Source organism: Ancylobacter sp. VNQ12, from assembly GCF_049445835.1.
In the GTDB taxonomy this organism is placed as follows: domain Bacteria; phylum Pseudomonadota; class Alphaproteobacteria; order Rhizobiales; family Xanthobacteraceae; genus Ancylobacter.
Genome location: NZ_JBMSDU010000006.1, coordinates 169821 through 223373, shown reverse-complemented (window position 1 = coordinate 223373; position 53553 = coordinate 169821). Strand labels below are relative to the sequence as shown.

Below are 53553 nucleotides of genomic sequence, written 5' to 3'. Positions count from 1 at the left end.
CCGCGGCGCGTCGGATCGATGACGTCGAGGGTCCGCGCGCCGTCGACGAAGCGGCCGTCGATGAGAAGACGATGGGTCATGGATGGCCTCGGGAGATAAACGTCTTCCACATCAAGGGAAGAATGTTGGCTCGCGGAAACGCTGATGATCTCAACTGCGCCGCGCGCGCGGAGGCGGTTCGAGGAAGCAGTCCCCTCTTGCGAGCTTGCGGGCTTCAAGCTCGACCTCAACGAGAAGGTCGCGCGCGGTGGCGACGAGGACAAGCTAGGCCCCGGCGAGCAGCGCGACATCCTTCAGCACAAGCCGTCCCGCACCCGAGAGATAGGGAAAGCCGTGCTCCGCATCACCGAGTGCGGGCACCCAGGCTTCGGGCGTTGTGACAAGGAAGGAGAGCGTGACGAACGGCGTCGCAAAGGCAAGAGCCGCGCCGACGAGGCCCAGCTTGCGGCTCCAGAGACCGGCGAGGGTCAGGCCTCCGATGATAAGCTCCACCGTGCCAAGCCCGCGCGAGAACCCATAAGTATTGTTGGCGGTTTCCCAGGCACGCTTGGCGGGGTCGAGTTCGCCCTCATGGGTGAGATGAGCCTTGTAGCCCGCCGGCTCGTTATAGAAGAACGACATGAAGGGGCTGTTCGCCACGAAGGGTGTGATGCTGTCGGCCTCGTAGGGCACGAATTTCAGCGCGCCGATCCAGAGGAAGATGATGGCGATGGCTACCTTCATGGCGGCGATGCCGAGCCGGAAGGACAGCGGCGATGCCACGAGTGTCAGGGCCTGCCGATAGAGTGCGTACATGGCGACGCCTCAGATTTCGCCGGCCGCGGCGACCGCGTCCAGGGTGCGGGTGGAATAGACCAGGGCGGCGCCGGCATTGAGCGCGACGGCAACGCCGAGCGCCTCAGCGATCTCTTCGCGCGTGGCGCCCAGCTTCAGGGCCTGCTCGCCGTGAACGGTGATGCAGCCGTCACAGCGCAGCGTGACCGCGCAGGCGAGCGCAATCAGCTCGCGCGTTTTGGCATCGAGATGGTTGGTCTTCCCGCCCGCTGCACCTAGCTGCACATAGCCGCGCACCGTATCCGGGCTGAGCTTGCCCACCTCGCCGACCCCGACGAGAACCTGGTCGCGATACGTATTCCAGTCCATCATGCGCATATCATCAAGCCTCCGCTGTATGTGGGGAGACTTAATGACCGAGGCGAAATGTTCGTAAGGACATAGAAGACGGCTTTTCAGCCATGCCGTGCACTATGAATACTTATGCAGCAGCGAGGGTTTGGCAGCGCGCTGTTTCTGCTGAGATTTTTACGGACGATCCCCAGATCAGCACACGATTGCGGATTGGCACGAAGTCGTTGCGCGCCGAGAATTAAAGCAAAGGGCGCGTCCGGTTGGTGCGGACCCGCCCTTTTTGTAAGCTGGTGCTGAGTATCGAGATTATACCCTGCCGGTGAGGCGATGGACCGTCTCGTCTGTGGTCCACACGGCATTGGCCATGAAGCGGAAATTGATGAGGGCGGCGAGGTAGCCATCGCCGTCCGGCAGCTTGGGTGCGGCCACCGCGTCACGCACCACGGCCACCTCAAAGCCGGCTTCGAGAAGATCGCGCATATGCGATTCCACGCACATATTGGCCAGCATGCCGGCGAGGATCACCTGGTTGATGCCCTGCTTGCCGAGTTGGAGCTTTAAGTCATTGGCTTGAGGACCGTAGAGCTTGTGCGGTGAGCAGATGATGGTTTTGCCGTCCTCGATAAATGGCTTGAACTCTTCCATGAAGTCCGCCCCCGAGGCGCGGAAGCCCTCCACCGTGTAGGGGCCCTTGCGATCGAAGGCGCCCACATCGTGCTGGAATTTCTCCAATGGTGCTTGCCAGCGCCAATGGTGGTCCCAGCAATAATAATAGTGCGGCGAGACCGCGACGGTGATGCCCGCCTGCTTAGCGGCGGTGAACAGCTCCACGAGATTGGGAACCAGATTGTTCTCGGTCACGCTTTCGCCCACGGCTGGCCAGGCGAGTCCCTTCGGGCTCATCACATCGACCTGCGGATCGATGACCACCAGCGCCGTGCGGGCGAAATCCAGCGCCATCGCCGTCTTAGGCAGCACGGGGGTCTCGGTGTCGGCATAGAGCGCTGCCGAGCTTGGGGAATAGTTGGGCTTCATTGCAGAACTCCGATGGCGGATGGGAGGGTCAGGGCGCGGAGGCGGGGTCGTCGATTGTCACCATGCCTCGCCCTTCGGCGACCAGCGCGGCTCCCACGGACGGCCGTTCACTCGCTCGCCGTAGGAGGGCGACAAGGCGCGGGAAGTCCGTGATGTCGACGCCGTAGAAGCGCGTCCAGCTGGCGATGACGAAGAGATAGGCATCCGCCGCGGTGAAGGTCGCGCCGGTGAGAAACGGCCCCGCGAGACCCTGCTCCACGAAGGAAAGGCGGCCCCGGATCCGGGCGAGCACCAGTTCGCGCATCGGCGCGTCGATTTGCCAGTTGAGAGGGATGAAGCTCTTATGCAGCTCCGCCGCGACAAAGCTTTGCCATTCCATCACCCGGTAGCGCGCCAGCGTGCCCGCCGCGGGCATGAGATCCTCGCGACCTGCGGCATCACAAACATACTGCGCGATGACGAGATTTTCCGTGAGCCGCTCTCCGGACGGTAGCTCCAGCAGAGGAACCATGCCGCGCGGGGCAATCTCCCGATAATCGGTACCATCCGCCCGCTGCTTCGCCGTGACGTTGATAACCTCAAGGTCGAACGGCGCACCGATCTCCCGCAGCAGGATGTGAACGGAGAGCGAGCTCGCGCCGGGGTGGACATAGAGTTTCACAGCGATCGTTCCTGGGTGGCGCTGTCGCCCATTCCCTTCCAAGGGTCGGGATGGGTCGCGCCGGTCATCACTCCATGGCGCGCAGCTTCGCCACGTCGTCCGGGGAGAGAGTCGACGGCACCGCGCCGAAGCGGGCGGTGACGTAGTTGGCGACCGCGGCAACCTCCGCGTTTGAATAGGCCTTGCCGAAGGCGGGCATCATCGGGTGGCCCGGCCACACGCCGCCTGAGCCGTGCAGCACCATGAGCGCCACATTGGCCCCGCTCGGATCGTTGACTGCGCGCACGCCGGTAAGCCCGGCCTCATCGCGGACGGCGCCCGCACCGGTCCACGCGTGGCAGCTCGCGCAATTGCCCTGGAAAACCCGCTGGCCGATCGGGTTGTCGAGATCGGCAAGGCGCGGGGTGGCGGGCGCGGGGCCGGCGAGGCGGGGCAGGTTCCCGGCAACCGGCGGCACGGTGCGGACATAGGTGACGATGGCGTCGATATCCGAAGCCGTGAGGTGGGAAAGGCTAAGATCGACCGCCTCGCCCATGGGGCCGGAAGCGGAGCCGCGGCCCTTGGCATGACCCACCGAGAGATAGGCCGCCAGTTCATCGGCCGACCAGTCGCCGATGCCGCTCACCGTGTCGGCGGAGATGTTGTAGGCGTTCCATCCTTCGGCGACGCCGCCGCCGAATTTGCGTCGCTGGTCTAGCGCCTGCATGAGATTGCGCGGCGTGTGGCATTCGCCGCAATGGCCAGCGGCTTCGACGAGATACGCGCCTCGGTTCCATTCCGGGCTCTGGCCGTCGACAGGCTGGAAGCGTGTGTCGGGGTTGAACAGCGTGGCCCAGATCGCCATCAGCCAGCGCTGATTATAGGGAAAGCCGAAGGTGTTGGGCTTGTTCGCCTGCTTAACCGGCGCGAGCGAGAACAGGTAGGATTTGATCGCCAGCGTGTCCTCATCCGTCAGCAGCGTGTAGGACGGGTAGGGAAAGGCCGGGTAGTAGCGCGAGCCATCCGGTGCGATGCCGCGATGGACGGCGTTTAGAAACTGCGCGTCGGTCCACTTCCCGATCCCCGTTTCCGGGTCAGGCGTGATGTTGGGCGTGTAGATCGTGCCGAAGGGCAGCACGAAGGCGCGCCCGCCCGCGAAGGGGGGGCCACCCTTCGCGGTGTGGCACGCTTCGCAATCGGCCATCCGGGCGATGTATTCGCCGCGCGTTGCTGCATCCGCCTTTGCAAGCTCCGCGGGAAGGCCCGTCGGGGAGGGCCCCTTATAGTCGGCCAGGGCGACCTTCGTGCCCTCGGCGAAGCCATAGGGGCCGGGCTGGAAGACCATCCAGCCGACGACACCCAGTCCGACGATGCCACCGATGAGGACGAGACCGGCGAAGGAGAGGAGAAGTGTGTTCCGGCGCATCGTCACACCGCCTTGGCTATGAGGGTGCGGTCGACCGGCATGCGGGTAAGCTGCACCCCGGTGGCGGCGAAGATGGCGTTGGCGACGGCCGGCTGGACGATCACCGTGCCCGGTTCCCCAATGCCGCCGGTCAATCTCGAGCTGCTCGGGCCTCAACTGCCCGTGGCCGGGAAAGGCATGCTGAGGATCCGCCTTCGCCTCGCGAATCCATTTACGCAGCACGTTCTCGTGGACATCCAGGTCGCGGGAAGCCTGCGCAATGGCAACGCCCCGATCCTTCACCAATCTCACAGCCTCAAGCTTGAACTCGCGGCTGAACCTCCGTCGTTGCATTCCAGCTCTCCAGTCCCGTTGAACACCTTATCTCGGTGTCCACGAAACCGGCAGCAGGCCAGATTGCCGTGCCGGCCATCCTTGAGCGTAGTACTTTTGACAAGGTTCAGAAGACGCTCCGGGCGAAAAACCCCCGCCATAGCCCGCCTCGGGCAATTACAGGTCCGATCCTTCTCACCGGTCTCGCCTACTGTGCCTGTTGCGGTAGCGCCATGACGTTGCGCACCGGAACATCTAAGAGCGGCAGGGTCTATCGCTACTACAGCTGCTCCACCTCTGGCCGTGTCGGTAAATCCGCGTGCAAAGGACGAACGGTGCCGATGGAAAAGCTCGACCATTTGATCACGCGCCATGTCGCCGAACACATCCTGATGCCCGAGCGGCTGGAAGCACTTTTTCAGTCCGTCGTCGAGCGGCGAACGAAAGCCGACGCCGAGGTTCAGGTGCGTATCGATGAACTCTCGCGCGAAAGGACGACAGCGGAGGACAAGCTCCGGCGGCTCTACCAGCTTGTCGCCGACGGCATCGCCGAACCGGACGACATGCTCAAGGAGCAGATTGCCAAACTCAAGGCAGACCGGGAGCGGGCGCATTCAGCCTTGGTGCGGATCGAGAATCAGGGTGCAGCCGCAGGTCAGCTTGATCCGGTCAAGCTAACCCATTTCGGGCAGCTCATGCGTTCGAATATCACCGATGGCCAGGTACCGTTCCGCAAAGCCTATCTGCGCTCTCTGATAGACGCGATCGAAGTCAGTGCTGGAAAAGGCCGTACTCGCCGACCAAGCCACCCAGCCGGGTGTTCGCGGTTTTGTACGGAAGTGGCGCGCCCTAGGGGAGTCGAACCCCTCTCTCCACCGTGAAAGGGTGGCGTCCTAACCGATAGACGAAGGGCGCGCAGGCGGGGTCCTTATAGGAGCGAGTTCGCGGATAGACAAGCCGTCGTGAGCCCCTTCGTCCACAGGTTGGAAAGAGTCCCCGTAGACAACGGCTTCGCCCGGCGGGCCGGCGCCGCGGGCGGCGATCACCGCGCCTCGCTTACCCCACCGGCCTCACCACTTGCCGGTGTTCGGCATCGAGGCCCAGGGCTCCTGCGGCGGCCGGGCACCGCCCTTCTGCAGCAGCTCGATCGAGATGTTGTCGGGCGAGCGGATGAAGGCCATGTAGCCGTCGCGCGGCGGGCGGTTGATGGTAACGCCGGCCTGCTGCAGCTTGTGACAGGTGGCGTAGATGTCGTCGACCTCATAGGCGAGATGCCCGAAATTGCGCCCTTCGCCATAGGGCTCGGGGTCCCAGTTATAGGTCAGTTCGACCTCGGCGATGCCCGCCTGTCCCGGCGCGGCGAGGAAGACCAGCGTGTAGCGCCCCTGCGGCACCTCCTTGCGCCTCACTTCCTCCAGCCCCAGCTTGTTGACGTAGAAGTCGAGCGAGGCATCGATGTCGGTGACGCGCACCATCGTGTGAAGATACTTCATGGGGTCCTCTGGAGCGATGCGGCCCGGCCGCGACGGGCGGCAGGGCGCGTGGCAGGACAGTGAGCGCAACATATGACGACGGGTGACGACATCAAGGCGGCAGGCGATGAACTGACGGCGATCCTCGTCCGCATGCGCCGAGGCGTCGCCTTCACCGGGGCCGGCATTTCCACCGAATCCGGCATTCCCGATTTCCGCTCGCCGGGCGGCCTGTGGACACGCAACAGGCCGATCGATTTCGCCACCTTCCTGTCGGATCGTGCCATGCGCGATGAAGCCTGGCGCCGGCGATTTGCCATGGAGGACGCCTTCGCAGGGGCAAGGCCGGGGCGCGGGCACCGGGCGCTGGCCCATCTGCTGGGGGAGGGGCGACTTGCCGGTATCGTCACACAGAACATCGACGGTCTGCACCAGGCGTCGGGTGTGCGCGACGACCGGCTCGTCGAACTGCACGGCAACACGACCTATGCCGCCTGCCTGGAGTGCGGCGAACGCTATGAACTGGCCTGGGTGCGCCAGCGCTTCGAGACGCATGGGGGCAGGGCGCCCGATTGCCTCGATTGCGGCGGTCCGATCAAGACGGCGACCATCTCCTTCGGCCAGCCCATGCCTGCCGAGGCCATGGCGCGCGCCCGCGCGCTCACCCAGGCCTGCGACGTGTTTCTCGCCTTGGGCTCATCGCTCGTGGTCTGGCCGGCGGCGGGATTTCCAGTCGAGGCCAAGCGGCGCGGCGCCACGTTGGTGATCGTCAACCGGGAGCCGACGGAGATCGACGACATCGCCGATCTCGTCATCCACGCCGACATCGGCGATGTGCTGGGGCGGGCGGCCGCATCGGCCGGAACGATGTGAGCGAGTTGGGGCATTAACCCGATTGCAACGTTTCCAAAGCGGGGCGCGAATCAATTTGGGTGTTTTCGTGGCGGCATCGGGTGCTATGCTTTGACGACATAGAATCATGAAACGCTGGCTGGCAGGGGTGGCGCGGCGTTCGCGGAGGTGGGTAGCCGATGGTGTCCGACGGTACTCTGCCACGATACGGCTTGCTTGAATCGGGTTCCCTTGGTGACGACGCCGAGGAGGCAGTCGGCAAGGCGGAATCCGGCGTCGTCCAGATCGCCGGTACCATCAAATGGTTCGACGTCTCCAAGGGCTACGGCTTCGTCATCCCGGATGAAGGCGGCGGCGACGTGTTGCTGCATGTCACCTGCTTGCGCCGCGGCGGCTTCACCACCGCCCAGGAGGGCGCACGCGTGGTGTGCGAGGTCGTTGCACGCGAGCGCGGCTATCAGGCCCTGCGGGTCATCAGCATGGATGAGTCGACGGCGCTGCATCATTCGCAGCTGCCGCAGGCGCGCACCCACGTCTCGGTGCAGCCCGTCGGCGGGTTCGAGCGCGCCTGGGTGAAGTGGTTCAACCGGCTGCGCGGCTTCGGCTTCCTGTCGCGCGGCGAGGGAACCGAGGACATTTTCGTCCATATGGAGACACTGCGCCGGCACGGCTTGACCGAGCTGCGGCCGGGACAGATGGTAATGGTCCGCTTCGGGCCCGGCCCCAAAGGGCTGATGGCCGCCGAAGTCCGGCCGGATGGGGCGTCGACGCCGTCGTCGCATTAGCTTCGCTCCATCCTATCGAGGGAAGGCGCCGCGCGCCGTGTTTTGTATGAGTTTCGCACGTTCGCCGGCCCGCATGCGCCCCGGGTTTCCCGCCTATCTTCGCGCCCTCGGCGCGGCCCTTCTTCTGCTCGCCGGCCTCGCCACGGCCCAGCAGGCCGGGGCCGCCAGCTTTGAGAAGCTGACCATCGAGACACGCGGCGGCCCGATCACCTTCGACATCGAGCTGGCGCTGACGCCGGCGGAACGCGCCAAGGGTCTGATGTACCGAACCGAGCTGGCGCCGACAGGCGGCATGCTGTTCGATTTCGGTGTCGACCAGCCGGTCTATATGTGGATGAAGAACACCTATATTCCGCTGGACATGGTGTTCATCCGCGCCGACGGGCGCATCGCCCGCATTGCCGAGAACACGACGCCGCTCTCGACCGCGACCATCGAGTCGGGCGGGCCGGTGCGGGCCGTGCTTGAGCTGGCCGGAGGGACTGCCCGTGCACGTGGCATCGTCGCGGGCGACAAGGTCAGTCACCGTCTATTCGTGGCGAGATAGCCCGCATGCTGGCCGACCGCTTGACGTGGGAAGCCCCGGATGCGATGCCCCTGCGAAGGTGCGCATTGGCGCGCCGCCGAGTGACGGGGCATAGCGCAGTCCGGTAGCGCGGGAGTTTTGGGAACTTCAGGTCGCAGGTTCGAATCCTGCTGCCCCGACCAATCGGATATGCAAAGCTCGACCATAGGGGCGAGGGAGCGAATTGAATGGTTGCGCGGATCTACAAGCCGACCCGTAACGCCATGCAGTCGGGCACGGCGAAGACCAAACTCTGGGTTCTGGACTATGAGCCGGAGCAGCCGCGTCTGGTGGAGCCGCTCATGGGCTATACCAGCTCGGCCGACATGAAGAGTCAGCTGCGCCTGCGCTTCGAATCGAAGGAAGAGGCGATCGCCTATGCCGAGCGGCACGGCATTGCCTATCAGGTGCAGGAGCCGAAGGAGCCGGTGCGTCGCCGCATCGCCTATTCCGACAATTTCAGCTTCCGCCGCGTGGGGCAGTGGACGCACTGATCCCTTGATCCGGCGCCGGACGAAAAAAGGCCGCGTAGCTCAGCTGGATAGAGCAGCCGCCTTCTAAGCGGCAGGTCGCTGGTTCGAGCCCAGCCGCGGTCGCCAGATCGCCTCCGCCGGTTCAAGCGGCCAGTCGGGCCGGAGCCGGCATGTGCAATCTCTACAGTCACAACAGCAATGTGCGAGCCATCGCAGACCTCGTTGGCGCGCTGGATAATTACGCTGTCAACCTGCCTCCCCAACCCGGTATCTTCCCGGATTATCCGGCGCCGATCGTCCGCACGGGGGCGGATGGCGGCCGCGTGCTCGGCATCGCCCGCTGGGGCATGCCTTCGCCCGTCTTTGTGCTGAAGGGCAAGAACCGCGATCCGGGCGTTACCAACATCCGCAATCTCGATTCGGCGCATTGGCGCCGCTGGCTAGGGCCGGCGCATCGCTGCCTCGTGCCGTTCACCAGCTTTTCCGAGAATGCCCCCGTCACGCACGAAGTGACATGGTTCGCGCTGGATGAGAGCCGGCCGCTTGCCTTCTTTGCGGGGCTCTGGACGAACTGGACCAGCGTGCGGAAGGTCAGGGAGGGCGAGGTTACGGCCGATCTCTTCGGCTTCCTCACCACCACGCCGAACGCCGTTGTTGCCCCGATCCATCCCAAGGCGATGCCGGTGATCCTCACTACCGCCGAGGAACGCGAGACCTGGTTGCGCGCATCGTGGGAGGAGGCGAGGGGGCTCCAGCGCCCCTTGGGCGACGACCGGCTGCTCATCGTGGCGCGCGGGGCCAGGGAAGATCCGCCGCCCGTGCCGGAAATTGATCTGTTCAGCCATGCTTTTCGTGCATAGGTGACGGCGCTCCGCACCAAAGTCGAATCCCCTCCGAGGCTGCGGAACGCTATGCGGGCCGGCAATCCCGAAGCGTAAGGTCGCATCATGTATCGCGAACGAATTCGTCACGCCGCCTTGCTCGACAAGATTGTGAGCGCCGAAGAGGCGGCCTCGCTCATTCGCGACGGCATGACGGTCGGTATGAGCGGCTTCACTCGCGCCGGCGAGGCCAAGGCCGTGCCGATGGCGCTTGCCGCACGGGCGAAGACCGAACCCTTGAAGATCACGCTGATCACCGGCGCCTCGCTGGGTAACGATCTCGACAAGCAGCTGGCCGAGGCGCATGTGCTCTCGCGCCGCATCCCGTTCCAGTCCGACCCAGCCCTGCGCAAGGCGATTAATGCGGGCGAGGTGATGTTCATCGACCAGCATCTGTCGGAAACGGTCGAGCAACTGCGCACCCGCCAGCTCGGCCCTGTCGACGTGGCGGTCATCGAGGCGGTCGCCATCACTGAGCAGGGCGGCATTATCCCCACCACCTCGGTCGGCAATTCGGCGAGCTTCGCCATATTGGCGGAGAAGGTGATCATCGAGATCAACACTTCGCAGCCGCTGCTGCTGGAGGGGCTGCACGACATCTACATCCCGACACGCCGTCCGGTGCGCCATCCGATCCCGATCGTGGCGTCGGAGAACCGGATCGGCCTGCCCTTCATCCCGATCGATCCGGAAAAGATCGCTGCCATCGTGGTGACGTCGAAGCTCGACTCGTCCTCGACCGTGCTGCCGCCAGACGAGGAGACGCGGGCTATCGCCGGTCACCTCATCGAGCTGCTGCAACATGAGGTGAGGCAGCAGCGCCTAACGACGACCTTGCAGCCGATGCAGGCCGGCATCGGCACCATCGCCAATGCGGTGATGCACGGGCTGATAGACAGCCCGTTCCACAACCTCACCATGTATTCCGAGGTGCTACAGGATAGTACCTTCGACCTGTTCGACGCCGGCAAGCTCGACTTCGCCTCGGGCTCGTCGATCACCCTGTCGCAGGCGAAGTACCAGGCCGTGCTGCCGGAGCTCGCCCGCTACAAACCCAAATTGGTGCTGCGTCCGCAGGAGATCAGCAACCACCCGGAGGTCATCCGCCGGCTCGGCGTCATCGCCGTCAACACGGCGCTGGAGCTGGACATCTACGGCAATGTGAACTCGACCCATGTCGGCGGCACGCACATGATGAACGGCATCGGCGGTTCGGGTGATTTCGCCCGCAACGCCTATCTGTCGATCTTCGTCACCAAGTCGATCGCCAAGGGCGGGGCCATCTCCAGCGTCGTGCCGATGGTCAGCCATGTCGACCACACCGAGCACGATGTCGACATCATCGTCACGGAGCGCGGACTTGCCGATCTGCGCGGGCTTGCACCGCGGGAGAGGGCGCGGGTCATCATCGCCAATTGCGCCCATCCGAGCTATCGGGACGCCCTGACCGAATATCTCGACCGGGCGCTGGCGCGTGGCGGGCATACCCCGCACATCATAGAGGATGCGCTCTCCTGGCACGCCGCCCTGCGCGAGCGCGGCACGATGCAGCCGGTCGGCGCTCCCGTTGCTCCCGCCCGGTGACGATCAGGGCTTGAGATAGGTGACCTTGGCGAGCTCCTGATAGTAGCTCGCCAGCACTTCTTCCGTCGCCCAGGACACGAGTTCCTCATTCGAGGCGAAGTGCGCGGGCCGGGAGACCAACGTCGTCTGCGCGTCCGGCCCCTCGAACCGGCAATCCAGATGCTTGTCCGGCATGACGAAGACGGCGACTTTCGAGTCGATGCTCGGATAGGGGCCTGCCGGATCGGATTCGCTGTCCCCCTCATAGGGACCCGAACACTGGAACCGGATGGCAGGTTCGACCGGAATGCGCTGGCCGGTACCGTCCCAGTTCAGGCTGATGATCGTTTTCAGCCCGGCCGCCTCGAAGCCCGCCTTCACGCGCTCCAGCGTCGGCAGGACGGCCGGCAGCAGAATCTCGATGATTGCTTCTGCCTGCCGTTCCTGATGAGAGCGCTTCGTCTGCGCCTTGGCGATGGCCGCCGCTTTGGGCTCGGCTTCGCGAAGCCGGAGCGCCTCATGTTCGTGGACCTTGTGATATTTCTTGGCGAGGGCCGTGAAATCGACGTCAGGCAGTTTCGACATGGCATCACCATCGGCGGCGGGAATGATGCTCGAATACCATGCCGGGCAAGCCTTGGTGAACGGAGAACCGCGTAGGGTAAAACCCGGCGCGGCTTATCGGATTGCCCAGCGGTGCAGCCCGAGGCTAAAGCTGCGCGCCCGCTCTTCCTTGCGGCAGCCGATTCCACGGAGAAGGCATGGCCGACCCCACGCGCCCGCGTCTCTATCTTGCCGGCCCTGAAGTGTTTAGGCCCGATGCCGTGGCGGAGGGCGAACGGCTGAAGCGGCTGTGCGAGGCTGCCGGCGCGGTGGGACTTTTTCCGCTGCAGGCCGAGGGTGCTGACATACGTCGCGGCTGCATCGCGTTGATCCACGAGGCGGATGCGGTGGTGGCGAACATCTCGCCGTTCCGCGGCGTGCACATGGATCCAGGAACGGCCTTCGAGATGGGCTATGCCGAGGCGCTCGGCAAACCTGTCTTCATCTGGTCGACCGAGGAGCGTACGCTGGCGCAGCGCATTCCGGCGGTCAGCGAGAACCGCGATGCAGACGGGCACCTGATCGAGGATTTCGGTAAGCCGGAGAACCTGATGATCGTGCCCGACGGGGCCACGGTCTGGGGCGAGCCTGCTGCGGCCATCGCGGCCGCCACCGGCGCGCTGGGCTTCATGGTGAAGAATCGCGCCCTACAGCGCCAGACCCGGCGATCGGTGATCGTCGCGGCACTGGTAAGCCTGCTGGTCGCGGTGCTTGCCGGCATGCTGGCGAACTGGCTCGTGGGATGGTGAGGGCGCCGACCGTCCGCATGACGACGTAGCGGAAAGCGTCTCGTAACCGGCAGGGCCCGGTGATAAAAAGGAACGCAGGCGGCAGGCACGCGTTGGCCCGCCGACCGGCCGTTCCCACAGAATGGCCTCCGCACGCGCACGAGGAGTACTCACCATGCGCAATCTGTTGCTGGCGTCCGCCACTTTCGGTGTCCTGGCCGGCCTTGCCGGTGGGGCGCAGGCTCTCGAAGCGAAGATTCCCGCCCCCTACAATCCCAAGATGACCTTCACTGGCCCGGTCGCGGCGAACATCCACACCCGCACGGACGTGCTGCCGCAGGGACGTCCCTGGTTTCCCTCACTGGGCCCGAATTACGGAACCTATGAGGACCCCTGGTTCCCGCCGGTGGGCACGGTGATCGTGCGCCCGATCAATGGCGTGATCAGCAAGTGATTTGAGGCGTGCGCGACGGTTTGATCGCCGCGTTTCGCGCGATGCGGGCATGGCGGGCCGACCGGCATCGCGGGGTCGTGCCTTGACGCCGATGCTCGCCCGTCTGTTCAATGGCGGGCGAAGCGGCCTGCGCCGCGAGTATTGCGCCGCGAGTTTTCGGAGACGGACATGACCAAGCACGCCGGTATACCCGAGGCCCTCTCGCACGAGGAGCGGCTGGACCGTCTCGGGCAGATCGCGGTGCGTGTCGGCCTCGGCCTGCGCCCCGGGCAGGAACTGGTGATGACCGCCTCCATCGACGCGCTGCCGCTGGTGCGCCGCATCACTGATCATGCCTACAAGGCCGGCGCCAGTCTCGTCACCACGCTGTTCGGCGACGAGGAAGCGACGCTCTCTCGCTTCCGCAATGCGCCTGACGACAGTTTCGACACCGCCAGCGGCTGGCTCTATGAGGGCATGGCGGCTGCGTTCAAGAACGGCGCGGCGCGCCTCGCGATTTCCGGCGAGAATCCGTCGCTGCTGGCGAACGAGGATCCCGAGAAGGTCTCGCGCGCCAACCGTGCACGCTCCAAGGCCTATATGCCGGCGCTGTCGCTAATCGCCGGCTTCGACATCAACTGGACCATCGTGTCCTACGCGTCGCCCGCCTGGGCGAAGGCGATGTTCCCCGACGATCCCGAGGACATCGCGGTCGCCAAGCTCTGGCACGCCATCTTCGCCGCTTCGCGGGTCGACACGCCCGATCCGATCGCCGCCTGGGATGCGCATAATTCGGAGCTTCAGGCGCGCACGACCTATCTCAATGGCAAGCGCTACGCGGCGCTGCGCTTCCGTGGGCCCGGCACCGACCTCACGGTCGGCCTGGCTGACGAGCACGAATGGGCGGGCGGTGCCTCGACGGCGAAGAACGGCATCGTCTGCAACGCCAACATTCCCACCGAGGAAGTCTTCACCACGCCGCACAAGGACCGAGTGGACGGCTACGTCGCCAGCACCAAGCCGCTGTCCTATCAGGGCACCCTGATCCAGGATATCGTGGTGCGTTTCGAGGCCGGACGCATCGTCGAGGCGAACGCACGCACCGGTGCCAATGTGCTGAACAAGGTGCTGGAGACGGACGAGGGCTCGCGCCGGCTGGGCGAGGTGGCGCTGGTACCGCATTCCTCGCCGATCTCCAGAAGCGGTCTGCTGTTCTACAACACGCTGTATGACGAGAACGCCGCGAGCCACATCGCGCTTGGCCAGTCCTACTCGAAATGCTTCGTCAACGGTTCCTCGCTCTCGCCGGCCGAGTTGGCGGCGCGCGGCGCCAATTCCAGCCTGATCCATATCGACTGGATGATCGGATCCGGAGAGGTCGATGTCGACGGGATCACTGCGACGGGCGCCGCCGAGCCGGTGATGCGAAAGGGCGAGTGGGTGTGATCAGCACTCTCGTTTCGCCGATCTGCGCTTTTCCATGCCGCTGAATCGTGATGAATTCGCCTCGCGCCGCCGTGGCCGGGGGCTCCGAGAGGAGATGGCGAGCGTTCGGGGGAAGCATTTCATGTGTCGTTGGCAGGCCTGGTGGAAAGGATTGCCGTTCCTTGCGCTGCTCGTTGTCGCGGCGGTCGTCTTTTCCCGCGAGCCGATCGAGACGACGCTGGCCGGCCGTGCTGACGCCTTGCTGATCAGCATCGGCGAATCCTGGGCCCATGCCAGCTTCGACGGGCGCGACGCGATCCTCGAAGGCGAGGCGCTTTCCGAGGAGGCCCGCGTCAAGGTTCGCGCCGAACTCGCGCAGATGTCCGGCGTTCGCCTCGTCGAGGATCGCACCACGCTGCTGCCCGAGCGCCGCCCCTTCACCTTCGCGGCGATCCGTGACGGCTCGAAGCTGCGTCTTGAAGGCTATGTGCCGTCCGCCTATGCCCGCCGCCGCATCATCGAGGCGGCCAGCCGCATGACGCCAGGCGTCGTCGTTTCCGGCGAGAAGGAGTTGGTGCGCGCGCGGGGCGTGCCGGCGGGCGATTTCATCGGTATGGTGACGTTCGGCATCAGCCAGCTCGCCCGCATGCCGGCGGGTCGCTTCACCATCTCGGACGATGCCTTTTCCCTTGAGGGGCGCGCTCCGGACTTCACTACCTATGACGAGCTCGAAGTGACGGTGCGCAGCGAACTGCCGGCCGACTTCAAGCTCGCGCGCTTCGCGGTGCTGCCGCCGACGGTCTCGCCCTTCGTCTGGTCGGCGCAGCGCGAGGCTGATGGTGATGTGGTGCTGGCGGGCTACATTCCGCTGGGCGACGCGCGCCGCGCGCTGCTCGACATCGTCCGCTCGGCCGTGCCGGGCGCGGCGATTTCCGATCAGCTGCGGCTCGCGGATGGCGCGCCGCCGACGGACGGTTGGCTCAAAGCCGTCGCCTATGCGCTCGCTCAGCTTGGCCGACTGCCCAACGGCAAGGTGTCGCTGTCGGGCACGACCATTTCAATTGAAGGAGCGGCACCCGATTTCGCCGCTTATGACGCGCTGGCGGGCGCGCGCCGTTCCGTTCCCGAAGGCTACACGCTGACGCGATTCGCCGTTGAGCCGCCGGCCGTGTCTCCCTTTGTCTGGGGCGTCCAGCGTGGCGCGGCCGGCCTGCGACTGACCGGCTACACTCCGTCGGAGGATGCCAAGCGCGCGCTGCTAGACGCTATCCGGGCTGGCTTTCCCGGCGTGCCGATCAGCGACGAGATGCGGATTGCGGCCGGCGGGCCCAGCGCCGAGGCCTGGGCCGGCGCAACCGTCTTCGGTGTGACGCAGCTTGCGAAGCTGCGGACGGGATCGGTACGCGGGCGCGGCACTAACCTTTCCGTCAGCGGCGAGGCACTGGATTCAGCGGCCTATAACACCGTGCAGACCGCGCTTGGGGCGCCGGTTCCGGGCGGCTTCACCCTCGAGCGCGATGTCCGCCCGCCGGTCGTCTCACCCTATGTGTTCAGCCTGCGCAAGGATAGCGACGGGCTGACCATTTCGGGCTTTTACCCTTCGCTCGCGGACCATGAAGCGCTAGTCGCATCGGCGAAGACGCAGTTGCTCGGCGCACCGGTGAACGACGTGTCGGCCGTGGCGCAGGGCGCGCCGACCGGCTTCGGAGCTGCCGCGAAGGTGGCCCTGGGCGAACTTGCCCGCCTTGCTTCGGGGGAGGCGCGCTTCGACGACAACAAGCTGCGTGTCACCGGCACCGCGCTCTATTCCGCCGCCGTGGCCTCGATCGGCGCGAATCTTCGCGCCGCGCTGCCGGCGAACTTCACCCTCGAGCTGGCGCTCGACATCGCCACGCGGGGGGAGGGTTCGGACAATGCGGCTTGCCAGAGGGCGATTGACGACCTCATGTCGCGCGGCTCGATCGAGTTTGCCGGGAATGGCGCCACCGTCGCGCCAGCGAGCCACGGTCTCCTCGATCATATCGCAGCGGCGGCGGCGGGCTGTCCGGAGGCGGTGGTCGAGATCAGCGTGCAGCAGCCAGGCACGGATGCTCCCCTGGCCGCCACGCGGGCGAAGACGGTGACCGACTATCTCGCCCAGGCCGGAATCTCGCCGGAGCGGTTGGTGACGGGGGGGCTGGCCGCCGTCGCGCAGACTCACCCGGAAGGTGCGGCCGTGGCGGGCGATCTCCGGGTCATTGTCCGGTGAGGCCAGATCAAGTGAAGCGCGCTTGCGAGGTCACATGTGGTTCCTGACGCTTGAACTCTGGCCCTACCTCCTCGGAGCGCTCGCCGTCGGGTTGGCGACAGGGTGGATGAGCGGTTGCGCACCGTCCCGTCCGAAGATCGCTGACGAGGACGAGAGCGAGGTGACGTCATGACGCCCTTTGCCATCGAGACGACCGGGTTGCTGCTGGGTGCCTACGCGCTGGGCTGCATCGGGGGCTGCTGGCTGCGCCGCGCCTGTACGCGGCGCCACGCCCGCTAGAGGGTTTTCGATGAACTCCGGTTCACCGAAAACCCTCTAGCCTGTTGTCCTGACGCATTTTCTTCACGCGAACCGGATGCCACTTCGCTCGAAAATGCTCTAGGGCTGACGCCAGCCTTCAGAGTCGCGAGCCGCGCAGGTCCGCCTCGATCTGCAGCGTGTTTCGGCTGCCGAACCGCGCCTTGTAGATCTGCGCATTCTCCATCACCCGCTGCACATAGTTGCGGGTCTCCGAGAAGGGGATGCGCTCGACCCAGTCGATGGGGTCGACGGCAGGGTCGCGCGGGTCGCCATAGGCGGCGATCCACTTGGCTACATTGCCCCGCCCGGCATTGTAGCCGGCGAAGGTCAGGATGTAGTTGTTCTGGTAGTTGTCGAGCAGGCTGCGCAGCTCCGCTGCGCCGAACTGAACGTTGACGCTCGGATTGCTCAGCTGCGCCGGGTTGAGCGAAACGCCGGTGCGGCTGGCGATGGTGCGGCCGGTGGCGGGCATGACCTGCATCAGCCCCGTGGCACCGGCACTGGAGCGGGCAGCGGGATTGAACATGCTTTCCTGCCGGGCGATGGCGAACACCAGCGCTCGGTCGACCTCCGTCGTGATGGGCCGGTAGTTCGGGATGCCGATGGTCGGATAGGCCTCGGCGGCTAGAGGGAAGCCGCGATTAAGCGCGATCTTGCCGATCGTGGTCATGGTGCGGGCGTCGCCATCGGCACGCGCCAGTTCCGCCAGCAGGCCGAGCTGGGCGGCATCCGGCAGTCGCTCGGCGAGGTCATAGGCGAGGGCCAGTTGCAGGCTCGATTTGTCGAGCCGCTGCAACAGCTTGAAGATCATCACCCCTTCATCGCGGGCGAAGGCGGCACGCTGGGCCGCATTGGCGGTCGGCGCGGACTGAACCTTCACCGTCGGCTGGCCAAGCCGGGCTGCAGCCAGCTGGCCGTAATAGGCCGTGCCGAAATACGAGGCCTGCTCATATTGCTGACGCGCGTTCGCGGTCGAACCCAGCGCCTCCCAGGCCCGGCCCTGCCAATAATAACCGCGCGAGATGGTCGCCGGGTGCACCTGGTTCTCAGCCACTTTAGCGAAGTGCTGCTGGGCGGTCTTCGGGTCGTTCAGGAAGCGCAGGGCGATCCAGCCTGAGGTGAACTGCTGGTCGGCGCGCTTGTGCTCGTCGTCCGGCGTCACGGCATCGCGGGCGACCTTGTAGGCGGTGCGCGCGTCGCCCTTGTCGAGCAGTCCGCGCGTGACGAGGCGCCGCTCGACCCACCATTCGTCGGTATCAACGAGCAACTCGGGGTCCTTGGGTGCGGCAGACAGCGTGCGTGCGGCGGCGGCGTGGTCGTCATTGCGCCGCTGCATCTTGGCAAGGGTGTAGAGATAGGCGGGATCCGAGCGCATCGAGCCCGGCACCGCCGCCAGCAGCTTCGATACGTCACCCTTGCCGGAAAACTGGGCGATGCGCGCGCGCGCCAAAGCAGTCACATCGTTGCCCGCGCGCTGCGCCGCGCGCAGGCCCCGTTCGGCATCCTCGCTATAGAGCAGTTTGTCGGCCCGGTACTTGTGGTCGGCTCGCGTCAGCACGCCGCCGAACTCGACCATGACGGTCGATTCCGTATCGGAGGACAGCGCGTCCTCACGCCAGGCATCGCGCAACCACGCCGCGCCGGCCTTCTGGTCGCCGGCGGCGAAGAGGGCGCGGGCCAGCGCAATCTTGCCTTCGCCGGAAAAGGGACGCTGCTCGCCGAAGAAGGCGAGGATCGTCTGCGGGTCCTTGTTCTCCGCAAACAGCAGATACTCGAGCCGGCGGCGCAGGACGATGGGGGTCGGCAGCGTCGGGTGGGCGCGAAGGATCGCCACCGCCCGGTCGAAGCCGACATCGCGTGCCGTCACGCGCAAGGCGAGCCAGCGTACCAGAGCTTGTGCGCCGGGGTCGCGCATCGAATCGGCTATCGCCAGCGCGTCGGCCGAATTGCCCTGCTCGACGAGAGACACCGCGCGCTGCAGGTCGGCCGGGGCACCGCCAAGGCTCGGGATCGCCAGGGCCGGAGCAGCCACCGCAGCAGCCGCCACCGGCTTGGCGGTCGTCGTAAGGGTCGGCTTCGCAGCGGTCTTTGCCGCGCCCTTGCCATCGGTCTTCTTGGCCGCAGCCTTCGGCGCTGGTTTGGGAGCGGGCTTCGCTGTGGTCTTTGCCGCGGGCTTGACGGGTGGCTTCGCCGGTGCGGTTTCGGCCAGAGCGATGGCGGTGCCGCCGAGCAGCAGGGCGGTCATCAGCGACAGGGCGGTGCCGGTACGGCCCGCCCGCTTAAAACACCGCGTATCGCGAGCGGCTACAACGCCATGCTCAAGAGAAACGCGCAAATTCGATTTGCCCGAGATTGTATCGCTCATCGGCCGCTCAACTCCCGGCAGGCTGGCGAGGCCTGCATTACGCCGCAGTCCCATCCAGGACTGTCTCTCTTCCTTTGTCGCGCGATCTTCTTGACGAATTGCTAACCACAACCGGATGCAGCCTGTCTTGTCGCGATACTACCTCTGGCTGGTAGGCCCGCAACCCGGCGAAACAGGGGCAGGGTGCCGCAGCGGCGCAGCTTTGCCAAGAGAAGCGGCAAATCACCCTTTCTTCCGAGGCGCCGACGCGATATCTGATGGCCCCTTCGCTGCATCGCCCGGTTGGCGACGCGCGACAATGATGAGAAATTTCCAGGAGCGCACCATGCCTCATCCGCTGCCCTTCCGTGGATCCTTCACGGCGCTCGTCACGCCGTTCCGCGACGGCAAGCTGGACGAGAAAGCGTTCCGCTCCTTCGTCGACTGGCAGATCGAGGAAGGCATACACGGCCTGGTGCCCGTCGGCACCACGGGCGAGAGCCCAACCGTGTCGCATGACGAGCACAAGCTGGTCGTCGAATGGACCGTCGCGCAGTCGGCCGGCCGCGTGCCGGTGATCGCCGGCGCCGGCTCCAACAACACGATCGAGGCCATCGACCTTGCACGCCACGCCGAGAAGGCGGGGGCGGACGCGGTGCTCGTGGTCACGCCTTACTACAACAAGCCGGGCCAGGAAGGGCTGTACCAGCACTACAAGGCCATTAACGACGCCATCGGCATTCCGATCTACATCTACAACATCCCCGGCCGGTCGGTGATCGACATGTCGGTGGAGACGATGGCGCGGCTGTTCGAGCTGAAGAACATTGTCGGCGTGAAGGACGCGACCGCAAACCTTGCCCGCGTCAGCCAGCAGCGCCAGGTTATGGGGCCGACCTTCAATCAGCTCTCCGGCGAGGATGCGACGGCGCTCGGCTTCATGGCGCATGGTGGCGACGGCTGCATCTCGGTCGCCTCCAACGTGGCGCCGAAGCTGTGCGCGCAGCTGATGAACGCCTGCATCGCCGGCGACTACAAGGCGGCGCTGGAGATTCAGGACCGGCTTTTCCCGCTGTTTCAGGCGCTGTTCGTTGAAACCAACCCGAGCCCTACCAAATATGCCCTGAGCGTGCTCGGCAAGATCGCCGATGAAGCTCGCCTGCCGATGGTGCCGGTGACGGAGAAGACCAAGCTGGTCGTCCGCGATGCCATGCGGCACGCAGGGCTGATCAACTGAGGGCAGGGACGGAGCGCCTTTCCGTCCCGCATGGAACGATATGGCCGAAAAGAAAATCCAGTCACACAAGGTCGTCGCCGATAACCGGCGGGCCCGGTTCGATTTCGACATCGGCGAGGTGTTCGAGGCCGGAATCGCGCTCAGCGGTACCGAGGTGAAGAGCCTGCGTGCCGGCAAAGCGACTGTGGGGGAGAGCTACGTCTCGGCGAAGACCGGCGAGGCGATCCTCTACAATTCGTTCATCCCGGAATATCTGCAGGCGAACCGCTTCAACCACGAGCCGCGCCGCCCTCGGAAACTTCTGCTGCACAAGCGGCAGATCTCCCGCCTCTGGCAGGCGGTCGAGCGCGAGGGCATGACGGTGGTGCCGCTGAAGATTTTCTTCAACGAGCAGGGCCGGGCCAAGGTCGAGATCGCCATCGCCCGCGGCCGCAAGGCGCATGACAAGCGCGAGGCGCTGAAGGAGAAGGATTGGGCGCGCGACAAGCAGCGGCTGCTGCGCGATAGGGGTTAGTTCGCCTTTCGTAAAATCAACAACTTGCGCCTATTTCTTTTCGTCCAGATTTAGCTGATACTGGATGAATCCGGAGCGCCCGCCGGTCACTCGATCATACAGTGTCTGGGCCGTCTCATTGCTTGAATGGGTCAGCCAGTGCACTGCCGGCGCTCCGATATCCCGCGCATGCTCTGCCACATAGGCGATCAGCCGGCGGCCGAGGCCAAGGCCACGCGCCGCCGGGCTCACATAGAGATCCTCGAGATAGACCGAGCTTGTGGCGACCCAGGTCGAGCGGTGCTCGATGAAATGTACGAAGCCGAGCGCGTCGCCGGTAGCCGGGTCGACCGCGACCGCGCCATGCACCGGCTCGGCCGGGTCCAGCAGGCGCTGCCAGGTCAGCGCGGTCGTCTCGTCGGGAATGTCGGCCTCGTAGAAGCGCTGATAGGCGTTCCAGAGGTTGGTCCAGTCGGTTAAATCCGCTGGACGAAGAGGCCGGATGACCGGTTGCGGCGAGGCGTCGGTTCCGGCGCTCATGGGTCAGTCCTTGGCCCGCTCGACATAAGAGCCGTCGGAGGTCATGACGACGATGCGGGTGCCGACGGCGATATGCGGGGGCACGGCCGAACGCACGCCGTTCGACAGGATGGCGGGCTTGTAGGAGGAGGAGGCGGTTTGCCCCTTCATCGCCGGCTCGGTCTCGACCACTTCGAGCGTCACGCGCTGCGGAAGCTCGATGGCGATGGCATTGCCCTCATGCACCGACAGCATGACCTGCATGCTTTCCTGGAGATAGGCCGCCTGGTCGCCAATCACGTCCTTGGAGACGGCCACCTGGTCGTAATTCTCCGGGTTCATGAAGTGGAAGCCTTCCGCGTCGGAATAGAGGAAGGTGTAGGGGCGGTCCTCGACATGGGCGCGCTCCACCTGCTCGGTGGTGCGATAGCGCTCGGAGATCTTCACGCCGTCGGAAATGCGGCGCATGTCGAGCTGGGTGACAGGCGTGCCCTTGCCGGGATGGATGTTGTCGGCCGTGAGAACCACGTAGAGCTTGCCGTCGATGTCGACCACGCTGCCCTTGCGCAGCGAGCTGGCGATGACCTTGACCATGGAGGTCCTCTGGCTGTTGGGTGCGCCGCATCGCGCGGAGGCACCGGGGGATTCCTTTGGGCGCCTCCTATACTAGGGCGTCCGTCATCCGCCAACCCCGGCTGAGCCGCTGGAGTATCCGCCGTCATGTCGCTTCCTGCCTCGCCCTGGTGGACGCCCGAACGCCACGCCGACCGGCGCCCCTTCCTGCTGGCCCGTCAGCGCGTGCAGGCGGCGTTGCGCGCTTTCTTTGGTGGGCGCGATTTCGTGGAGGTCGAGACACCGATCCTTCAGCTGTCGCCCGGCAACGAGACGCACCTCAAGGCGTTCGTCACCGAGCTGGAGCGGCCGGACGGGAGGCGGACGCCGCGCTATCTCCACACCTCGCCGGAATTCACCGCCAAGAAGCTGCTCGCTGCCGGCGAGGAGCGCCTGTTCATCTTTGCCCGCGTGTTCCGCAATGGCGAGCGCACGGCGCTGCACCATCCCGAGTTCACCATGCTCGAATGGTATCGCGCCGAAGAAACCTATGAAGCGCTAATGCGGGACTGTGCCGATCTGCTCGCAGCGACGGCGGAAGCGGTCGGCGCCCGCGAGTTCCATTTCGGCGGACATGTTTGCGATGTCGGCCTGGTACCGGAGAGGCTGACCGTGGCGGAGGCCTTCGACCGCTTCGCCGGCATCGACCTGATGGCGACCGCCGGCATCGCCGGCAATGATCGCGACGGTCTCTGGCGGGCGGCCCGCGCCGCCGGCATCCGGGTGGCGGAGGACGATAGCTGGGCGGATGTGTTCACCCGCGTGATGGTGGAGAAGATCGAGCCCTTCCTCGGCATCGGTCGCCCGACCATATTGTGCGAATACCCCATCTCGGAGGCTGCGCTGGCCCGGCCCAAGCTGTCCGATCCGCGTGTGGCAGAGCGCTTCGAGCTCTATGTCTGCGCCGTCGAGCTAGCCAATGCCTTCGGCGAGCTGACCGATGCGCAGGAGCAGCGCCGGCGCTTCGTTCAATGGATGGACGAGAAAGAACGCATCTATGGCGAGCGCTATCCCATTGACGAGGACTTCCTCGCCGCGCTGGCGATCATGCCGGAGGCGTCGGGGATCGCGCTCGGCTTCGACCGGCTGGTGATGCTGGCGGCCGGCGCACGCCGGATCGAGGACGTGCTGTGGGCGCCGGTCGCGCCCTGATCAGTTCAGCGCGTCGATATGCGCGCGCACCTTGGCGAAGACGGCGTGGAACATTTCCGTCGTCAGGACGCCCGTATTCGTGTTGTAGCGGGAGCAGTGGTAGCTGTCGAAAAGCACCAGATCGCCGATCCGATGCACGGCGCCATGGGCGAATTTGTGGTGCGACAGCTTCTCGCCATGCGCGGCGAGCACCTGATCGTGCGCGATCTTGCCAAGCGCCACGATGGCGCTCAGCGCCGGCAGCAGGCCGATGGTGGCGGAGAAGAACGGCCGGCAGTTCCTGATCTCCTCGGTCGCCGGCTTGTTCTCCGGCGGCACGCACCGCACCGCATTGGTGAGCCGCGCATCCTTGAGCCGCAGCGTGTCGTCCGGCCGCGCTTCGAATACGCCGGTGGCGAAGCCGAACTTGATCAGCGTCGAGTAGAGCAGTTCACCGGCATAGTCGCCGGTGAAGGGGCGCCCGGTCCGGTTGGCGCCGCGAAGGCCGGGTGCGAGGCCGACGATGAGCAGGCGCCCATCCTGTGGCCCGAAGGAGGGGACGGGCGCGTTATGCCAGCCCGGCTCGGCCGCGCGCCAGTGCTCGCGGAAGGCGACCAGGCGCGGACAGAGCGGGCAGTCGCACGGCGGTTCCGCCGGCGCGGGCGTCGGCAGGACGCTCATGCCGGCCTCAGGACTCGGTCACGTCTTCGTCGTCGCCGGCCGGCGCAGCCGAGCGGCGCTCTAGGAAGCGGGGCGGCTCGTGCATGCGGCCGGATCGCTCCGCCGGATCGCGGCCGATCCGCGCCTGAAGATCGACGAGATCGATGAACACGTCGGCCTGGCGGCGCAACTCGTCTGCGATCATCGGCGGCTGGGTGTGGACGGACGACACCACGCTGACGCGGACGCCCTTGCGCTGGATGGCTTCCACCAGCGAACGGAAGTCGCCGTCGCCGGAGAAGATCACGATGTGGTCAACATGGGAGGCGAGCTCCATCGCGTTGACTGCCAGCTCGATATCCATGTTGCCGCGTACGCGCCGGCGCCCCTGGCTGTCGGTGAATTCGCGCGCCGGCTTAGTGACGACGGAGTACCCATTGTAGTCGAGCCAGTCGAGAAGTGGACGGATCGACGAATATTCCGAATCTTCGACCAGGGTCGTGTAGTAAAAGGCACGAAGGACGTAGCCGCGCGCCTGAAAATCCTTCAGGAGCCGCTTATAATCAATGTCGAAACCGAGAGATTTGGTGGCCGAATACAGATTGGCGCCGTCGATAAAAAGAGCTGTCTTTTCCATTCCCTGAGCCATAATGGGCAAGTACCTGAAACGCTAGTCGAAAAAGGATGCGGCGTCGCTGAAGCGACACTGCGGTTCGTGCCCCGGGACTACTCATAACGCATTTGTGGCAATGGAGGGACGCAGCAGCCGGGCTACACGGTTTTTTGTCGGAAGGGCGGGGCCGGGGCTCTGGCAGAGCGGAACGGGGATGGCGACACTTGCTCCCGCGCCTTCATTGGTTTAAGGCACGCGCTTTACAGACAAGCAGACAGGAGTGCCGAGGCATGGCTCGCGTCACCGTCGAGGATTGCGTCGACAAGGTCGACAATCGCTTCGAGCTCGTTCTTCTCGCCGGCCATCGTGCGCGCATGATCGCGTCCGGCTCGCCGATCACCATCGACCGCGACAATGACAAGAACCCCGTCGTCGCGCTGCGCGAGATCGCCGACCAGACCATCTCGCCGGAAGACTTGCGCGAGGAACTGATCCATTCGCTGCAGAAGTTCACCGAGGTCGACGAGCCCGAGCCGGAGACCGTGCCGATGATTGCCTCGGCGTCCTCGAGTGGCGCGGATGATTCCGACGTCATGCTCGATCGCATGACCGAGGAAGAGCTGCTCGCCGGACTTCAGGGCCTCGTGCCGCCGGAGCCGAGCGACGACGAGGAAGGCTGACCGGTAAGGCCGTCGCGCGTCGTAACGCGTGAGGGGTAGAGAGTTCACGAGCGCCGGCGAAAGCCGGCGTCGCCGTTTCTGGCGCCGCGCTGCTGATCTATTGTCCGGGCGGGTTAGCGGATCAGCTCCGAGAGTTGCGCCTCAAGCTCATCGTTACGCTTTCTCAGCACACCGAGTTCTTCCAGCAGGCCATTCTTGGATGCTGCGCACGAAAGTGCCGCTGCGATGAAGCCCGCAATCGCTCCGCCGACATAAACCGCGATATAGCCGAACCACGGCAGCGCATTCATGAATGTACCCTTTCCGGAGGTATATCGGTGAGGGTATTTCGAAAATAATATTAATTCAACGGCAACGGCCCTGCGGTTTGCGCCGGGAACCTATGCGCGCGAGCGCAGCCGTGGCTTGCACCAGATTGGAAGCATGATGATATTTGGCGTACCCGGCGAGAGACGAGTCGGGTTCTCGAGGGTTGACCTGTCATGATGCGGCAGTACGAGCTCGTCGAGCGCGTCCGCCGGTACAATCCCAACACCGACGAGTCGCTGCTTGACCGGGCTTACGTCTATGCGATGCGCGCCCACGGAACGCAGAAGCGTGCCTCGGGCGATCCCTATTTCTCGCATCCACTCGAAGTCGCCGCGATCCTGACCGATCTCAAGCTCGACGATGCCACCATCGTTGCCGCGCTGCTGCACGACACGATCGAGGACACCGACGCCACCCGCGACGAGATCGACCGCATCTTCGGCGAGCAGATCGGCGCGCTGGTCGAGGGCCTCACCAAGATCAAGAAGCTCGATCTGGTCTCCAAGCAGGCCAAGCAAGCGGAAAACCTGCGCAAGCTGCTGCTTGCTATCGCCGACGACGTGCGGGTGCTGCTGGTCAAGCTGGCCGACCGCCTGCACAACATGCGCACGCTGAAATGGGTGCCGGAGGAGAAGCGTTCGCGCGTCGCGCAGGAAACGCTGGACATCTATGCCCCGCTCGCCGGCCGCATGGGCATGCACGACATGCGCGAGGAGCTGGAGGACCTGTCGTTTCGCCAGCTGTCGCCCGACGCCTATGAATCGATCCGCACCCGTCTTCAGACGCTGAAGGAAAGTAATGGCGAACTGGTCGCGGCGATCGAGCGCGAACTCAGCGACGCCGTGGCACAGAAGGGCGTCGCCGCGGTCGTGAAGGGCCGGGAGAAGCGCCCCTATTCCATCTGGCGCAAGATGGAACAGAAATCGATCGCCTTCGAGCAGCTTTCCGACATTTACGGCTTCCGTATCCTCGTTGAGCGAATGGAGGATTGCTACGCCGCGCTCGGCGTCGTGCACACCAAATGGCCGCTCGTGCCGGGTCGCTTCAAGGACTACATCTCGACCCCGAAGCAGAACGATTATCGCTCGCTGCACACCACTGTGGTCGGCCCCGGCCGCCAGCGCGTCGAACTGCAGATCCGCACCCGCGAAATGCACGAGATCGCCGAGTACGGCATCGCCGCGCACGCGCTCTACAAGGATGCCTCGGGCAGTGCTGCCGCCCCGGGAAATCGCGATTCCAATGCCTATGCCTGGCTCCGGCGCACCATCGAGCTGCTGGCGGAGGGCTCCAGCCCCGAGGAATTCCTCGAACACACCAAGCTCGAACTGTTCCACGACCAGGTGTTCTGCTTCACCCCGAAGGGCCGGCTGATCACCCTGCCGCGTCGGGCGACGCCCATCGACTTCGCCTATGCTGTGCATACCGGCGTCGGCGACCGCGCGGTCGGCGCCAAGGTCAACGGCACCAACGTACCCCTCGTCTCCGAACTGCAGAACGGCGACGAGGTCGAGATCATCACCGCCTCCGGCCAGACGCCGCCCGCCGCCTGGGAGTCCATCGTCGTCACCGGCAAGGCACGCGCGGCGATCCGGCGCGCCACCCGCGCCGCGGTGCGGTCGCAATATGCCGGCCTCGGCAAACGGATCGTCGAGCGCGCCGTGGCGCGCGCGGGCAAGGTGTTCTCCGAGGAGAAGCTGGGCGGCGTGATCGGACGTCTGGCGCGCGCCTCGCTGGAGGACGTCTATGCCGCGGTCGGGCGCGGCGAGATGCGCGCGGACGACGTGGTCAAGGCGATCCATCCGGAATGGACCGGTCCACGTATCGAGGAGCGTACCGCGCCGCATGGCGAGGGCTGGTTCGAGCTGGAACAGGGCCAGAGCCTGAAGTTCAAGATTCCTGGCATTGAAAGCGATCCCGATCCCAAGACCGCCATTCCCATTCGCGGCATCAACCGCGAATTGCCGGTGCGCTTCGCGCCGAATGGCGGCGCCGTGCCGGGTGACCGCATCGTCGGCATCCTCACGCCGGGCGAGGGGATCACCATCTACCCCATCCAGTCTCCAGCGCTGCAAGAGTTCGAGGAGGAGCCCGAGCGCTGGCTCGACGTGCGTTGGGACATCGACGAGGACGATCCGCAACGCTTTCCGGTTCAGATCGTCGTGATCGCCACGCATGAGCCGGGTTCGCTGGCGCAGATCGCCCAGGTCATCGGCGAACGCGACGGCAATATCGAGAACCTGCGCATGTCCTCACGCTCGGCGGATTTCACCCGCATGGTCATCGATATCGGTGTCTATGATCTGCGCCACCTGAACGGCATCATCGCGGATCTCAGGGCGCGGCCGGTTGTCTCCAGCGTCGAGCGCGTCAACGGCTGATCCCAGGGAACCGGCCGGACTTGTCGAGGCGTTGCCGGGCTGGCCGGCGCGCATCGCCGCGCCGAACCACGGTGACGTGGCCGGGAGGATCGGCTATCACGGCATTCCTTCGAAACAGGCTCCGGGCATCGAGATGACGCAAGACGAGGTTGTGGCCGAATTCCGCGCGGCCGGCGCGCTGCTTGAGGGGCATTTTATCCTTTCCTCCGGTCTGCGCAGTCCCGTCTTCCTGCAGAAGATGTTCATCTTCCAGGATCCGGTGCGCACTGCGCGGCTGTGCAAGGCGTTGGCGGAAAAGGCCGAGGCGGCATTCGGCAAGATCGACTATGTCGTATCGCCGGCCATTGGCGGCATCGTGCCGGGCTACGAAACCGCGCGCCAGCTCGGCGCCAAGGCGGTGTTCGTGGAGCGCGAGGACGGCAAGTTCCAGCTGCGTCGCGGCTTCACCATTCCCCCCGAGGCACGCGTCCTGATGGTCGAAGACATCATCACCACTGGCCTGTCCTCGCGCGAATGCCTCGCCGCCGTTGCCGAGCACACCAGCAACGTCGTCGGCGCGGCCTGCCTGATCGACCGTTCCAACGGCAAGGCCGATCTTGGCGTTCCCATGATCGCGCTGGCGAAGCTCGATATCCCGGCCTATCCGGCCGACGCACTGCCTCCCGAGCTTGCCGCGCTTCCGCCGGTGAAGCCGGGCAGCCGTAGCATCCAGGGCACGAAGGCCTGACACCATGACACGGATCGTGCCGCCCCTCCGCCTCGGCGTGAACATCGACCACGTCGCCACCGTGCGAAATGCGCGCGGCGGCGCCCTGCCTGATCCCGTACGCGCGGCTCAGCTTGCCTGTGCCGCTGGCGCGGATGGCATCACCGCGCATCTGCGCGAGGACCGTCGCCACATTCGCGACGCGGACATGCGCCGTCTCAAGGACGTATTGCTGGTGCCGCTGAATTTCGAGATGGCGGCGACGGACGAGATGGTCGCCCTTGCGCTGGAGCTGAAGCCGCATGCCAGCTGCCTGGTGCCGGAGCGCCGCGAGGAGCGTACCACCGAGGGCGGGCTCGACGTGATCGGCGGCGGCATCGATCTCGCGCACAAGGTAGAGGCTCTCTCCCACGCAGGCATTCGCGTGTCGCTGTTCGTCGCGCCGGATGAGGACCAGATTGCGCGCGCGGCCGACATCGGCGCGGCGGTGATCGAACTGCACACCGGCGCCTGGTGCGACTTCATCGCCGCCGGCGAGCACGACGCGGCGCAGGCCGAGTTCGCCCGGCTCAGGGCGGCGGCGGAGCAGGGCGCCAAGCTGGGGCTTGAAATCCATGCCGGCCACGGGCTCGACTTCGCCAGCGCCGAGACCATTGCTGCGCTGGAGCCCGTGCGCGAACTGAACATCGGCCATTTCCTCATCGGCGAGGCCATTTTCGTCGGACTGGAGGGGGCCGTCCGCCAGATGCGTGCGGCGATGGCGCGCGGACGGGCGCACGTCGGCACGGACAAGGCGGCATGATCATCGGCATCGGCTCGGACATCACTGACGCCCGCCGCGTTGCCGAGGTGCTGGAGCGCCACGGTGAGCGCTTCCTTGATCGTGTCTTCACGGATGTTGAGCGCGCGAAGTCCGAGCGCCGGGCCCGCCGTGCCGAGAGCTATGCCAAGCGCTTCGCCGCCAAGGAGGCCTGCGCCAAGGCGCTCGGCACCGGGCTCGCGCAGGGCGTGTTCTGGAAGGACATGGGCGTGGTCAATCTGCCTTCCGGGCGGCCGACCATGCAGCTGACCGGCGGCGCGCTGGCACGGCTCGACTCCATCACGCCCCCAGGCTACGAGGCGCGCATCGACCTGACCATTACCGATGACGGGCCGATCGCGCAGGCCTTCGTCATCATCAGTGCGGTTCCGAAAGACCCGGCGGGCTGACCAATCGTCACCTCGTGCGATCGTGACTTGCCTGCGTTGCCGCCGGCACGACGAGCGGCTATAGGAGCGCACGGCCCGGCGGGCGGAACTCTCCGCGCGGCACAGCGGAAAGCGATATGAGCTCGACGACAGCACCGAAGAAGAAAGAAGGCGGCCTCGGCGAAACCGCCAAGGTGATCTTCCAGGCGTTCCTTATCGCCATCATCATCCGCACCTTCCTGTTCCAGCCCTTCAACATCCCCTCGGGATCGATGAAGGAGACGCTGCTGGTCGGCGACTACCTGTTCGTCTCGAAGTTCAGCTATGGCTATAGCCGCTTCTCGCTGCCCTTCGCGCCGCCGCTGTTCAGCGGTCGCCTGCTCGGCTCGACGCCGAACCGCGGCGACGTGGTGGTGTTCAAGCTGCCTCGCGACGAAAGCACTGATTACATCAAGCGCGTCATCGGTCTGCCCGGCGACGAGATCCAGATGATCGGTGGCGTGCTGAACATCAACGGCGTGCCGGTGAAGCGCGAGGATGCCGGCTACTGGATGGATGATGAGGGCGGCGGGCGCGTGCAGCGCGTCAAGGTGTGGCGCGAGACCCTGCCCAACGGCGTCAGCTACCAGACGCTCGATCTGGTCGAGAACGGCTTCTACGACAACACGCCGGTCTACAAGGTGCCGCCGGATCATTACTTCATGATGGGCGACAACCGCGATAATTCCACCGACAGCCGCGTGCTGAGCCAGGTCGGCTATGTCCCCTACGAGAACTTGATCGGCCGCGCGCAGATGATCTTCTTCTCGGTGAAGGAAGGTGATGCGGCCTGGCAGTTCTGGAAGTGGCCCTGGACGGTCCGCTGGGACCGCCTGTTCTCCTTCGTGCGATGACGCGTGGATCGCGGCCTCCATCCGGCGATGCGGGGCTCGATGCGCTTGAGGAGGCGCTCGGGCACCGCTTCCGGGATCGTTCGCACCTCGTTCTGGCGCTGACCCATATCAGCTCCGTTACCGGCCTGCAGGGCAGCCGCGCGCGCGTGCGCTCCTATCAGCGGCTCGAATTCCTCGGCGACCACGTGCTCGGTCTTGTCGTCTCCGATATGCTTTACCGCGCCTACCCGCAGGCGGAGGAGGGCGAGCTCTCCCGGCGCCTTGCCGACCTTGTCTGCGAGGACAGCTGCGCGGAGGTCGCGCGCGCCATGGGCGTCGGCGCCCACATAAGGCTGGGCACCGGCGAGGACCGCGATGGCGGGCGCGAGCGCACGGCGATCCTCGCCGACATCGCGGAATCGGTGCTGGCGGCCGTTTATCTCGACGCTGGTTTTCCTGCCGCTGAGGCGCTGGTCGAGCGTTTCTGGCGCCCGCGTCTCAAGAAGGCCGGCGGCACCGCCCGCGATCCCAAGACTGCCCTGCAGGAATGGTCGCAGGCACGCGGATTTCCTCCTCCTACATATCGGCTGGTGGAGCGCTCCGGTCCGGATCATAATCCGCACTTCCGCATCGCCGTGGAGGTGCCGGGCTTCGATCACGTCGAAGGGGCCGGCTCCTCCAAGCAGAACGCGCAGAAGGCCGCTGCGGCAGCCTTCCTCGAACAGGTCAACGCATGATTGATATCGCCCAGGACGTCGGCGCCGACACACGGTGCGGCTTCGTCGCCCTCATCGGCGCTCCCAATGCCGGCAAGTCGACGCTGACCAATGCTCTGGTGGGCACCAAGGTCTCCATCGTCTCGCACAAGGTGCAGACGACGCGCTCGCTGGTGCGTGGCATCGCCATCGAGGGCAAGACGCAGATCATCCTCGTCGACACGCCCGGCATTTTCGCGCCCAAGCGCCGGCTGGAGAAGGCCATGGTTCGCTCGGCTTGGAGCGGGGCAGGGGATGCCGATGCCGTCGTGCTGCTGATCGACGCGCGGGTCGGGCTCAGCGACGACGTCACGGCAATCATCAAGGGGCTTGCCGATGTGCGCCGCCCGCGCGCCATCCTGCTGAACAAAATCGACTTGGTGAAGCGTGAGAACCTGCTGGAGCTTGCCTACAACATCGGCCAGCTCATCTCCTTTGACCGCCTGTTCATGGTCTCGGCCCTGACGGGCGACGGGCTGGCCGAGCTGCGCGAATGGCTGACCGGCATGCTGCCGCACGGGCCGTGGCTCTATCCCGAGGACCAGATTTCGGACGCGCCCATGCGCTCGCTGGCGGCCGAGATCACCCGCGAGAAGCTGTTCCATCGCCTGCATGAGGAACTGCCCTACCGCTCCACGGTCGAGACGGATTCCTGGCAGGAACGCAAGGACGGCTCGGTCCGCATCGAGCAGACCATCTTCGTCGAGCGCGAGAGCCAGCGTAAGATCGTGCTCGGCAAGGGCGGCGACACTATCAAGGCCATCTCCACCGCGTCCCGCAAGGAACTCGCGGAGATCTTGGAGGTCCCCGTCCACCTGTTCCTGTTCGTGAAGGTGCGGGAGAATTGGGCTGACGACCCCGAGCGCTACCGCGAGATGGGGCTCGAATTCCCGTCCTCCGACTAGGCGGAGAGCGGCAATGGAGTGGGTCGATGACGGCGTCATCATCGGTCTACGCCGCCATGGCGAGGCGAATGCCATCGTCGAGTTGATGACTGCGGCGCATGGCCGTCACCTCGGCCTCGTGCGCGGTGGCGGCTCGCGCCGTCAGGCCGCGGCGCTTCAGCCGGGCAACAGCGTCCACGCCACCTGGCGGGCGCGCCTCGACGAGCATCTCGGCGCCTTCACGCTGGAGGTCACCTCCGCCCGCGCCGAGCGGCTGATGGGGCAGCCGGTCTCGTCCTTCGCCTTCGCCCATGTCAGCGCGCTGCTGCGCCTGCTTCCCGAGCGCGATCCGCATGCGGAGTTGCATGCGCTGCTGGACATGATGGCCGGGCACCTCGACAAACCCACCCTGGCCGGAATGCTGGTCGCACGCTTCGAGCTGATGATGCTCACCGAGCTCGGCTTCGGTCTTGACCTGGAGAGCTGCGCGGCGACGGGCGGGCGCAACGACCTGCTCTATGTCTCGCCCAAATCCGGTCGCGCGGTCAGCCGCGATGCCGGCGAACCCTGGCGCGACCAGCTGTTCGAACTGCCGTACTTCCTCGTCGGCGAAGTGGCCGAACCGCCATCGACCGCCAATGTCCGCGCGGCGTTTGCGCTGACCGGGCATTTTCTTGCGCGCCGCGTGCTCGATCCTCGCGGGCTTTCCATGCCGGACGCCCGCGAATCCCTGCTGACGGCGCTGTCGCGCCTCGACGCCCGCTAAGGTGTCATCCCCGCATCGGCAAAGGCACTACAGCGGCGCCAGGAAACTGGGGTCGGCGTAGTACAAACCGTCGCGGAAATAGCGGCGGCCTACCCAGACCGGTGTGCACATCGGCAGCTGGTACTGCTGGATTCTGCCGCGGGCATCCCTGCGGATGATGATCCGTTCGCGGCAGACATTCTGCCATTGGACCGGCAGAACCTGCGCCGCCGGCACAATGGTCCGGACATTGCCGACCGCGGCCCCGGCTCCCATCGGCGAGGCCTGTGCGGAAGTCGCCGCAGCCAGGCCGAAACCGGCAACCACGGCGAGAGATGTTATCGAGCGTGTCATGTCCTTACCCTTCGCATACGCCCACGCCGGCTGCGTAACATACTCAGACAAACAGAAACAGAAGTCGTTCTAACTTCGAAATGATTTCGAAATGAACGATGTGAAAGCCAAACGAAACAATGAGTTGGATACAATCTTGCAACTCATTGAGGATGCTGGCTGTGTTATTGTTTGTATAGAAATGATGCGCACGCGTTTGAGGTCGTGCGCGAAAATCAGGCGCATGGCGCAGAATGTCGCAGGTCTTCCGCTCGCGAAGCCGGCACAAGCCTGTGCATGCCCGGTGCCTGCGGCGTTCGCGTCTTGTTCCTGTGGCTGATTCGCTGTAGCCAAGAACGATGGGAGAAGGACCGATTCCGACAGGCGAAGGTGCGATCGAACCGATCGGGCTGAAGGCGGCGCTTGAAGAGCGCTACCTCGCCTATGCGCTCTCCACCATCATGCACCGGGCCCTGCCGGACGCGCGCGACGGCCTGAAACCGGTCCATCGCCGTATTCTCTATGGCATGCGCCTGCTTCGGCTCGATCCCGGCGGCGGCTTCCGCAAGAGCGCCAAGATCGTTGGTGACGTGATGGGCTCCTTCCATCCGCACGGTAACCAGGCGATCTACGACGCGATGGTTCGCCTCGCGCAGGATTTCGCGCAGCGCTATCCTCTGGTCGACGGGCAGGGAAATTTCGGCAATATCGACGGCGATAACGCCGCCGCCGAACGCTACACCGAGGCGCGGTTGACCGAGGTCGCGCGCCTCATCCTCGATGGCATCGACGAGGATGCGGTCGACTTCCGCCCGAACTATGACGGCACGACGGAAGAACCGATCGTCATGCCGGGCGCGTTCCCGAACCTGCTCGCCAATGGCTCGACCGGCATCGCCGTCGGCATGGCGACCTCGATCCCGCCGCACAACGCGGCGGAACTGATCGACGCCAGCCTGCACCTCATCGACCATCCGCAGGCGACGACCGACGAACTCCTGCGATTCGTGAAGGGCCCGGATTTCCCCACCGGCGGCGTCATCATCGAGTCACCGGCCTCCATTGCCGATGCCTATGCGACCGGGCGCGGCGGTTTTCGCCTGCGCGCCCGCTGGGAGAAGGAAGAGACCGGACGCGGCACCTATGTGATCGTCGTCACGGAAATCCCCTACGGCGTGCCGAAGTCGCGGCTGGTCGAGAAGATTGCCGATCTGCTCAACGAGAAGAAGCTGCCGCTGCTCGCCGATGTGCGCGACGAATCCGCCGAGGATGTGCGTCTCGTGCTGGAGCCGCGGGCGAGGAATGTCGACGCCGAACTGCTGATGGAGAGCCTGTTCCGGCTCACCGAGCTCGAAATCCGCTTCCCGCTGAACATGAACGTTCTGGTCGGCGGGCAGGTGCCAAAGGTCGTCAGCCTTGTCGAGGCGCTGCGCGAATGGGTCGACCACCGGCGCGACGTACTGTTGCGCCGCTCCCGCCACCGGCTCGGCGAGATCGAGCATCGGCTGGAGGTGCTCGGCGGCTACCTGATCGCCTATCTCAATCTCGACGAGGTGATCCGCATCATCCGCGAGGAGGATGAGCCCAAGCCCGCGCTGATGGCTCGCTTCGAGCTGACCGATGTTCAGGCCGAGGCGATCCTCAACATGCGCCTGCGCAGCCTGCGCCGGCTCGAGGAGTTCGAGATCCGCAAGGAGCATGACGCGCTCTCGAAGGAGAAGAACGACATCGAGGCGCTGCTCGGTTCCGAGGACAAGCAGTGGAAGGCCGTCGCCTGGCAACTCGGCGAGACGCGCAAGCTGTTCGCCCCCGACACGCCGCTCGGGCGTCGCCGCACCACCTTCGGCGAAGCAGCCCCGCATGACGCGGATGCGGTGACCGAGGCGCTGGTGGAGCGCGAGCCGATCACCGTGGTCGTCTCCGACAAGGGATGGATCCGGGCGCTCAAGGGCCATGTGGCAGACCTGTCCTCGCTCGTCTTCAAGGGCGACGACAAGCTTCGGCTCTCCTTTTTCACCGAGACGACCGCGAAGCTGCTGGTCTTCGCCACCAATGGCCGCTTCTACACGCTCGATGCCTCCAAGCTGCCGGGCGGGCGGGGGCATGGCGAGCCGGTCCGCCTGTCGCTTGACCTCGAACAGGAGGCGGACATCGTCGATGTGCTACCCTATCAGGGCGGGCGCAAGCTGCTGGTCGCGGCGAAGGAGGGCAGGGGCTTCCTCGTCACCGAGGACGACTGCATCGCCAATACCCGCAAGGGCAAGCAGGTGCTCGGCGCGGACAAGCAGGATGCCGTCAAGGTGGTGCCGGCCATCGGCGATTCCGTCGCGGTGATCGGCGAGAACCGCAAGCTGCTGGTCTTCCCGCTCAACCAGATCCCGGAAATGGTGCGCGGGCGCGGCGTCCGCCTCCAGCGCTACAAGGACGGGGGCATGTCCGACGTGAAGGTGTTCAGCGCTGCCGAGGGCCTGACCTGGCGGGACACGTCCGGCCGTACCTGGACCGTCACCGACCTCACCGAATGGCGCGGCGAGCGCGCCGGCGCGGGTCGTCTGCCGCCCAAGGGATTCCCGCGGAACAACCGGTTCTGACCAGACTGGCTCCGTCGGGAAACTATCCGTCGACCCGTTCCCAGCCGGCCGGCATCAGCCGCTCCTGCGGCAGGAAGCGGCGCTTGTAGTCCATCTTCTCCGAGCCATCGACCCAATAGCCGAGATAGACATAGGCAAGTCCCATGGCTTTCGCCTTGGCGACATGGTCGAGGATCATGAAGGTGCCGATGGAGCGCGCCGGTTCGTCCGGCTCGTAGAACGAGTAGACCATGGACAGCCCGTCCGCGAGCACGTCGCTCAACGCCACGGCATAAAGCGCGCCATGCCCCCGCCCATGGATGGCGGTGTCCGGCCCCCGCCGCCGATACTCGATCAGCCGCGTGCGGACATGGCTGTCCTCGACCATCATCGCATAGTCGAGCACCGTCATGTCCGCCATGCCGCCATCGCTGTGCCGGCTGTCGAGATAGGCACGGAAAAGCGAGTACTGCTCGGCGGTCGGCACCGCCGCCCGCATGTCGCCGATGAGGTCGGCATTGGCCTGCCGCACGCGGCGAAAGCCGCGCGTCTCGTGGAAATCGTCGACGCAAATGCGTACAGAGACGCAGGCCCGGCAATGCTCGCAGGCGGGGCGGTAGGCGATGGACTGGCTGCGGCGAAAACCGCCATGGGTCAGCACGTCGTTGAGCTGGGTCGCACGCTCGCCGACCAGATGGGTGAACACCTTGCGTTCCTCCCGTCCCGGCAGATAGGGGCAGGGCGACGGGGCGGTCAGGTAGAACTGCGGTGTGTCGCGCGGATGTTCTGTCACGGCTCGATCACGTTCAGCGGGACACAATGATTGCCAGAGCCGGCGTCGCCGTCAAACCCGCGTTTTTGCCGGTATTACCGGCGATAGCGGCGAAGCCCGGCGGCGCGCTCCTTGGTGTTGGTGACGACGGTGCCGAGAATGAGGTCGTGCAGCAGCCGCTTGCGGGCGTTGAACAGCCCTACCACCACGACGAGCGGCGTGAGCACGCTCATTGAGACCCAGAACAGCACGACGCTAAGTACAGCCAGCAGCGTGTACATCGGCGCGCCATAGGACTGGCGCATCTCGATTCCCATCGCCCGCATGCCCAATGTGGCGGATCGCGGACCGCCGAGCGTGAGGCCGGTATAGGCGAGCGCCCAGATGACGAAGCCGGGGCTCAGCAGGCTGAAAAGAAACCAGCCAAAGCCGAAGGTGAGGAATCCGAAGACGAAGATGAACACCGCCGCCGCCCCGATCGGCGCGCAGATCAACACCGCGTCGATCAGGAAGGCGACGAATCGCCTTCCCAGCACGCCGTCGAAATATTCCGGCTCGGTGAGCGGAACGAAGGCGTAGGGCCTCGGCTCGCCATAGTACTGCGCGTCGCTCATGCGGGTTCCTCCACGAGCGTTCAGGTGGTGTCCGGGAGCAACCTCGACAAGTCCGGCCGGTTCAGGCGCCCGAATGCCAGTCGACCCGCACCACGTCCATGCCGTTCTCGATCAGCGCCTTGTAGACGTCCTCGGCATGCTGCCGGTCGCGGGTCTCGACCGTGACGTCGAGCCGCGCGCCCTTGGCGTGCACGTCGAGGAAGTGCCGCTTGTGCTCGACCTCGAGGATGTTCGCGCCGAGCGATCCGAGCAGCGTCGAGATGAGGCCGAGCTCGCCGGGGCGGTCGAGCATGGAGAAGCGGAAGCTGACGATGCGCTCCTCGCGCTCCAGCTCACGCATCATGATCGAGGCGACGATGCGCGGATCGATATTGCCGCCCGAGACGACCAGGCCGACATTGCGTCCGCGATAGCGCTCCGGCTCGGCGAGCAGCGCGGCGAGGCCCGCCGCGCCCGCGCCTTCCGCCAGCGTCTTCTGCTGGGTGAGGAACAGGTTCACCGCGCGCTCGATGGTCGGCTCGTTCACCAGCACGACGTCGGAGACCAGCGCCGAGACGATCTCGCGGGTGAGGGCACCGGCCTGCTTCACCGCAATGCCCTCGGCGAGCGTCGCTCCATCGCAGGGCAGATCCTGCTGGTGTAGCGCGTTCCACATGGAGGGATACAGCGTGGTCTCGACACCGACGATCTCGATCTGCGGGCGCGCGGCGCGGGCGGCCAGCGCTATGCCGGAGATGAGACCGCCGCCGCCGACCGGCACCAGCAATGCATCGAGGTCGGGTGCATCCTCCAGCATCTCCGCGGCGATGGAACCTTGGCCCGCGATGACAAATGCATCGTCATAGGGGTGAACCCAGACGAGGCTTTCCTCCCGCGCGATGCGGTCGGCCTCGACACTCGCGTCGCCGACCGATTCGCCATGCAGGACGACCCGCGCGCCATGTGCCTCGGTTGCCGCCACCTTCACGATCGGCGTGTGCTTGGGCATAACGATGGTGGCACGGATGCCGAGGCGGGCGGCGTGATAGGCCACGGCCTGCGCGTGGTTGCCGGCGGACATGGCCACCACGCCGGCGGCGCGCTCCTGCGGCGACAGGCTGGCGAGCTTGTTCAGCGCGCCGCGTTCCTTGAAGCTCGCCGTGACCTGGAGATTCTCATATTTGACGAAGACATGGGCGCCCGTAATTGCCGACAGGCGCGGCGCCGGCAGCGTAGGCGTGCGCAGCACCGCACCGGCCAGCACTTCGCGAGCAGCGGTGACGTCGGCGGGAGTTACAGGCAGGGTCATCGAAGCACTCAGAATTCTCGCGGCGAAGGTGCCGCACGATTGAGGAGGCCGCCCGGCCGCAATACGAGGAAGCCGACCAGCAGCACGTAGATCACGACGTCTCGATATACGATGTCGAAGGCCGAGGACCACACGGTTTCGACGGCGGCGACGAGAGCGGCGCCGAGAAAAGCGCCCGGCACCGAGCCAATGCCGCCAATAACCGCCGAAATCAAGGCTTTGAGCGTGATGGCTAGCCCATCGCCCGGCGAAATCGTCCCATAGGCCAGAACCACGATGGTGCCGGCGAGCCCGGCCGCCGCGCCGGAGACGATGAAGGTCGCGGCGCGGAGCGTGGGTACGGGCACGCCGAGGAGTGCCGCCATCAGCGGATCCTGCGAATAGGCGCGCCAGGCGCGGCCGAAGCTGGAAAACGCCACGAGCGCCAGCAGGATCGAGGCGCCGGTGAAGCTCAGTCCGGCGCCGAGCAATTGCGCCGGCGTCGCCGTGGCGATGAAACCGTCCTGTCCGGCAATGTAGATTGGCCGATTGAGCAGTGCCGGAAACCAGTTCAGGCGATCCGGCGCCGTGAGCCGCAGTCCCTCCGCGAGCACAATCGCGAGAGCTGTGGTGGCGATGAGCACCGGCTGCGGAGACTTTGACCGGGTCGTCAACGGCAGAACCACACTTCGCCCGATTATCCAGCTCAGCAGCCCCGCGCCGGCCATGCCGGCGAGCAATGCCAGCGTCAGCGTCGCTGGCGACAGCCGGCCGCTATCGGCCACGATGCCGACGACGACGAGCATGTAACTGCCGCCGATGACGGCGATCTCGCCGAACGCCAGATTGATGCGGCCGAGCAAGCCGTAGACGAGAGAGAAGCCGGTGGCGATCAGCCCGTAGACGCCGGCCATAACGATGCCGTTGAGGGCCTGCTGCAGCCAATAGGACGATCGGGCGCCGAGCGTGAAGATAGGGCGCCGCGCCGGCTCCGGTGCGGCATCCTGCAGCCACCAGCGCTTAAGGAAGAACAGCTTGATGTCGCTGAGCGACCCGCGATCCGTGTCTACGGCAACAAGGTCGAAGCGCCCGATGCTGGTGCCGGAGGCAAAACTGCAGATCAGCCAATGAGGCGACGCCGAAGTGCCGCGGCGTGCCCGGTAACTGAACTTCAGCGCATGCGGGGCGCCAGTGACAGGAGTGATCGCCGTCTCGACGATCTCCACATCGGCGTCATGCAACGCCGGTACCACGGCCCTGCAAAGTCGCGCCTGATCCGCATCGATCACCGAACCGCACGCTGCCAGCGCGAATCCGGTGCCGACGATGACAAGCAAAAGGCGAGCAAAGCGGACGATGCCAGCCCCCATCCGCAGGTCGAACCCGTCAGCCCTCGCGAGCGAGCTTCTCGGCGACGCGCGGCGCGAAATAGGTGAGGATGCCGTCGGCGCCGGCCCGCTTGAAAGCCATCAGGCTTTCCATCATCGCCTTCTCGCCATCCAGCCAGCCATTGCGGGCCGCGGCCTCGATCATCGCGTACTCGCCGGAGACCTGATACGCGAAGGTCGGCAGGCCGAACGTTTCCTTCAGCCGATAGACGATGTCGAGATAGGGCAGGCCGGGCTTCACCATCAGCATGTCCGCGCCTTCCTCGATGTCCAGCGCCGCTTCACGCAGCGCCTCCATGCCGTTGGCCGGATCCATCTGGTAGGTGCGCTTGTCGCCCTTGAGACAGCCATTGGAGCCGACCGCATCGCGGAACGGTCCATAGAAAGCTGAGGCGTATTTGGCGCTGTAGGCGAGAATTTGCGCGTCGAGGTGGCCGTTCGCGTCGAGCGCGCGGCGAATGGCGCCAACCCGGCCGTCCATCATGTCGGAGGGGGCGATCACGTCGGCGCCCGCATCCGCCTGCACAAGGGACTGCTCGACCAGCACGGCGACGGTCTCATCGTTGACGATGCGCCCGTCCGCGTCGAGCAGGCCGTCATGGCCATGGCTCGTATAGGGATCGAGCGCGACATCGGTGATGAGGCCGATATGCGGCACCGCGTCCTTGATCGCGCGCAGCGTGCGGCAGACCAGATTGTCGCGGTTGAGCGCCTCGCGACCGTCAACGGTGCGCAGCGACGGATCGGTGTAGGGGAAAAGGGCGAGGGCCGGAATGCCGAGCGAGGCGGCGCGCTCAGCCTCACGCACGGCTTCGTCCACCGTCAGCCGCTCGACGCCGGGCATAGAGGCGACCGGGGAGCGGGTCTCGCGACCGTCCATCACAAAGATCGGCCAGATCAGGTCCGCGACGGTCAGTGTGTTCTCGCGCATCAACTGGCGCGCCCACTCCGACTTGCGGTTGCGGCGCGGGCGCTGGACAAGATCCAGCTTCGATGACACATCCGGACGGCCCGACGGCTCGGGGAAGACGGGACGCGGACGGGCGAAGGGGATGGTCATGAGCACGCTCACATCGGCCAGTTTCGAATACTTATAACGTCATAAAGCTGTCAGCGCGACCTGTTCAGCAGGACGATTGCGTATCTGCCCGTCATTCCTCGCGGGTCACGTTGACGCGGGTGAGGGCGCATCATCCTCATGTTCGGGTTTTCGGGCAGCCGCAAACCGACTATGGCCGGTCTGGCGGCTCGCCCGGAACGTTGTGGAGGCACTGTGACGGAGACTATCGGCATCCGATTCGAGGTGCGCGGCGCGGCCGGCATCGTCACGCTCGACCGGCCACGCGCGCTGAACGCCATTGATCATGCCATGGTCCGCGCCATGCATGCCGCGCTCGAAGGGTGGATCGAGGATCCTGCCGTCACGCATGTCATCCTGCGCTCGGCGCATGAACGCGCCTTCTGCGTCGGTGGCGATGTACGGCACATGGTCGAACTCGGCCTCGCCGGCCGCAAGGAAGCCGCCCGCAACTACTGGCGCGACGAATATGCGCTCGATCACCTTATCTCGCGCTACGCCAAGCCGTTCGTCTCGCTTGTGGACGGGTTCTGCTTCGGTGGCGGGTTCGGCGTGTCGGGTCACAGCCGCTACCGGATCGCCGGCGAGAACCTCGCCTTCGCCATGCCGGAAGTTGCCATCGGCCTCTTCCCGGACGTCGGCGCGACCTATGTACTGCCGCGCCTCCCCGGCTGGAGTGGGACGTGGCTCGCCATGACCGGAGCACGCATCGGCATGCCGGATGCCATGGCGCTCGGCCTTTACACCCATCACGTTCCCATCGCGCGCTGGCCGGCGCTGATCGATGCGCTGGCCGGCGGCGAGCCGGTGGAGCGTAGCCTGGCGCAGCTCGCCGCCTATCCGCCGGCGCCGGCCCTGATCCGGCTGTTTCCCGAGATCGACCGTATCTTTGCCGGCGGTAGCGTCGACGCGATCCTGGCGGCGCTCGACCACGCCGCCACCGGGGAGGGGGAGGTGGCGGACTTTGCCCGTGCCCAGCGCGACACGCTACGCCGCTCCTCGCCGACCAGCGTGCACATCACCTTCCAGCAGATGCAGCGCGGGCTGGCCCATGATCTCGCCGGATGCCTGAGGCTGGAGTTTCGCCTCGTCTCGCGCCTGCTCGACGGCCATGACTTCTATGAAGGTGTGCGTGCGGTGCTGGTCGACAAGGACCAGAACCCGCACTGGCGGCCCGCGCGCCTGGAGGATGTCGATCCGCGCGCCATCGCCGATCTGATCGACCAGCCGCTTCCCGACGAATTGGTGCTGACCTGAGCGCGAATTCGGGTATGGAAGCGTCATGAGTTCGCCCTACGACCCCATCGACGCGACCCTGGGCCCGGCCGGCGCGGAATTGCCGCCCTGGCAGCGCCGCGTGCTGATCTATCTGCGCGGCCTCGCTGGCTTTCTGCTCGTCAAGACCGTCTACAGCTGGACGTTGATCTGCGGTGTGTGGGACGGCGACACCAGCCGCTTCGAGGGTCTGTCGATGGCCGCGCAGGCTGCCGTCATCTGGGCTGCTATCATGAACCCGGTCGCGGCCATCGGCCTGTGGCTTGGCGCCTCGTGGGGCGTTGTGCTGTGGCTGGTCACGGCGATGGTGCAGATCGTGATCAATGCCTCCGCACCGGAAGGCGTCGGGCGACTTTTCATCCTTGCCGCCGTGGAGACCGTGCTGGTCGCAGTCTATGCCTTCCTGACCTACAAGGCGGCCCGCGAAAGCGAAGACTAGCCTTTCCTCGTGACTCGCTGTGGCGCGTCTGACACGGGTCATGGCGTTTACGATTGATTCAGGCTTCCGCTTAAAGCGTTCTTAGAGCCCACCCCCGACACTCCGGCGCATGAGAGGGATCAATCCCCCACGAAGCGACCGGGGTGTGCAGATGAAGTCGGCAGCGCAGGCGGCAAGTCGTGTTTCGTTCGAACCGCGTCCCGACGAGCCGCGCGACGAGATCACACGGCTCTATCACGAGTCGCTCACCCTTCTGGAACGCCTGCACCGCCGGTTGCTGGACGTCGTCAAGGATGAGTTCGACCGCCGCGGCCGCGACGACGTCAACGCGGTGCAGGCGCTGCTTCTGTTCAACATCGGCGATGCCGAGCTGACCGCGGCGGAGCTGCGCTCGCGCGGCTATTATCTGGGCGCCAACGTCTCCTACAACCTCAAGAAGCTGGTCGAGACAGGCTATCTTGATCATCGCCGCTCTCGCATCGACCGGCGGTCGATCCGCATCAAGCTGACGCCCAAGGGCGAAGAGGTGCGCGACATCGTCGACGGCCTCTACACCAAGCACATCGCCACCATCGAGCAGATCGGCGGCATCGCGGCGCAGGATTTCCAGATGCTGAACAAGGCGCTGTACCGCCTCGAGCGATTCTGGACCGACCAGATACTTTATCGACTCTAGGGGAGGTTCGCCGCGCTGGCGGGTTTCTGCTACCAAGCGGAAAACGGCACTACAGTGCCGCATCCTGCCGCTCGGGAGCCTCCGGCCCGTGACGCCCCTGCGCCTTTTCATGCTGCTGAACCCCGCCATCGGCCTCGTCTTCGCGACGGTGTTCGTTGTGGTGTGGCTCAATCAGCGGAATCGGCCCTACGTCCTCATGATGGCCGGTGCGTCAGCGTCCTATGCGCTCGCGGTCACGGCGCAGATCGCCATCCCGGCCATGCCGCGGATCGGCCTGAACACGATGACGTCGGCGGTGCTGTACCAGCTCGCCCTCAGCCTGTTCGTCGAGGCCATGCTGACGCGCGTCGGGGTTGTCGGGAACCGCCGCTGGCTCGTCGGTATCTCGGCGATCATCCTGTCGCTGGTCGCCTATTTCTTCTACGTTGACGATAGCCTCTCCACTCGCATCTATGTGCAGAATCTCGGGGCGGGGGCGATGCTGTGCTTCGCCGCGCTGCGTCTACTCGCGGCACCGGTGTGGAAGCCCATCGACCGGGTGCTGTTCTGCGTCGTGCTGCTGACCGGGCTGCATTTCGTGCCGCGCACAGTGATGACGATGCTGGTCGATATGCCGGCGGGCATGATCACGCCGGAGAATTTCGGCCGCTCCCTGTTCTATTCGGTGCTCAGCTTCGCGCTGGTCATCCTGGCGCTGCTGCTTTGCCTCACCTTCCTGCTCGCCATCGCGCTCGACATCATCGACGACCTGCGTGGCGAGCGGAACCGGGACAGCCTGACGCCGCTGCTCAATAGGCGCGGCTTTACGGAGGAAGCCGAGCGGCGTCTGGAGACCCGGCGCGGCGCGCCGGCCAGCGTCGTATTCTGCGACATCGACCACTTCAAGGCCATCAATGACAACCATGGCCATAGCGTCGGCGATGCCGTCATCCGAGAGGTCGGCCGGTTGATCGGTGCCGAATCGAGGCGTGAGGACTGCGCCGCCCGCATCGGCGGCGAGGAGTTCGTCATCCTGCTGCCGGGCCTGGGATTAGACGCCGCAAGTGGGATCGCCGAACGGCTCCGTGGCCTCATCGCCGGGCTCTCCGTCGAATGGTTCGATGGAGGCTCTGTCACGGCGAGCTTCGGAGTCGCCGAGTTCGGTCCCGGCGAGTCGCTCGACGAGGTGATGGAGCGCGCCGATGAGAAGCTCTATCGCGCCAAGCGCCAAGGAAGAGACCGGGTGGAGGGGTGATGCCGTGTCGTGGACCGAGTTGCCGCAGGACATTGTACGCCCTGTCGCCTCGCTCTGCCGCAATGCCGCGTCAATGCAAGGCGGCATTGCGGCAGGCGTGCTTTGAAAGGTCGAGGGTGCTGTGCTAAGCGACCCGCCTTGATTTCTCAGGGCCGACACGAGGTCGGCCCAAGAGGCGTCGCCACCGCCCGTGCCAGGGAGGCCGGAATATGTCGTCCGAAGCTCATGCTTCTTCCGCGAACACCATCAGCCGATTCTTCTCCGCTCCGCTCGCCGAGACCGATCCGGAACTCGCGGGCGCGATTAATGCCGAGCTTGGTCGCCAGCGCGACGAGATCGAGCTGATCGCCTCCGAGAACATCGTCTCGCGGGCCGTGCTAGAAGCGCAGGGTTCGGTGCTGACCAACAAGTACGCTGAAGGCTATCCGGGTCGGCGCTATTATGGCGGCTGCCAGTTCGTGGACGTGGCCGAGCAGCTCGCCATCGACCGCGCCAAGAAGCTGTTCGGTGCCGGCTTCGCCAATGTGCAACCGCATTCGGGCGCGCAGGCGAACACGGCGGTGTTCTTCGCGCTGATGCAGCCCGGCGACACCTTCCTCGGCCTCAACCTCGCCGCCGGCGGGCATCTGACGCATGGCGCGCCGGTCAGCCTGTCGGGCAAGTGGTTCAAGCCGGTGCCGTACAGCGTGCGCCGCGACGACCAGCGCATCGATTATGAAGAGGTCTCCAAGCTCGCCGATGAGCATAAGCCGAAGGTCATCATCGCCGGCGGCTCGGCCTATCCGCGCCACATCGACTTCGCGAAGATGCGCGCCATCGCCGATTCGGTCGGTGCCTATCTGATGGTCGACATGGCCCATTTCGCCGGCCTCGTTGCTGGCGGCGTGCACCCCAATCCGGTGCCGCATGCGCATGTGACCACCACCACCACTCATAAGACCCTGCGCGGCCCGCGCGGCGGCATGATCCTGACCAATGACGAGGAACTGGCGAAGAAGTTCAACTCCGCCATCTTCCCCGGCATCCAGGGTGGCCCGCTGATGCACGTCATCGCAGCCAAGGCCGTGGCCTTCGGCGAAGCGCTGCAGCCGGAGTTCAAGGTCTACGCGAAGAACGTCGTCAAAAATGCTAAGGCGCTTGCGGAAAACCTCAAGGGCCATGGCTTTGAGATCGTCTCCGGCGGCACCGACACGCATCTGATGCTGGTCGATCTGCGGCCGAAGAAGCTCACCGGCAAGGTGTCGGAGATCGCGCTCGGACGCGCCCACATCACCACCAATAAGAACGGCATCCCGTTCGATCCGGAGAAGCCGTTCGTGACCTCGGGCATCCGCCTCGGCACTCCGGCGGGCACCACGCGGGGCTTCGGCGTCGCCGAATTCCAGCAGATCGGCGATATGATCGCGGAAGTGCTGGATGTGCTCTCGCAGAAGGCGACGGACGAGGATAGCCTCGTCGAAGCCGCCGTTCGTGAGAAGGTGTCGGGCCTGCTCGCCCGCTTCCCGATCTACAGCTGAGGAGCGGAAATGCGCTGTCCCTATTGCGGGGGTCTCGAAACCCAGGTGAAGGACTCCCGTCCCACCGAGGACAGCGCCGCCATTCGCCGCCGCCGCATTTGCCCCGATTGCGGCGGCCGCTTCACCACCTTCGAGCGCGTGCAGTTACGCGAGCTGACCGTCGTCAAGCGCTCGGGCCGCCGCGTGGCGTTCGACCGCGACAAGCTCGCCCGCTCCATCGAGGTGGCGCTGCGCAAGCGCCCGGTCGATCCCGAACGGATCGAGCGCCTCGTTTCCGGCCTCGTCCGGCGGCTGGAGAGCATGGGCGAGAGCGAAATCTCCTCGGAGATGATCGGCGAACGCGTCATGGAAAGCCTCAAGCAGCTCGACGACATCGCCTATGTCCGCTTCGCCTCGGTGTACCGCAATTTCCGCGAGGCCAAGGATTTCGAGGCGGTGCTGGGCGAACTGGAGCCGCGACCGGACGAGGACGCAGAGACCGACGAACTCGCGGCCACGCGCCGGCGCGTGCCGAGCGAGGACTGACGCGACCGATCCGGTCACGCAGCACATTGCCAATGACTGAAAGAAAACAGGACGAAACCCTCATGGCCGCCGCGCTCAGCGTCGGACAGCGGGAACTCGGCCAGACCTGGCCCAATCCGGCGGTTGGCGCGCTCATCGTGCGCCAGACGCCTTCGGGGCCGATCGTTCTCGGCCGCGGCTGGACCGCGCGCGGCGGGCGGCCTCATGCCGAGCCGCAGGCGCTGGCGCAGGCGGGGGAGGCGGCGCGCGGCGCGACGCTCTACGTGACGCTGGAACCCTGCTCGCACCACGGGCGCACGCCGCCCTGCGTCGACGCCGTGCGCAGCGCGGGCATCGGGCGGGTGGTCGCGGCGATCGAGGATCCGGACTTCCGCGTGGCGGGGAGGGGCTTCTCCATCTTGCGCGAGGCCGGCATCGAGGTCTCCGTCGGCGCCGGTGCGGGGGAGGCGCGGCTCGCCCATGCGGGGCACATACGCCGCGTGACCGAGGGCCGGCCGCACATCATGCTGAAGCTGGCGGTTTCCGCCGACGGCAAGGTCGGCCTCGCGGGGCGCCGGCCTGTCGCCATCACCGGCGAGGTGGCGCGCGGGCGCGTCCACATGCTGCGCGCGACCTATGACGCGGTGCTGACTGGCATCGGTACCGTGCTGGCCGACGATCCGCAGCTCACCTGCCGGCTGCCTGGCATGCTGGATCGCTCTCCCGTGCGTGTCGTGCTCGACAGTAATCTGCGCCTGCCGGCAACGAGCGCGCTCGCCCGCAGCGTTTCAACGGCACCGCTGTGGATCCTCGCGGCGGAGGACGCCCCCAGCGAGCGCGAGGGGCTGATCGTCGCGCTCGGTGCCGAGGTGATGCGGGTGCGGCGCAAGGCCGACGGTGTGCTCGACCTCGATGCTGCGGTCAAGCTGCTAGCGTTGCGCGGCATCACCCGATTGATGGTCGAGGCCGGGCCGCGCGTCGCTGCTGCCTTCCTGAAGCACGATCTGGTGGACGAGGCCGACATCTTCGAGGCTCCGCTGCGTCTGGGCGACGAGGCGCTCGATGCGCTGGAGGGGCTGCCGCTTTCGGCTCTTGATACCTATCTGAGCGACACGGAAATCGAATGGCAGGGCAGGGATCGCCTGCGCATCATGAGGCGTCGCTAATGTTCACCGGGATCGTCACCGATATCGGCACCATCCGGAAGGTAGAGCCGCGCAATGATGTGCGGCGCCTGACCATCGCCACCGTTTACAATACCGCCACCATCGACCTTGGCGCCTCCATCGCCTGTTCGGGCGTCTGCCTGACCGTGGTGGCCACCCGGCCAGATGCCTTCGAGGTCGAGGCCGCGCCGGAAACCCTCGCTGTCACCAGCGCGCGCGATTGGATCGTCGGCCGGCGGCTGAACCTCGAACGCGCGCTGAAGATCGGCGACGAACTCGGTGGCCATATCGTGCAGGGCCATGTCGACGGCGTCGCTACCGTCGTGTCGCGCGAGGACATCGGCGAGACGACCCGTTTCGTGTTCGAGGCACCGGCGGCGCTGGCGCCCTTCATCGCCGTGAAGGGCTCGGTAACACTCGATGGCACCTCGCTCACGGTGAACGAGGTGGACGGCGTGCGCTTCTCCTGCCTGCTCATTCCGCACACGCTGGCGAATACCACCTGGGGCGACGTCCAGCCGGGCGACGCTGTCAATATCGAAGTCGACATGATGGCTCGCTATGCCGCGCGGCTTGCGGAGTTCCGCTGAGGCCTGTACGTCGTCGGCTCAACCAGTTTCATGAGGTTTCTCCATGGCGAGCCCCCGCCCGCCGCGCGCATCCGAGGCCGACGCCACGCCGCTCGATGGCGCGCGCGTGCTGATCGTCGAAGCGCGCTTCTATGACGATATCGCCGACGAGTTGCTGACGGGCGCCCGGCAGGCCGTCGCTGCCGCCGGCGCGAGCGCCGATGTCATCTCCATGCCCGGTGCACTGGAGATCCCCACGGCCATCGCAATTGCGGTTGACGCCGCGGCGGCTGCCGGCACTCCCTATGACGCGGCAGTGGCGCTCGGCTGCGTCGTGCGCGGCGAGACCTATCATTTCGAGATCGTCGCCGGGGAATCCTCCCGTGCGCTGATGGACCTCGCCGTTACCCGCAAACTGCCGCTGGGCAACGGCATTCTCACCGTCGAGAATGACGAACAGGCTTGGGTGCGCGCATGCGTCACCGAGGGCAACAAGGGCGGCGGCGCCGTCGAGGCGGCTCTGACCCTGCTGCGCCTGAAGCGCCGCGTCGGCGCGGCGTGAGGCAACCATGAGCGTTATTCCGAAAGCCGTGAACCATAAGCCGCTGCGCAAGAGTGCCGCCCGGCTCAATGCCGTTCAGGCGCTTTACCAGATGGACGTGGCGGCAACCCCGCTGCCCGAAATCCTCGCCCAGTTCGAAAGCCACTGGATCGGTCACGAGATCGAGGGCGACGAGATCGCGAGCGCCGACGTCAACCTGTTCCGCGATATTGTCGGCGGCGTGGTGCGTGAACAGCGCGTGATCGACCCGATCCTCGACGCCGCGCTGGTCAATGGCTGGCCGCTGAAGCGCATCGAGGCGGTGTTGCGCGCCGTATTGCGCGCGGGTGCCTATGAGCTCTCAGGGCGGCCGGATGTTCCCGCCCGCGTGGTCGTGGCCGAATATGTGAATGTCGCCGCCGCCTTCCTCGACCGCGAGGAAACCGGCATGGTGAATGCGGTGCTGGACGGCATCGCCCGCGAGCAGCGTCCCACTGAATTCACCAGTTGAGGATGATGCAATGACGGCGGATGGGTCGGGAGAGGACAGACTGATCGCCCGGCTGTTCGAGCCCATCGCCCGCCATCCGGGCGCTCTTGGCCTCAGGGATGATGCCGCTTTTCTTGATTTGCCCTCCGGCCATCGAATGGTGCTGACCAAGGATGCACTGGTCGCCGGCGTGCACTTCTTCGCTGATGACCCGCCGGCCTCAATCGCCCGCAAGGCGATGCGCGTCAATTTGTCGGACCTGGCGGCCAAGGGTGCGGAGCCGCTCGGCGTCCTGCTCGCCATCGCCATTCCCAAGGATATGTCCATCGAGGCGCTGGAAGCCTTTGCTGGCGGCATTGGTGATGATGCCCTCCTGTTCGGAGCACCGCTGCTGGGCGGCGACACCGTACGCACGCCGGGACCGTTCACTGTGTCGCTCACGGCCCTCGGCTCGGTTCCCGTCGGCCGCATGGTCCAGCGCACGACGGCCGGAGCCGGGCAGTCGATCGTCGTCACCGGGACGATCGGCGATGCGGCACTTGGGCTGGAACTGCGGTTGCATCCCGAACGGCCCGGCTTCCGCGCGTTGAGCGAGGGGCAACGGAGCTTTCTGGCCGATCGCTATCTCCATCCGCGCCCGCGTCTGGCGCTGGCGGGTGCCCTGCGCTCCCATGCCGGTGCCGCCATGGACATTTCCGACGGCCTGGTCGGCGACCTCGCCAAATTGCTAGCGGCTTCCGGCGTTGCGGGGGAGATCGAGGCGGGCCGCGTACCTCTGAGCACCGCGGCCCGCGCCGCCATCGCCGCGGAGCCCGCATTGCTGGAGACCGCGCTCACCGGCGGCGACGACTACGAGATTCTCGCAGTGATGGCGGATAGCCATCTCGACGCTTTCAATGCTTCCGCGACCGCGACGGGCATCGGGGCGACGGCGATCGGCCGGACACATGCCGGTGCGGGCCTCGTGGTGCATGACGCCAACGGTGCCGCCATGACCTTCGCGCGCAGCAGCTTCAGCCACTTCTGACGGCGTTCCCTGCTGCGTCCGCCGAAATGTTAGTCGTAGCGCGGATTGCCTGCGGGCTGTTCCCGACCTAGCCTCGCAAGCGAAGTGCCGACAAGGCACTCGTCATCGGGAAGTGCAATATGAAAATTGTCAGGATACTGGCCGCCGCTGCCGCAATGTCCATCGCCGCCGGCGCCGCCCATGCGGAAATCAAGAAGGTGCGGATCGGCACTGAGGGCGCCTATCCCCCCTTCAACTCGGTCGATTCCACGGGAAAGCTGGTCGGCTTCGACATCGATATCGCAAATGCTCTCTGCGAGAAAATGAAGGTCGAATGCACCTTCGTCGCGCAGGACTGGGATGGCATCATTCCCGCCCTTCTGGCCAAGAAGTACGACGCCATCGTCGCCTCCATGTCGATCACCAACGAGCGCAAGGAGAAGGTGGCCTTCACGGTCCCCTACTACCTCACGCCCGGCAACTTCATCGCGCCGAAGGATACCAAGCTCACCGAATTCACGCCGGAAGCCCTGAAGGGCAAGGTGATCGGCGCGCAATCCTCGACCACGGGCGCGACCTATCTCGAAGACAAGTACAAGGGCTCGGACATCAAGCTCTACCCCACGCAGGACGAGGCCAATGCCGACCTCGCCGCCGGCCGCCTCGACGCGGTTCTGGCCGACAAGTTCGTGCTCTACGAATGGCTGGAGAAGACCGACGCCGGCAAGTGCTGCAAGTTCGTCGGCGCGGACCTCGCGGACATGAATCCGGACGGCACCGGCATCGCGGTGCGCAAGGAGGACAACGAACTGCGCGAGATGCTGAACAAGGCCATCAAGGAAATCCAGGCCGACGGCACCTTCCAGAAGATCAACGCCAAATATTTCCCCTTCCCGATCAACTGAGCCTGGTGGCGCGGCGTCCCGTCAGGGGACGCCGCATCGCCAGTAGGACGCCCCTTCCATGAAAATTGATACGATCGTGCTCGGTGCCGGCATCGTCGGCACCTCGATCGCGCTCAACCTGCTCGAACGCGGCCGCTCCGTCGTTCTGGTCGACCGACGCGGCCCTGGCGAAGAGACCTCTTATGGCAATGCGGGCCTCGTCGAGCGCGCCTCCATCTATCCCACCGCCTTTCCGCGCAGCCTGAAGGCGCTGCTCGACGTCGCGCTGGGCCGTAATCCGGGCGCCAATTATCACTGGAACGCGCTGCCCGGCCTCGCGCCCTGGCTATTCGACTACTGGCGCGCCTCCGCACCAGCGCGCATCCTCGATTACGCACGGATCATGGATACGCTGCTGGTGCACACGGTCACGGAGCATCAGCGCCTCGCCGCCGCCAGCGACGCCGAGCACTTTTTCCGCGAGGGCGGCTGGCTGAAGCTCTACCGGACGGCGGACGGCCTTGCGCAGGAGCGCGAGGAGTTTCCGCTGGCACGCCGATATGGCCTCACCGCCAGCGAGATCAGCGTTGATGACGCTCTGGAGCTTGAACCATTCCTGCGGCCTGTCTTCACCGGTGCGGCCATGTGGTCGGATCCTCATTCGGTGTCCAGCCCGGGAGGCGTCACGCAAGCCTACGCTGCCCATTTCGCTCGCAGTGGTGGACGTCTCATGCGCGGCGACGCCCTTACGCTGGCCCGGCTCGGCTCGGGCTGGTCGGTCGCGACCGAGGAGGGCAGTTTCGAGGCCCCCGAGGCGGTCGTCGCACTTGGGCCCTGGGCGATGGACGTGCTGCGACCCTTCGGGGTCAGGCTGCCGCTGCAGGTCAAGCGTGGCTACCACATGCATTACCGCACCGAGGGCAATGCCGGACTCTCCCGGCCCGTGCTGGACGAGGAGGGGGGTTATGTCATCACGCCCATGCTCGGCGGCATCCGCCTGACAACAGGCGTCGAGTTTGCCCGCCGCGACGCACCGAAGACGCCGGTTCAGCTGACAGCTACCGAGATTTTGGCGCGCGAACTGTTCCCGCTCGGCGATCGGGCGGAGCCGGAACCGTGGATGGGCAGCCGGCCGGCCTTTCCGGACATGCTGCCGGTCATCGGCCCGGCGCCGGGACAGAAGGGGCTGTGGCTCGCCATCGGCCACCAGCATCTCGGCTTCACGCTCGGTCCGATCACGGGACGCCTGCTGGCGGACATGATGGATGGACGAACGCCGGTCGTCGACCCGGCCCCCTTCGCGGCCACCCGGTTCTGAAAACGACAAGAGGCGCCCAAGGGCGCCTCTTCGCATTTCCGGGTGGGGTATAGCCTAAAGCGTCGGCGCGAAGGTGTGATTCTGGAAGAACTGGCCGAGGATGGACAGTTCCGCGCCGCCCGTGGGCGTGGTGCGTGATACGAAGTCGAACACCTTGCCGTCCTTCAGGCCGTAATCGGCGATGCGCGTGACCCGCTTGTCCTTCGGGTCGAAATACACGGCGAGCACCCGCTGGTCGACGATCTCCGGCCGCAGGAACATGACCTTCTTGGCCTTCTGCGAGATGTAGTAAAACACCTCGCCATCGACGGTCGCGACGGTCGACGGCGTGCCGAGCACCAAGAGGACCTGCTCCTGGCTGGAGCCGACCGGTATCTGCTCGAGCGCGCCGGGCGTGGCGACATAGCCGCGCTGTTGTTCGCTGACGAAGGTCGTCGGCGTGCGCGCAAGGCCCATGGACGAAGTGGGCATACTCAAATCGCCGGGCGCGCAGGCGCCAAGTCCCAGCGCAGCGAGGGCCACAACGACAGGCCCCGGCCTGAGGGCGCCGGCCACCCGGTGCGATATGCGCGTCAATGCCATCCACTCATCTCCATCACCGCCGGTCGCAGCTTCCCGCGCAAAAAGCACAGGCAACGGCTCGCAGCAACCTTTCGCCGACGCCGGTCTCCCACAGGGGTTGCCAGCCGGAGCCACCCGCGCTACCCCGCAGGCAATGCCAAAGCTCTACGACGCCAGTACCCGACGGGGCGGCCACGACGCAGGGAGTCGGCCATGATTCTGCGTTTCTTCCGCCGCAACGACGACCGCGAGACCATTCAGCGTCTCTATGGCGCGATCGTGGCGCAGTCGCGCGATCCGGTATTCTATACGAGCTATGAAGTGTCCGATACGATCGAGGGACGCTTCGAGAT

General features: G+C 65.6%; 59 protein-coding genes, 3 tRNA genes and 1 pseudogene (1 of these 63 cut by a window edge). 40 read left to right on the top strand and 23 right to left on the bottom strand.

What is annotated here, in order from left to right:
* Positions 1-264: 264 nt before the first annotated feature.
* The 7 genes and pseudogenes from rclC to ACO2RV_RS11470 form a co-directional block, all read right to left on the bottom strand.
* A complete protein-coding gene (gene rclC / locus ACO2RV_RS11500) occupies positions 265-795 on the bottom strand; it encodes a reactive chlorine resistance membrane protein RclC (protein WP_423292970.1) in 531 nt (176 codons plus the stop codon).
* Between the two features lie 9 nt (positions 796-804).
* Positions 805-1152 carry a carboxymuconolactone decarboxylase family protein gene (locus tag ACO2RV_RS11495; RefSeq protein WP_423292968.1) on the bottom strand — a complete coding sequence of 116 codons (348 nt, stop codon included), beginning with the start codon at positions 1150-1152 and terminating at the stop codon, positions 805-807.
* A gap of 282 nt (positions 1153-1434) precedes the next feature.
* Positions 1435-2163 (bottom strand): isochorismatase family protein, encoded by a 729-nt coding sequence (locus ACO2RV_RS11490; RefSeq protein ID WP_423292966.1) that lies wholly within the window; start codon positions 2161-2163, stop codon positions 1435-1437.
* Positions 2164-2191: 28 nt separating this feature from the next.
* On the bottom strand, positions 2192-2824 hold the full coding sequence (locus ACO2RV_RS11485) for a glutathione S-transferase C-terminal domain-containing protein (RefSeq protein WP_423292964.1): 633 nt from the start codon (positions 2822-2824) through the stop codon (positions 2192-2194).
* 67 nt (positions 2825-2891) lie between these two features.
* Positions 2892-4229, bottom strand: coding sequence for a c-type cytochrome (locus ACO2RV_RS11480; protein ID WP_423293010.1), 1338 nt, complete (start codon positions 4227-4229; stop codon positions 2892-2894).
* Between the two features lie 2 nt (positions 4230-4231).
* A complete protein-coding gene (locus ACO2RV_RS11475) occupies positions 4232-4363 on the bottom strand; it encodes a hypothetical protein (RefSeq protein WP_423293016.1) in 132 nt (43 codons plus the stop codon).
* A pseudogene (locus ACO2RV_RS11470) lies at positions 4356-4562 on the bottom strand (transposase); the annotation flags it as partial. The gene ACO2RV_RS11475 and the pseudogene ACO2RV_RS11470, both read right to left, overlap by 8 nt.
* Before the next feature lie 212 nt (positions 4563-4774).
* Between ACO2RV_RS11470 and ACO2RV_RS11465 the strand changes: the two are divergent.
* Positions 4775-5422: a zinc ribbon domain-containing protein gene (locus ACO2RV_RS11465; protein ID WP_423293008.1), complete on the top strand. Its 648-nt coding sequence runs from the start codon at positions 4775-4777 to the stop codon at positions 5420-5422.
* On the opposite strand, the gene ACO2RV_RS11460 is transcribed toward ACO2RV_RS11465, so the two are convergent.
* Together ACO2RV_RS11460 and ACO2RV_RS11455 are read right to left on the bottom strand one after the other, a co-directional pair.
* Positions 5382-5456 (bottom strand) — tRNA-Glu (locus tag ACO2RV_RS11460). The genes ACO2RV_RS11465 and ACO2RV_RS11460 overlap by 41 nt on opposite strands.
* 155 nt (positions 5457-5611) lie before the next feature.
* Positions 5612-6034 carry a VOC family protein gene (locus tag ACO2RV_RS11455; RefSeq protein ID WP_423292962.1) on the bottom strand — a complete coding sequence of 141 codons (423 nt, stop codon included), beginning with the start codon at positions 6032-6034 and terminating at the stop codon, positions 5612-5614.
* A 72-nt stretch (positions 6035-6106) separates the two neighbouring features.
* Between ACO2RV_RS11455 and ACO2RV_RS11450 the strand changes: the two genes are divergently transcribed.
* The 8 genes from ACO2RV_RS11450 (at position 6107) to ACO2RV_RS11415 (ending at position 11153) form a co-directional block, all read left to right on the top strand.
* Positions 6107-6886, top strand: coding sequence for an SIR2 family NAD-dependent protein deacylase (locus ACO2RV_RS11450; protein ID WP_423292960.1), 780 nt, complete (start codon positions 6107-6109; stop codon positions 6884-6886).
* 158 nt (positions 6887-7044) lie between these two features.
* Complete coding sequence (locus ACO2RV_RS11445) at positions 7045-7650, top strand: cold-shock protein (protein ID WP_423292958.1); 606 nt, start codon at positions 7045-7047, stop codon at positions 7648-7650.
* 73 nt (positions 7651-7723) lie between these two features.
* Positions 7724-8197: a DUF192 domain-containing protein gene (locus tag ACO2RV_RS11440; RefSeq protein WP_423293006.1), complete on the top strand. Its 474-nt coding sequence runs from the start codon at positions 7724-7726 to the stop codon at positions 8195-8197.
* 84 nt (positions 8198-8281) lie between these two features.
* Positions 8282-8358, top strand: a tRNA-Pro gene (locus ACO2RV_RS11435).
* 45 nt (positions 8359-8403) lie between these two features.
* Positions 8404-8709, top strand: a complete 306-nt coding sequence (locus tag ACO2RV_RS11430) for an ETC complex I subunit (protein WP_423292956.1) — start codon at positions 8404-8406, stop codon at positions 8707-8709.
* Between the two features lie 28 nt (positions 8710-8737).
* Positions 8738-8814, top strand: a tRNA-Arg gene (locus ACO2RV_RS11425).
* A 44-nt stretch (positions 8815-8858) separates the two neighbouring features.
* Positions 8859-9548 (top strand): SOS response-associated peptidase, encoded by a 690-nt coding sequence (locus ACO2RV_RS11420; RefSeq protein ID WP_423292954.1) that lies wholly within the window; start codon positions 8859-8861, stop codon positions 9546-9548.
* An 87-nt stretch (positions 9549-9635) separates the two neighbouring features.
* Positions 9636-11153 (top strand): acetyl-CoA hydrolase/transferase family protein, encoded by a 1518-nt coding sequence (locus ACO2RV_RS11415; RefSeq protein WP_423292952.1) that lies wholly within the window; start codon positions 9636-9638, stop codon positions 11151-11153.
* A gap of 3 nt (positions 11154-11156) precedes the next feature.
* Here ACO2RV_RS11415 and ACO2RV_RS11410 read toward each other — a convergent pair whose 3' ends face one another.
* The gene (locus tag ACO2RV_RS11410; protein WP_423292950.1) at positions 11157-11717 is read right to left on the bottom strand and encodes a hypothetical protein; all 561 of its coding nucleotides are present in this window, start codon (positions 11715-11717) and stop codon (positions 11157-11159) included.
* Positions 11718-11893: 176 nt separating this feature from the next.
* Here ACO2RV_RS11410 and ACO2RV_RS11405 point away from each other — a divergent pair, with 176 nt between their 5' ends.
* The 4 genes from ACO2RV_RS11405 to ACO2RV_RS11390 all read left to right on the top strand — a co-directional run bounded on the left by ACO2RV_RS11405 (position 11894) and on the right by ACO2RV_RS11390 (position 16569).
* Entirely contained in the window at positions 11894-12484 is a 591-nt protein-coding gene (locus tag ACO2RV_RS11405) for a nucleoside 2-deoxyribosyltransferase (RefSeq protein WP_423292948.1), read from the top strand.
* 154 nt (positions 12485-12638) lie between these two features.
* Positions 12639-12917, top strand: coding sequence for a hypothetical protein (locus tag ACO2RV_RS11400; RefSeq protein WP_423292946.1), 279 nt, complete (start codon positions 12639-12641; stop codon positions 12915-12917).
* Positions 12918-13085: 168 nt separating this feature from the next.
* Positions 13086-14342, top strand: coding sequence for an aminopeptidase (locus ACO2RV_RS11395; protein ID WP_423292944.1), 1257 nt, complete (start codon positions 13086-13088; stop codon positions 14340-14342).
* Positions 14343-14463: 121 nt separating this feature from the next.
* On the top strand, positions 14464-16569 hold the full coding sequence (locus ACO2RV_RS11390) for a flagellar motor protein MotB (protein ID WP_423292942.1): 2106 nt from the start codon (positions 14464-14466) through the stop codon (positions 16567-16569).
* A 397-nt stretch (positions 16570-16966) separates the two neighbouring features.
* Here ACO2RV_RS11390 and ACO2RV_RS11385 read toward each other — a convergent pair whose 3' ends face one another.
* Positions 16967-19234 (bottom strand): transglycosylase SLT domain-containing protein, encoded by a 2268-nt coding sequence (locus tag ACO2RV_RS11385; RefSeq protein ID WP_423292940.1) that lies wholly within the window; start codon positions 19232-19234, stop codon positions 16967-16969.
* A gap of 325 nt (positions 19235-19559) precedes the next feature.
* Here ACO2RV_RS11385 and dapA point away from each other — a divergent pair, with 325 nt between their 5' ends.
* Both dapA and smpB read left to right on the top strand, forming a co-directional pair.
* Positions 19560-20450, top strand: a complete 891-nt coding sequence (dapA, locus tag ACO2RV_RS11380; RefSeq protein ID WP_423292938.1) for a 4-hydroxy-tetrahydrodipicolinate synthase — start codon at positions 19560-19562, stop codon at positions 20448-20450.
* A gap of 40 nt (positions 20451-20490) precedes the next feature.
* The gene (smpB, locus tag ACO2RV_RS11375) at positions 20491-20964 is read left to right on the top strand and encodes an SsrA-binding protein SmpB (RefSeq protein ID WP_423292936.1); all 474 of its coding nucleotides are present in this window, start codon (positions 20491-20493) and stop codon (positions 20962-20964) included.
* 30 nt (positions 20965-20994) lie between these two features.
* On the opposite strand, the gene ACO2RV_RS11370 is transcribed toward smpB, so the two are convergent.
* Together ACO2RV_RS11370 and efp are read right to left on the bottom strand one after the other, a co-directional pair.
* On the bottom strand, positions 20995-21483 hold the full coding sequence (locus ACO2RV_RS11370) for a GNAT family N-acetyltransferase (RefSeq protein ID WP_423292934.1): 489 nt from the start codon (positions 21481-21483) through the stop codon (positions 20995-20997).
* A gap of 3 nt (positions 21484-21486) precedes the next feature.
* On the bottom strand, positions 21487-22056 hold the full coding sequence (gene efp / locus ACO2RV_RS11365) for an elongation factor P (RefSeq protein ID WP_423292931.1): 570 nt from the start codon (positions 22054-22056) through the stop codon (positions 21487-21489).
* Between the two features lie 126 nt (positions 22057-22182).
* On the opposite strand from efp, the gene epmA reads away from it, so the two are divergent.
* Positions 22183-23226, top strand: coding sequence for an EF-P lysine aminoacylase EpmA (epmA, locus tag ACO2RV_RS11360; protein ID WP_423292929.1), 1044 nt, complete (start codon positions 22183-22185; stop codon positions 23224-23226).
* Here the strand turns inward: epmA and ACO2RV_RS11355 are convergent, their stop codons facing one another.
* Both ACO2RV_RS11355 and ACO2RV_RS11350 read right to left on the bottom strand, forming a co-directional pair.
* Positions 23227-23886 carry a uracil-DNA glycosylase gene (locus ACO2RV_RS11355; RefSeq protein WP_423292927.1) on the bottom strand — a complete coding sequence of 220 codons (660 nt, stop codon included), beginning with the start codon at positions 23884-23886 and terminating at the stop codon, positions 23227-23229.
* Positions 23887-23893: 7 nt separating this feature from the next.
* Positions 23894-24502, bottom strand: coding sequence for an NYN domain-containing protein (locus ACO2RV_RS11350; protein ID WP_423292925.1), 609 nt, complete (start codon positions 24500-24502; stop codon positions 23894-23896).
* Between the two features lie 266 nt (positions 24503-24768).
* Here ACO2RV_RS11350 and rpoZ point away from each other — a divergent pair, with 266 nt between their 5' ends.
* Positions 24769-25158: a DNA-directed RNA polymerase subunit omega gene (gene rpoZ / locus ACO2RV_RS11345; protein WP_423292923.1), complete on the top strand. Its 390-nt coding sequence runs from the start codon at positions 24769-24771 to the stop codon at positions 25156-25158.
* A gap of 113 nt (positions 25159-25271) precedes the next feature.
* Here the strand turns inward: rpoZ and ACO2RV_RS11340 are convergent, their stop codons facing one another.
* The gene (locus tag ACO2RV_RS11340; protein WP_423292921.1) at positions 25272-25448 is read right to left on the bottom strand and encodes a hypothetical protein; all 177 of its coding nucleotides are present in this window, start codon (positions 25446-25448) and stop codon (positions 25272-25274) included.
* Between the two features lie 192 nt (positions 25449-25640).
* Between ACO2RV_RS11340 and ACO2RV_RS11335 the strand changes: the two genes are divergently transcribed.
* From ACO2RV_RS11335 to recO, 8 genes are all read left to right on the top strand, one after another.
* On the top strand, positions 25641-27848 hold the full coding sequence (locus ACO2RV_RS11335) for a RelA/SpoT family protein (RefSeq protein WP_423292919.1): 2208 nt from the start codon (positions 25641-25643) through the stop codon (positions 27846-27848).
* A gap of 133 nt (positions 27849-27981) precedes the next feature.
* On the top strand, positions 27982-28575 hold the full coding sequence (gene pyrE, locus ACO2RV_RS11330) for an orotate phosphoribosyltransferase (RefSeq protein ID WP_423293004.1): 594 nt from the start codon (positions 27982-27984) through the stop codon (positions 28573-28575).
* A 4-nt stretch (positions 28576-28579) separates the two neighbouring features.
* Complete coding sequence (locus tag ACO2RV_RS11325; RefSeq protein WP_423292917.1) at positions 28580-29356, top strand: pyridoxine 5'-phosphate synthase; 777 nt, start codon at positions 28580-28582, stop codon at positions 29354-29356.
* Positions 29353-29763: a holo-ACP synthase gene (gene acpS, locus ACO2RV_RS11320; protein ID WP_423292915.1), complete on the top strand. Its 411-nt coding sequence runs from the start codon at positions 29353-29355 to the stop codon at positions 29761-29763. The genes ACO2RV_RS11325 and acpS overlap by 4 nt, the downstream gene beginning before the upstream one ends.
* A gap of 116 nt (positions 29764-29879) precedes the next feature.
* Positions 29880-30635, top strand: a complete 756-nt coding sequence (gene lepB, locus ACO2RV_RS11315) for a signal peptidase I (RefSeq protein WP_423292913.1) — start codon at positions 29880-29882, stop codon at positions 30633-30635.
* A complete protein-coding gene (rnc, locus tag ACO2RV_RS11310) occupies positions 30632-31351 on the top strand; it encodes a ribonuclease III (RefSeq protein WP_423292911.1) in 720 nt (239 codons plus the stop codon). Before lepB ends, rnc begins: the two co-directional genes overlap by 4 nt.
* Positions 31348-32274, top strand: coding sequence for a GTPase Era (gene era, locus ACO2RV_RS11305; protein WP_423292909.1), 927 nt, complete (start codon positions 31348-31350; stop codon positions 32272-32274). Before rnc ends, era begins: the two co-directional genes overlap by 4 nt.
* Before the next feature lie 13 nt (positions 32275-32287).
* The gene (gene recO, locus ACO2RV_RS11300) at positions 32288-33019 is read left to right on the top strand and encodes a DNA repair protein RecO (protein ID WP_423292907.1); all 732 of its coding nucleotides are present in this window, start codon (positions 32288-32290) and stop codon (positions 33017-33019) included.
* Positions 33020-33046: 27 nt separating this feature from the next.
* On the opposite strand, the gene ACO2RV_RS11295 is transcribed toward recO, so the two are convergent.
* Complete coding sequence (locus ACO2RV_RS11295) at positions 33047-33352, bottom strand: hypothetical protein (protein WP_423292905.1); 306 nt, start codon at positions 33350-33352, stop codon at positions 33047-33049.
* A gap of 338 nt (positions 33353-33690) precedes the next feature.
* Here ACO2RV_RS11295 and parC point away from each other — a divergent pair, with 338 nt between their 5' ends.
* The gene (parC, locus tag ACO2RV_RS11290; protein ID WP_423292903.1) at positions 33691-35922 is read left to right on the top strand and encodes a DNA topoisomerase IV subunit A; all 2232 of its coding nucleotides are present in this window, start codon (positions 33691-33693) and stop codon (positions 35920-35922) included.
* A 22-nt stretch (positions 35923-35944) separates the two neighbouring features.
* Here the strand turns inward: parC and ACO2RV_RS11285 are convergent, their stop codons facing one another.
* From ACO2RV_RS11285 to hemB, 5 genes are all read right to left on the bottom strand, one after another.
* A complete protein-coding gene (locus tag ACO2RV_RS11285; protein ID WP_423292901.1) occupies positions 35945-36694 on the bottom strand; it encodes an arginyltransferase in 750 nt (249 codons plus the stop codon).
* 74 nt (positions 36695-36768) lie between these two features.
* Positions 36769-37287: an RDD family protein gene (locus ACO2RV_RS11280; RefSeq protein WP_423292899.1), complete on the bottom strand. Its 519-nt coding sequence runs from the start codon at positions 37285-37287 to the stop codon at positions 36769-36771.
* Positions 37288-37348: 61 nt separating this feature from the next.
* Entirely contained in the window at positions 37349-38575 is a 1227-nt protein-coding gene (locus ACO2RV_RS11275) for a threonine ammonia-lyase (RefSeq protein WP_423292897.1), read from the bottom strand.
* An 8-nt stretch (positions 38576-38583) separates the two neighbouring features.
* Complete coding sequence (locus tag ACO2RV_RS11270; RefSeq protein ID WP_423292895.1) at positions 38584-39924, bottom strand: branched-chain amino acid ABC transporter permease; 1341 nt, start codon at positions 39922-39924, stop codon at positions 38584-38586.
* Between the two features lie 16 nt (positions 39925-39940).
* A complete protein-coding gene (hemB, locus tag ACO2RV_RS11265) occupies positions 39941-41002 on the bottom strand; it encodes a porphobilinogen synthase (protein ID WP_423292893.1) in 1062 nt (353 codons plus the stop codon).
* Between the two features lie 213 nt (positions 41003-41215).
* On the opposite strand from hemB, the gene ACO2RV_RS11260 reads away from it, so the two are divergent.
* The 13 genes from ACO2RV_RS11260 (at position 41216) to ACO2RV_RS11200 (ending at position 52639) form a co-directional block, all read left to right on the top strand.
* Positions 41216-42277: an enoyl-CoA hydratase/isomerase family protein gene (locus ACO2RV_RS11260; RefSeq protein WP_423292891.1), complete on the top strand. Its 1062-nt coding sequence runs from the start codon at positions 41216-41218 to the stop codon at positions 42275-42277.
* A gap of 25 nt (positions 42278-42302) precedes the next feature.
* Positions 42303-42734: a DUF6163 family protein gene (locus tag ACO2RV_RS11255; RefSeq protein ID WP_423292889.1), complete on the top strand. Its 432-nt coding sequence runs from the start codon at positions 42303-42305 to the stop codon at positions 42732-42734.
* Positions 42735-42885: 151 nt separating this feature from the next.
* Positions 42886-43410, top strand: a complete 525-nt coding sequence (gene ldtR / locus ACO2RV_RS11250) for a transcriptional regulator LdtR (RefSeq protein ID WP_423292887.1) — start codon at positions 42886-42888, stop codon at positions 43408-43410.
* Positions 43411-43498: 88 nt separating this feature from the next.
* Positions 43499-44644: a diguanylate cyclase domain-containing protein gene (locus ACO2RV_RS11245; protein ID WP_423292885.1), complete on the top strand. Its 1146-nt coding sequence runs from the start codon at positions 43499-43501 to the stop codon at positions 44642-44644.
* A 209-nt stretch (positions 44645-44853) separates the two neighbouring features.
* Entirely contained in the window at positions 44854-46161 is a 1308-nt protein-coding gene (gene glyA, locus ACO2RV_RS11240; RefSeq protein ID WP_423292883.1) for a serine hydroxymethyltransferase, read from the top strand.
* A gap of 9 nt (positions 46162-46170) precedes the next feature.
* Positions 46171-46686, top strand: a complete 516-nt coding sequence (gene nrdR, locus ACO2RV_RS11235) for a transcriptional regulator NrdR (RefSeq protein ID WP_423292882.1) — start codon at positions 46171-46173, stop codon at positions 46684-46686.
* Positions 46687-46718: 32 nt separating this feature from the next.
* On the top strand, positions 46719-47831 hold the full coding sequence (gene ribD, locus ACO2RV_RS11230) for a bifunctional diaminohydroxyphosphoribosylaminopyrimidine deaminase/5-amino-6-(5-phosphoribosylamino)uracil reductase RibD (protein ID WP_423292880.1): 1113 nt from the start codon (positions 46719-46721) through the stop codon (positions 47829-47831).
* The gene (locus ACO2RV_RS11225; protein WP_423292878.1) at positions 47831-48421 is read left to right on the top strand and encodes a riboflavin synthase; all 591 of its coding nucleotides are present in this window, start codon (positions 47831-47833) and stop codon (positions 48419-48421) included. The genes ribD and ACO2RV_RS11225 overlap by 1 nt, the downstream gene beginning before the upstream one ends.
* A gap of 43 nt (positions 48422-48464) precedes the next feature.
* Complete coding sequence (ribH, locus tag ACO2RV_RS11220) at positions 48465-48962, top strand: 6,7-dimethyl-8-ribityllumazine synthase (RefSeq protein ID WP_423292876.1); 498 nt, start codon at positions 48465-48467, stop codon at positions 48960-48962.
* A gap of 7 nt (positions 48963-48969) precedes the next feature.
* Positions 48970-49452 carry a transcription antitermination factor NusB gene (gene nusB, locus ACO2RV_RS11215; protein WP_423292874.1) on the top strand — a complete coding sequence of 161 codons (483 nt, stop codon included), beginning with the start codon at positions 48970-48972 and terminating at the stop codon, positions 49450-49452.
* Between the two features lie 10 nt (positions 49453-49462).
* Positions 49463-50458, top strand: a complete 996-nt coding sequence (gene thiL, locus ACO2RV_RS11210) for a thiamine-phosphate kinase (RefSeq protein ID WP_423292872.1) — start codon at positions 49463-49465, stop codon at positions 50456-50458.
* 119 nt (positions 50459-50577) lie between these two features.
* Positions 50578-51342 (top strand): ABC transporter substrate-binding protein, encoded by a 765-nt coding sequence (locus ACO2RV_RS11205; protein ID WP_423292870.1) that lies wholly within the window; start codon positions 50578-50580, stop codon positions 51340-51342.
* A gap of 58 nt (positions 51343-51400) precedes the next feature.
* Positions 51401-52639 (top strand): NAD(P)/FAD-dependent oxidoreductase, encoded by a 1239-nt coding sequence (locus tag ACO2RV_RS11200; protein ID WP_423292868.1) that lies wholly within the window; start codon positions 51401-51403, stop codon positions 52637-52639.
* Between the two features lie 54 nt (positions 52640-52693).
* Here ACO2RV_RS11200 and ACO2RV_RS11195 read toward each other — a convergent pair whose 3' ends face one another.
* Positions 52694-53221, bottom strand: a complete 528-nt coding sequence (locus ACO2RV_RS11195; RefSeq protein WP_423292867.1) for an outer membrane protein assembly factor BamE — start codon at positions 53219-53221, stop codon at positions 52694-52696.
* Between the two features lie 192 nt (positions 53222-53413).
* On the opposite strand from ACO2RV_RS11195, the gene ACO2RV_RS11190 reads away from it, so the two are divergent.
* Positions 53414-53553 carry the beginning of a ubiquinol-cytochrome C chaperone family protein gene (locus ACO2RV_RS11190; RefSeq protein WP_423292865.1) on the top strand. 424 nt of this gene lie beyond the right edge of the window, so 140 of the gene's 564 nt are visible here — the first part of the coding sequence; its start codon is at positions 53414-53416; its stop codon lies off the right edge, out of view.

Bases quoted from the DNA above. Each gene is read 5' to 3' on its own strand.
- rclC (WP_423292970.1), bottom strand. From the start codon at position 795: ATGTACGCACTCTATCGGCAGGCCCTGACACTCGTGGCATCGCCGCTG.
- ACO2RV_RS11495 (WP_423292968.1), bottom strand. From the start codon at position 1,152: ATGCGCATGATGGACTGGAATACGTATCGCGACCAGGTTCTCGTCGGG.
- ACO2RV_RS11490 (WP_423292966.1), bottom strand. From the start codon at position 2,163: ATGAAGCCCAACTATTCCCCAAGCTCGGCAGCGCTCTATGCCGACACC.
- ACO2RV_RS11480 (WP_423293010.1), bottom strand. From the start codon at position 4,229: ATGCGCCGGAACACACTTCTCCTCTCCTTCGCCGGTCTCGTCCTCATC.
- ACO2RV_RS11465 (WP_423293008.1), top strand. From the start codon at position 4,775: ATGACGTTGCGCACCGGAACATCTAAGAGCGGCAGGGTCTATCGCTAC.
- ACO2RV_RS11455 (WP_423292962.1), bottom strand. From the start codon at position 6,034: ATGAAGTATCTTCACACGATGGTGCGCGTCACCGACATCGATGCCTCG.
- ACO2RV_RS11450 (WP_423292960.1), top strand. From the start codon at position 6,107: ATGACGACGGGTGACGACATCAAGGCGGCAGGCGATGAACTGACGGCG.
- ACO2RV_RS11445 (WP_423292958.1), top strand. From the start codon at position 7,045: ATGGTGTCCGACGGTACTCTGCCACGATACGGCTTGCTTGAATCGGGT.
- ACO2RV_RS11440 (WP_423293006.1), top strand. From the start codon at position 7,724: ATGCGCCCCGGGTTTCCCGCCTATCTTCGCGCCCTCGGCGCGGCCCTT.
- ACO2RV_RS11430 (WP_423292956.1), top strand. From the start codon at position 8,404: ATGGTTGCGCGGATCTACAAGCCGACCCGTAACGCCATGCAGTCGGGC.
- ACO2RV_RS11420 (WP_423292954.1), top strand. From the start codon at position 8,859: ATGTGCAATCTCTACAGTCACAACAGCAATGTGCGAGCCATCGCAGAC.
- ACO2RV_RS11415 (WP_423292952.1), top strand. From the start codon at position 9,636: ATGTATCGCGAACGAATTCGTCACGCCGCCTTGCTCGACAAGATTGTG.
- ACO2RV_RS11410 (WP_423292950.1), bottom strand. From the start codon at position 11,717: ATGTCGAAACTGCCTGACGTCGATTTCACGGCCCTCGCCAAGAAATAT.
- ACO2RV_RS11405 (WP_423292948.1), top strand. From the start codon at position 11,894: ATGGCCGACCCCACGCGCCCGCGTCTCTATCTTGCCGGCCCTGAAGTG.
- ACO2RV_RS11400 (WP_423292946.1), top strand. From the start codon at position 12,639: ATGCGCAATCTGTTGCTGGCGTCCGCCACTTTCGGTGTCCTGGCCGGC.
- ACO2RV_RS11395 (WP_423292944.1), top strand. From the start codon at position 13,086: ATGACCAAGCACGCCGGTATACCCGAGGCCCTCTCGCACGAGGAGCGG.
- ACO2RV_RS11390 (WP_423292942.1), top strand. From the start codon at position 14,464: ATGTGTCGTTGGCAGGCCTGGTGGAAAGGATTGCCGTTCCTTGCGCTG.
- ACO2RV_RS11385 (WP_423292940.1), bottom strand. From the start codon at position 19,234: ATGAGCGATACAATCTCGGGCAAATCGAATTTGCGCGTTTCTCTTGAG.
- dapA (WP_423292938.1), top strand. From the start codon at position 19,560: ATGCCTCATCCGCTGCCCTTCCGTGGATCCTTCACGGCGCTCGTCACG.
- smpB (WP_423292936.1), top strand. From the start codon at position 20,491: ATGGCCGAAAAGAAAATCCAGTCACACAAGGTCGTCGCCGATAACCGG.
- ACO2RV_RS11370 (WP_423292934.1), bottom strand. From the start codon at position 21,483: ATGAGCGCCGGAACCGACGCCTCGCCGCAACCGGTCATCCGGCCTCTT.
- efp (WP_423292931.1), bottom strand. From the start codon at position 22,056: ATGGTCAAGGTCATCGCCAGCTCGCTGCGCAAGGGCAGCGTGGTCGAC.
- epmA (WP_423292929.1), top strand. From the start codon at position 22,183: ATGTCGCTTCCTGCCTCGCCCTGGTGGACGCCCGAACGCCACGCCGAC.
- ACO2RV_RS11355 (WP_423292927.1), bottom strand. From the start codon at position 23,886: ATGAGCGTCCTGCCGACGCCCGCGCCGGCGGAACCGCCGTGCGACTGC.
- ACO2RV_RS11350 (WP_423292925.1), bottom strand. From the start codon at position 24,502: ATGGAAAAGACAGCTCTTTTTATCGACGGCGCCAATCTGTATTCGGCC.
- rpoZ (WP_423292923.1), top strand. From the start codon at position 24,769: ATGGCTCGCGTCACCGTCGAGGATTGCGTCGACAAGGTCGACAATCGC.
- ACO2RV_RS11340 (WP_423292921.1), bottom strand. From the start codon at position 25,448: ATGAATGCGCTGCCGTGGTTCGGCTATATCGCGGTTTATGTCGGCGGA.
- ACO2RV_RS11335 (WP_423292919.1), top strand. From the start codon at position 25,641: ATGATGCGGCAGTACGAGCTCGTCGAGCGCGTCCGCCGGTACAATCCC.
- pyrE (WP_423293004.1), top strand. From the start codon at position 27,982: ATGACGCAAGACGAGGTTGTGGCCGAATTCCGCGCGGCCGGCGCGCTG.
- ACO2RV_RS11325 (WP_423292917.1), top strand. From the start codon at position 28,580: ATGACACGGATCGTGCCGCCCCTCCGCCTCGGCGTGAACATCGACCAC.
- acpS (WP_423292915.1), top strand. From the start codon at position 29,353: ATGATCATCGGCATCGGCTCGGACATCACTGACGCCCGCCGCGTTGCC.
- lepB (WP_423292913.1), top strand. From the start codon at position 29,880: ATGAGCTCGACGACAGCACCGAAGAAGAAAGAAGGCGGCCTCGGCGAA.
- rnc (WP_423292911.1), top strand. From the start codon at position 30,632: ATGACGCGTGGATCGCGGCCTCCATCCGGCGATGCGGGGCTCGATGCG.
- era (WP_423292909.1), top strand. From the start codon at position 31,348: ATGATTGATATCGCCCAGGACGTCGGCGCCGACACACGGTGCGGCTTC.
- recO (WP_423292907.1), top strand. From the start codon at position 32,288: ATGGAGTGGGTCGATGACGGCGTCATCATCGGTCTACGCCGCCATGGC.
- ACO2RV_RS11295 (WP_423292905.1), bottom strand. From the start codon at position 33,352: ATGACACGCTCGATAACATCTCTCGCCGTGGTTGCCGGTTTCGGCCTG.
- parC (WP_423292903.1), top strand. From the start codon at position 33,691: ATGGGAGAAGGACCGATTCCGACAGGCGAAGGTGCGATCGAACCGATC.
- ACO2RV_RS11280 (WP_423292899.1), bottom strand. From the start codon at position 37,287: ATGAGCGACGCGCAGTACTATGGCGAGCCGAGGCCCTACGCCTTCGTT.
- ACO2RV_RS11275 (WP_423292897.1), bottom strand. From the start codon at position 38,575: ATGACCCTGCCTGTAACTCCCGCCGACGTCACCGCTGCTCGCGAAGTG.
- ACO2RV_RS11270 (WP_423292895.1), bottom strand. From the start codon at position 39,924: ATGGGGGCTGGCATCGTCCGCTTTGCTCGCCTTTTGCTTGTCATCGTC.
- hemB (WP_423292893.1), bottom strand. From the start codon at position 41,002: ATGACCATCCCCTTCGCCCGTCCGCGTCCCGTCTTCCCCGAGCCGTCG.
- ACO2RV_RS11255 (WP_423292889.1), top strand. From the start codon at position 42,303: ATGAGTTCGCCCTACGACCCCATCGACGCGACCCTGGGCCCGGCCGGC.
- ldtR (WP_423292887.1), top strand. From the start codon at position 42,886: ATGAAGTCGGCAGCGCAGGCGGCAAGTCGTGTTTCGTTCGAACCGCGT.
- glyA (WP_423292883.1), top strand. From the start codon at position 44,854: ATGTCGTCCGAAGCTCATGCTTCTTCCGCGAACACCATCAGCCGATTC.
- nrdR (WP_423292882.1), top strand. From the start codon at position 46,171: ATGCGCTGTCCCTATTGCGGGGGTCTCGAAACCCAGGTGAAGGACTCC.
- ribD (WP_423292880.1), top strand. From the start codon at position 46,719: ATGACTGAAAGAAAACAGGACGAAACCCTCATGGCCGCCGCGCTCAGC.
- ACO2RV_RS11225 (WP_423292878.1), top strand. From the start codon at position 47,831: ATGTTCACCGGGATCGTCACCGATATCGGCACCATCCGGAAGGTAGAG.
- ribH (WP_423292876.1), top strand. From the start codon at position 48,465: ATGGCGAGCCCCCGCCCGCCGCGCGCATCCGAGGCCGACGCCACGCCG.
- nusB (WP_423292874.1), top strand. From the start codon at position 48,970: ATGAGCGTTATTCCGAAAGCCGTGAACCATAAGCCGCTGCGCAAGAGT.
- thiL (WP_423292872.1), top strand. From the start codon at position 49,463: ATGACGGCGGATGGGTCGGGAGAGGACAGACTGATCGCCCGGCTGTTC.
- ACO2RV_RS11205 (WP_423292870.1), top strand. From the start codon at position 50,578: ATGAAAATTGTCAGGATACTGGCCGCCGCTGCCGCAATGTCCATCGCC.
- ACO2RV_RS11200 (WP_423292868.1), top strand. From the start codon at position 51,401: ATGAAAATTGATACGATCGTGCTCGGTGCCGGCATCGTCGGCACCTCG.
- ACO2RV_RS11195 (WP_423292867.1), bottom strand. From the start codon at position 53,221: ATGGCATTGACGCGCATATCGCACCGGGTGGCCGGCGCCCTCAGGCCG.